Genomic DNA, 53,650 nt, shown 5'->3' with positions numbered 1-53,650 from the left:
CGCCGCCCCGCCGCGCGCTCCGCCCCGCGCGCCCCCCCCACCCCCCCGGGGCCCGCCCCCCCGACGAGGTCGGTTCACTGAGATCAGCCGGTGAGGTCAGTTCGGCGAGTTTCAGTCGGCGAGTTCAGTCGGCGAGCGGCAGGTACACCCTGTTGCCGCTCGCGGCGAACTCCTTCGACTTCTCCGCCATCCCCGCCTCGATCTCCTGCCGGCTTCCGCCGTGTTCGCGGCGGATGTCCTGGGAGATCTTCATCGAGCAGAACTTCGGCCCGCACATGGAACAGAAGTGCGCGGTCTTAGCCGGCTCGGCCGGCAGCGTCTCATCGTGGAACTCCCTTGCCGTATCGGGGTCGAGAGCCAGATTGAACTGGTCCTCCCAGCGGAACTCGAAGCGTGCGTCCGAGAGCGCGTCGTCCCACTTCTGCGCATCCGGATGCCCCTTCGCGAGATCCGCCGCATGGGCCGCGATCTTGTAGGTGATCACGCCGGTCTTCACGTCGTCCCGGTTGGGCAGTCCCAGGTGCTCCTTGGGCGTGACATAGCAGAGCATGGCCGTGCCCCACCAGGCGATCATCGCCGCACCGATACCGGAGGTGATGTGGTCGTACGCCGGGGCCACGTCCGTGGTGAGCGGGCCGAGCGTGTAGAAGGGAGCCTCCTCGCAGATCTCCTGCTGGAGGTCGACGTTCTCCTTGATCTTGTGCATCGGGACGTGCCCGGGGCCCTCGATCATCGTCTGTACACCATGACGTTTGGCGATCGTGTTGAGTTCCCCGAGGGTGCGCAACTCCGCGAACTGCGCCTCGTCGTTGGCGTCCGCGATCGACCCGGGCCGCAGCCCGTCGCCCAGCGAATAGGTGACGTCGTAGGAGGCCAGAATGGCGGAGAGCTCCTCGAAGTGCTCGTACAGGAAGGACTCCTTGTGGTGCGCCAGGCACCACGCGGCCATGATCGAGCCGCCGCGCGAGACGATGCCGGTCTTGCGGCGCGCGGTGAGCGGCACATACCGCAGCAGCACGCCGGCGTGCACCGTCATGTAGTCGACGCCCTGTTCGGCCTGTTCGATGACGGTGTCCTTGTAGATCTCCCAGGTCAGCTCCTCGGCCTGGCCGTCGACCTTCTCCAGGGCCTGGTAGAGCGGCACCGTGCCGATCGGGACGGGCGAGTTGCGCAGCACCCACTCGCGGGTGGTGTGGATATTGCGCCCGGTGGACAGGTCCATGACCGTGTCGGCGCCCCACTTGGTGGCCCAGGTCATCTTGTCCACCTCCTCCTCGATGGAGGAAGTGACCGCGGAGTTCCCGATGTTGGCGTTGACCTTCACCAGGAACCGTTTCCCGATGATCATCGGCTCGATCTCCGGGTGGTTGACGTTGGCCGGCAGAACAGCCCGACCCGCGGCGATCTCCTCCCGTACGACCTCGGGGGAGACGTTCTCCCGGATCGCGACGTACTCCATCTCCGGAGTGATCTCCCCGCGCACGGCGTACGCGAGCTGGCTCACCGCACGCCCCTCGCGCCCCCTCCTGGGCTGGCGGGGACGGCCGGGGAAGACCGCGTCGAGGTTACGGAGTCCGCCGCGCGGCGATGTGTGCTTGATCCCGTCGTCCTCGGGACGGGCCGGTCGGCCCGTGTACTCCTCGGTGTCGCCGCGGCCGATGATCCAGTTCTCCCGGAGCGGGGCGAGCCCGCGCCGTACATCGGTCTCGACGGTGGGGTCGGTGTACGGGCCCGACGTGTCGTACAGCGCCACGTCCTGCCCGTTGGTGAGGTGCACCTGCCTGACCGGCACCCTGAGGTCCGCGCGTGAGCCCTCGGGGCCCGCGACATATCCCTTGTGCCAGCCCGGCTTGCGCTCGTTCTGGTCGGTGGCAGGCGTGTGTGCGTCCACTGTGGTCATGAGACCTACTCCCTACGCCGGCATTACCCGGTAACAGGTTCGGCGGTCGGCGCAGCTCCCCAGCAGACTGCTGGTCAGCGCCCTCTCAGCCCGGTGCTCCGAGCTCCCGCGTGTGCAAAGGTGCCTCCACGCTAACGCCCTGGGCCGCACGCTGAACAGAGGGCCTCCCCGTTCTTGCGATGATCGGGCGGTGACAGCACTGACCGAACCGCCCCCCGGCGAGCACGTCCATACGCACAGCCACGGCCCCGCGGCGCCCGTCTCCCGGCATCTGCGCAAGGTCATCGCGGCGGTGCTGATTCCTTTCGCCACGGCGGTGGTTGTCGGTCTCGTGGCCCTCTGGCCGGGCGGGGCGCCGCACCATGCCCGCAGCGGAGTCGGGTTCGACCGGCAGACACAGCAGGGCTCAGTGGTGGAGATCACTGCGGTCAACTGTGCGGATCTGCACGCCAGTCAGTCGTCGACGGGCGGCGGGGGCACGGCCGGGGGCGGCGGTGCGGCCGGGGGCGTCGCGTCGCCGGGCTCCGGCGGCGGTGCGGCATCGCCGGGCGCCCGGTGCAAGAAGGCGAAGATCGAGGTGTCGAGCGGCAAGGACAAGGGCCGCACCTTCACCGAGGTCGTCCAGCCGGACTCCCCGCGCCAGTTGCGCCGGGGGCAGGGCGTGATCGTGGCATACGCCCCCGACGCACCGCGCGACCTGCAGTACTCGGTCTCCGATGTGGACCGGAAGTTCCCGATGGTGCTGCTCGCCGGAGTCTTCGCGCTGGTGGTGGTCGCGGTGGGCCGGCTGCGGGGGCTGATGGCGCTGGTGGCACTGGCCGTCAGCTTCGCCGTGCTGACGCTGTTCATCCTGCCCGCGATTCTGCACGGGTCGAATCCGCTGGTCGTGGCGGTGATCGGGGCGAGCGCCATCATGCTGATCGCGCTCTACACCTGCCACGGCCTGACAGCGCGGACCTCGGTCGCCGTCATCGGCACGCTGATCTCGCTGATACTGATCGGGCTGCTCGGTTCGCTCTTCATCGGCTGGGCGAGCCTGACCGGCAACACCGACGACAGCACCGGACTGATCCATGGCCTCTACCCGCACATCGACATGAGCGGGCTGCTGCTGGCGAGCGTCATCATCGGATCGCTGGGGGTGCTGGACGACGTGACGGTCACCCAGACCTCGGCCGTCTGGGAACTCCACCAGGCCGACCCCACGATGGGGGCCCGTGGGCTCTACCGCGCGGGTATCCGGATCGGCCGCGACCACATCGCGTCCGTGGTCAACACGCTGGTGCTCGCCTACGCGGGCGCGGCGCTGCCCCTGCTGCTGCTCTTCTCGATCGCGCAGAGCGGCGTGGGGACGGTGGCCAACTCGGAGCTGGTCGCGGAGGAGATCGTACGGACCCTGGTGGGGTCGATCGGCCTGGTCGCCTCGGTGCCGGTGACCACGGCGCTCGCCGCGCTCGTGGTCTCGGCCGACCGTACGGGCGTGGCGTCCGGGGGCGCGGCGGGCGGTGGGACGGCGCTGACGCTCACCGGAGCGGGCCGCGCCCGGGGCGGCCGGGGCCGCCGTCGCAGGCGCTGATCAGCCGGTGCGCCGGTCTCAACCCGCGTTCTCCTCCGCGAGGATCCGCCCGAGCGCCGCCTCCAGATGCCCGTCGAAGTCGCCCAGGCTGCGCTCCTCACCGAGCGGGACGATCTTGTCGGTACGGTCCAGGAAGGCGATCAGCGGGGCGCTGCCCGCCCGGAACAGCGCGCGGTCCGCGCCGACCTGGAGGCGCAGATGGACGTCGGCCAGCCCTGACGGGTCGCTCGGCGCGATGTGCACATCGCCGTCCCCCGTCGGGGCGTTGATCCCGTCGAGAAGCAGCTCGCGGCCGAACGTCCAGGTCACCGGCGCGTCCCCGGGAAGGTGGAAGGTCATCCGGACCGCGTACGGATCACTCACCTCGTAGCACAGCTCCACCGGGATACGGAAGGAGAGCTCCTCGGAGACGAGGAAGCTCATCATGACCTCTGCCTGGACCGATTCGCGCATGTCCCTACCCCGCAGTAGACGCCGTGTTGGTTCACAAGTTGGCCGGGAATGTGCGTCCAGGCCCTCTTGACGTAATCGTGCTGTAAGCGCAAACAGATCACAAGGAGTGATATTTCAGATACTGATAGAGAACGCAAGTGAATCGAGCAGAGGCATCAGTTCGGAGCGTAACGTTTTGACTGCGGAGAGCAACTTGACTTGCTGGTGTACGGGGCCGGAAACAGCCATTGCCGCAGCCACTGGACCGACCGTGACCGGGACGGCCGCGCAGACGGTTCCGATGGCGTACTCCTGCCGCTCGACCACCGGTTGTATCCGCTCGGCCGCAGCCAGTCTCCGCAGGAAGACGCACCGGTCCCGCACGGAATAGCGGGTCAGCGAACGTACCGGATGGCGGTCCAGGTGATCTTCGCGGGAGGCTTCATCGAGCTGGCTCAGGAGGCACTGGCCGAGGGCGTGTGCATGACCGGTTTGACGGAAATCCGCCCACTCATCGACGGCCGGCGCAGCGGGAGTGTCGGCGACCGCGAGCAGGTCGATCTCACCCTCGCGGTACGCCGCAAAATAGACCGGAACCCCGAGCGCGTCCCGCCAGGAATTCAGTGATTCGATCAGCGTGGCGCGCCGGTTCCGTGCGGCGCAGCGGCCGGCCAGCCGCTCTGCGGCGGCCCCGGGCACGAACACACCGTTCTCCCGGCGCACATAGCCCTCATGGGCCAGGGTGCGCAACAGGTGGTAGGCGGTCGGAAGGGGAAGACCCGCCTCCCTGGCCAGCTGTTTCGCGGGGGCCCCACCGCTGTGGGAGCTGACCTCCTCCAGCAGTCTGAGCGCGCGCTGCACCGAGCCGATCAAAGTCGGCGCAGCGGTGTGAGGTGCTGTGGCCAAAGAGTCACCCCCAGCATGCCGACGGTGGGTCCCGTACCCGTGAGGGCTCACCCCTCATGGGTCCCGCCGCGCACAATCTGCTGGTCAGCGCCCTTTCAGGCCGGATTCCCGAGGAGGCGGCAAGGATTTCTCACTGTAGCCACAGCCTCCGTCCGGGCGTGGGGATTTGCCGCCCCGTCCCTCCGCAGGGTTAACGGCCGCACGAGTACACCAGTCCGGGCCGGCCGTTCCGCGAGCGGTGCTCGTGCGGTGCGGCCCGGTGCTTGTGCAGCGCGGTGTTACCAGTCGTTCCGCGAGGATGACGACGAGGTGAACTTGCGTACGACGTAGATCAGTCCGGCGACGAGCGCCACCAGGAGCAGGGCCTTGAAGAGCAGCCCGATCACGAAGCCGATGACGGTCGCGATGAGGCCGCCGAACACGATCAGCACGAGGACGGGCACCGCGACCCACTTCACCCACCACGGCATTCCCGCGAAAATCTCTCGGACCGCCATCGTCCTTACCTCTTCCTGGATCTTCCTGGACCACGCCGGCCACTCCGGGTGCTCTGCTGTCGATGCTAAAGGCGCCGGGGTGGCCGGTGGCGGCCGTGGAGCCCTTGGAATCCCCTGATCCGCCCCCTACGGGACACCAGGGGCCCAGGAGTCCGGGGCTCGGGGGCCGAGTCCCGGAATCCGGGCCCGGAGCCCCGCGCGTCAGCTCTCGGGCGGTGAGAAGACCACCAGGACCCGCAGGTCCTCGGAGATGTGGTGGAACTTGTGCGCCACCCCCGCCGGGACGTACACCACCCCGCCGCGGGCGACCTCGGTCGTCTCGGTACCGACGGTGATCGAGGCCCGTCCGCTCACCACGAAGTACACCTCGTCCTGGCCGTGCGGCTGCTGGCGGTCGGTGGCTCCCGCGTCCAGCGCGTAGAGCCCCACCGACATGTTCCGTTCGCGAAGAAACTGCAGGTAGGCGCCGTCGTTGGCAGCGCGCTCCGCCTCCAGTTCATCCAGCCGGAATGCTTTCATCGCTCGTCAGCCCCTGCACTCGTACCGATCGTGTCTGCCACGATCAGACACATGAAGAATTTTGTAGTCAAGACGGTTGCCAACGCGGCAGCACTCTTCGTAGCCATCTGGCTCCTCCAGGACATCACGCTCAGCGGTGACTCGACCGGCCGCAAGGCGCTCACCCTGATCCTCGTCGCGCTGGTCTTCGGCCTGGTGAACTTTGTCGTCAAGCCCGTCGTGAAGCTGATCGCCTTCCCGTTGTTCATTCTCACGCTGGGGCTGATCACCCTGGTGATCAACGCCCTGATGCTGCTGCTGACTTCCTGGCTGTCCGGAAAGCTCGACCTCTCCTTCCACGTGCACGGCTTCTGGACCGCCGTGATCGGCGGACTGATCATCTCGGTCGTCTCCTGGGCCCTGAACATCGTCATGCCCGACGAGGACTGAGCCCCTTATGAGTACCCCTGCCATGAACACACCCAGCGCAGCCACCGGAGACGGAACCCGGGCGGTGCGGGCCGGTCTGCCCGTACCGGTGAAGTACGAACCGACCCTGCCGGGGCCGGTCTTCGCCGCCCACTACCACCTGCCGGGCGAGCCCACCGGGCCCTATACGTACGGCCGCGACACCAATCCGACCTGGACCCGTCTCGAAGCAGCCATCAGCGAGCTGGAGTCACCTGACGAGCCGGCCGAGACGGTCACCTTCGCCTCCGGCATGGCGGCCGTATCGGCGGTCCTGCTCTCCCAGGCCCGCGCGGGCGACACGGTGGTGCTGCCCGACGACGGATACCAGGCGCTGCCGCTGGTCAGGGAGCAGTTGGAGGCGTACGGCGTCGAAGTCCGGACCGCGCCGACCGGGGGCGACGCACAGCTGACCGCCCTGGCCGGCGCCCGGCTGCTGTGGATCGAGACCCCGTCCAACCCCGGCCTGGACGTGTGCGACGTACGGCGCCTCGCGGCTGCCGCGCATGCCGGCGGGACGCTGGTGGCGGTCGACAACACCCTCGCGACCCCGCTCGGGCAGCGGCCCCTCGACCTCGGCGCGGACTTCTCCGTGGCCAGCGGCACCAAGGGACTCACCGGGCACGGCGACATCCTGCTCGGCTATGTCACCTGCCGGGACACCGAACTCGCGGGGCGGGTACGGAAGTGGCGCAAGGTGGCCGGAGCGATCCCGGGGCCGATGGAGGCCTGGCTCGCACACCGCTCGCTCGCCACGATCCAGTTGCGCGCCGACCGACAGTCGGCGAACGCCCTCGCGCTCGCCGAGGCACTGGCGGGGCGGCCGGAGATCGAGGGGCTGCGCCACCCCGGGCTGCCGTCGGACCCCTCGTACGTCACGGCTGCGGCCCAGATGCGCCGTTTCGGCTGCGTGGTCTCGTTCGTACTGCCCGGCCGCGACCATGCGGAACGCTTCCTCGACGCACTGGAGCTGGCCGACGACGCGACCAGTTTCGGCAGTGTCCGCTCCACCGCCGAGCGCCGTGGGCGCTGGGGCGGAGACGCCGTACCGGAAGGATTCATCCGCTTCTCCGCGGGCGTCGAGGACACCGCTGATCTGGTGGCGGACGTCTTGAGGGCCCTGGACGAGGCGGCGCGGGAGCGGTAGCCGCAGAAGCAGCGGCGCCGACAGCGGATGGCGGGGCGCCACCGCGGGTGGCGCCGCATCCGTGCTGCGGACGGTCCGAGCCTCCCCCCTCATGGCTCGGACCGTCCCGGTTCCCCGTTCAACGCGCGAAGAACCGCTTCCACAAGGCTAGTTGACTCTGCGTCAGTGTCCAATCACAGTAGCGGCAGAGACCTATCGACTTATTTATAGTTCTGCCCGGGGACGGGACGCCTTCGCCACGGTCGGAACGGGACGGTACGGACATGGATCTGGCCCTGCTCCGCACCTTCGTCACCGTGCACCGGGCCGGATCCTTCACCCGCGCCGCTGCACTGCTGGGGCTCTCACAGCCCGCGGTGACCAGCCAGATACGCACCCTGGAGCGCCAGCTGGGACGCCCGCTCTTCCTGCGCCGGGCCCGCGGCGTCACCCCGACCACCATCGGGGACGAGCTCGCTCACCGCGCGGCGCCGCATCTGGACGCGCTTGTCGAGATCGCCGAGGCGGGCATCGACGAGGAGACCGGCATCCGCACCCTGCATCTGGCGGGGCCGCCGGAGTTCACCGCGGCGCGCGCCCTGCCCGCGCTCACCTCGCTGATACCGCAGGGCATCGCACTGCGCGTCTCGTTCGGCAACACCGAGGAGACCCTGGACGGGCTCGGCGCCGGGCACCACGATCTCGCCATCACCACGGCGCGGCCCCGCGGTGAACTCCTGACCGCGACCGCGCTCTGCGACGAGGAACACGTCCTGGTCGCCTCCCCCCGCTGGGCCGCCCGGATCGGACCGGGCACCCTGCGGCGCCAGGGGCCCTCCGTGCTGAAGGACCTGCCCGTGGTGGAGGTCCATGAGTCACTGCCGTTCGTCTCCCGCTACTGGAGCGCCGTCTTCGACACCCACCCCGCCGAGACCGCCGCGGTCGTCGCACCGGACCTGTGGGCCGTCCAGCAGGCCGTGGTCGCAGGCGCCGGGCTCGCCGTACTGCCGCGCTATCTGTGCGAGGACACCCTGGAGCGGGGAGAGGTGGTGGCGCTGCTGGATCCGCCGGTGCCACCGCTGCGTACCTACTTCCTGGCCGTACGCAGCGGAACGCTCGCGCTTCCGCACATCGCCCGGGCCCAGGAGTGGCTGCTGCGGGCAGCCTCCGACTGGTCCTGAGGAAAGGTCCCGGGGCCGGTGATGCGTTTCGGAACCGGTTTCACGGGCCACTCTCCTTCCATGACCGAACGTCCAGTGGTCAAGCGCACCGCCCGCGCCGTGCTCCTCGACGGCGACCATCTGATCCTCATCAAGCGGACCAAGCCCGGCGTGGAACCGTACTGGGTCACGCCCGGCGGCGGAGTGGAGGCAGAGGACTCCACCGTGGTCGAAGCCCTGCACCGCGAGGTCGACGAAGAGCTCGGCGCCAAGATCACCGATGTGGTGCCCTGCTTCGTCGACACCATCGAGCACATCCCGGACGACGGCGGGGTGGCCGGGGTGAAGGTGCAGCACTTCTTCGTCTGCCGACTGGCCTCCATGGATACCGCCCTGCGGCACGGACCCGAGATCGAGGAGCCCTGCGGCGAGTACGAAATCGTCCGGGTGCCCTTCAGCCGGGTCGGGATCGCGGCCGTGCACCTGGTTCCGCTCTCCCTGCGGCACTATCTCGACGGGAACATCGAAGGGGTCCTGGCGCTCCAGGCCGCAGACCTGGGGTGAGGGGCGGAAGGATCGCTCAGCCTGCGCCGGTCGCGGCTACGAGCGCATAGGCCTCGCGCAGATCGCCGCCCTCATAGCGGTGCGTGGCCAGCCCCGCCAGATGACCGTCCGCGTTGACCGCGACAGACCGCGACACCGCTCCGAAGAGATCCACGTCCGACATCGAGTCCCCGTAGGCCACACAGTCGGCCCGCCCCACGGCGAACTCCGTACAGAGCTGGTCCGCGATCCGGACCTTGGCGGCTGCGCTGAGAATCCCCGAGGGGTCCACCGGCCGGCTGAACGGAACCTCCGGGAAGCGCGAGCCGTAGGCCGCGTGGGCACCCCAGCCGAGCAGCCGCTCCACGAAGAACGACGGCGAGAGCGAAATGACCGCGCAGTAGTCGCCGCGCTCCCGGATGTCCCGCCAGACCTCCTGGATCCCGGCGAGCCATGGTGCGGCGTCGAAAGCGGCCGTCACATGGTCGGTGGTGAGCCCTGACCAGAGAGCGTGCACTCCCACCGCGTACTCCGGTGAGCCGATCCGCCCCGAGACCAGGTCCCGCTCCAGCACACCGATCTCTTCCAGCAGCCCCAATTGCCGGGATATCTCCACCGGCGCGGCCGAACCGCGGATGAGGGTGCCGTCCAGGTCGAAGAGATGCAGCCGCGTCATGTACGCCGAGGCTAGTACAGCCACTTGCTCCCCCCGCCGGACGCCAGAGACCCGGATGCACCGTGTTTCACGTGAAACCGCTGACCCGCTCCTTGCGCCGGGGCTCGCTGGTGGTCCATGTCGCCGTCTCGGTACTGAAACCGTGGGGCCTGACCGCACGCGGCCGGGCGTATCAGAAGGAGCATCGGAACCAACGGAGAACATCCCGGAGAGCGGTGGACGCCGTACGCGCTCATGAACATCACGGAAAGCGGTGGACGCCGTACACGCCCATCAGCGAGCCTGATCACCATGCCCTCACCCCTCGACCCCCTGCCGATCCGCCGCCTGACCATCGGTGACCTCCCCGCCTGCACCGGCCTCTCCGAGAGCCGGGGCTGGCCGCGCGACGATCACAAGTGGGGGCTCCTGCTCACAGCCGGGACGGGTTACGGAATCGACGACCCCGGCGGCAGCGGGCTGGCAACGGCCTGTGTGGTCACCGCGTACGGTTCGGGCCTGGCCGCGATCGGCATGCTCCTGGTCGCCGACGCCTACGAGCGGCAAGGGGCAGGGAAGCGGATGATGCGCCATGTGATCGACGAGTTCGACGGCATCCCGCTCACTCTGCACGCCACCACGCTCGGCCGCCCGCTCTACGAGAAGCTCGGCTTCCAGGCGGTGGGCGAGGCCGAGATGGTCCGTGGCCCCTTCCAGCCGCCGACCACGGCACCGGCCGTGGCCACCCGCCGGGCAACAGCCAGTGATCTGCCCGGGATCCTGCGCCTGGACAACGAGGTCTTCGGCGAGGACCGCACCCACATGATCACGCGGCTGCCTGCCTTCGCCGATCAGCTGCGCGTCGCGGAGGACGCCGATGGCATCACCGGCTACACGGCGGCCTGGCCCAGCACGGACAGCCAGGTGGTCGGCCCGCTGATCGCCCGCGACACGGCGACCGCGCAGGCTCTGATCGCCTCACTCGCGGCGGGCACGGACCAGCCGCTGCGGGCCGATATCGACGTACGCCATGCGGAGCTGCTCGACTGGGTCAAGGCCGGCGGAATGGCGTCGGCGAGCTTCAACACCGTGATGACGCTGGGCATCCCGGACCTGCCGGGCGACTGGACCCGCCGCTTCACGCCGCTGACGGTCGCGGCAGGCTGAGCGCGATGCGCTGACGTCCGCGGGCAGGCTGACGTCCGGCCGGTGGGCTGAAGGACGGGCGGTGGGCTGAAGGACGGGCGGAAGTCACCGACGCGCGGGGCGTTCCGGTGCCCGCCCGGCCTGGGCCGTCGGTTCGCGCTGGGCTGTCGATCCGGCCTGGGCTGTCGGTGCATCCTCGGCTGCCGGTTCGGCCGATGCCCCAACGGCAGCGAGCCGGTGAGCGGTTCCGGCCGGCTCCGTGGAGCGGTTCCGCCGCTCCAGCGCGCTGGAGACAAGAGCGAGCACCAGCGCGGATGTGGCGAGGACAGCACCCACCCAGTTGGGCGCGGTATAGCCGAGACCGGCGGCGATGACGATCCCACCGAGCCAGGCGGACAGCGCGTTGCCGAGGTTGAAGGCTCCGATGTTGACGGCGGAAGCCAGCGTGGGCGCCCCCGACGCGTGGTCGAGCACCCGCTTCTGCAGCGGCGGAACGGTCGCGAACCCGAGCCCGCCGATCAGGAAGACCGTGGCAGCCGAAGCGATCCGGTCGTGCGCGGTGAAGGTGAACAGCGCCAGGACCAGGGCCAGTCCGCCCAGCGACACGTACAGCATCGGCATCAGCGCGCGGTCGGCGAAGCGGCCGCCGATGAGATTGCCGCTGACCATTCCGAGGCCGAAGAGCACCAGCAGCCAGGTGACACCGGCCTCGGAGAATCCGGCGACGGCGGTCATCATCGGTGAGATGTAGGTGATGGCGGCGAAGACTCCCCCGAAGCCGAGAACGGTCATCGCCATCGCGAGCAGCACCTGCACATTACGGAAGGCGGCGAGCTCGTGCCGCAGCCGGACCCCTTCCGGCCTGGGCTGCTCCGGTACGAGCCTGGTGACTCCCAGCAGCCCGACGACACCGAGCCCGGCGACGAGCAGGAACGTCAGCCGCCAGCCGATGTTCTGGCCGATGAGGGTGCCCAACGGCACACCGACGACATTGGCGAGGGTCAGCCCGGTGAACATCATGGCGATGGCGCCCGCCTTCTTCCGCGGTGCCACCAGCCCGGCGGCCACGACCGATCCGATGCCGAAGAACGCGCCGTGGGCGAACGAGGCGACGATCCGTCCGACGAGCATCACGCCGAACACCGGAGCGGTCGCGGAGACCACGTTGCCGATGACGAACAGCCCCATCAGCAGCATCAGCATCTTCTTGCGGGGGATCCGGGTGCCCAGGGCGGTCATCAGCGGGGCTCCGGCGACCACCCCCAGCGCATAACCGGTGACCAAGAACCCGGCCGTGGGGATCGAGACCTGGAAGGACTCCGCGACCTGCGGCAGCAGCCCCATGATCACGAACTCGGTGGTTCCGATACCGAACGCCCCCATGGCCAGGGCGAGCAGCGCGAGCGGCATGAGGTTTCACCTTCCGGGAACGAGGCACGGTCCGCCGGCGCGGGCATTTAATTGCGCGAGCGCCTTACATGCAGAAACAATACTTGCATACGCGTTTTAATTGCAAGCGCTGGGTATGTCGGTCCGTGTCTTATCCTGCCGAGCCTCGACCGGGCCGCAGCCGACCCCCGGCCGGCCCCGCTGGTACGCGCGGTCGAAGAACTCCAGCAGCCGGCCTGACCGACCCGGAGGGACCGGGCTGACCCACCCGGAGCGGTCTGGACACACTCCACCAGCCGGTCTGACCCACCGGACCGGCCCGACCCGCCCGGCCGCTCTGCCCCGCCCGGCCCCGCGTACTCTGCGCACCATGAGCGACCTGGAGATCCGCCCCGCGCAAGAGAACGACATCCCCGCGATCGTGGCGATGCTGGCCGACGACCCGCTCGGCGCCCAGCGCGAGTCCCCGGACGACCTCGGCCCGTACATCACCGCGCACCGGCGGATCGCCGCCGACCCGCAACAGCACCTGGTCGTCGCGGTGCGCGAGGGCCGGGTCGTCGGCACCCTCCAGCTCACCGTGATCCCCGGGCTCTCCCGGCGGGGCGCCACACGCTCCATCATCGAAGGTGTACGCATCCACGGCGACGAGCGCGGCAGTGGCCTCGGTACCCAGCTCATCGAGTGGGCCGTCGGCACATCCCGCAGCCAGGGCTGCCAGTTGGTCCAGCTGACCTCGGACGCCACCCGGACCGACGCCCACCGCTTCTACGAGAGGCTCGGCTTCACCGCGAGCCACCTCGGCTTCAAGCTCCAGCTCTGACCCGGGGCGCGGACCACGTTCCCGCTCACCGACCGCAGAACCGCGCCCCCGGAACCACACCCTGCAGACCCGGACTCCGCAGACCCAGGCTCCGCAGCCCCCGCCCGGCCCCGCCCCGCCCCACCGACCCCGCCGAGCGGGAGGCCCCGTCATGCACCGGATCAGCAATGAGGAGCGCCGTGTCCGCCTGGGCAGGCGCCACCGGCTCGCGCCCTCCGTGCGGGCCGCCACGCCTGTCGAGGCGTCCGACGCGGTCGTCGCCCTGCATGCCACCGACGCGGCGACCGTCTATCTCTCCGTCGGCGCACGAGTGGCCGACGCCGGTCCTGCGGCCGTCGAACACGCCCTGTACGACGAGGTCTCCCTGGTCCGGCTGCTCTCGCTGCGCAACACCCTCTTCGCGATGTCACGGGATGTGGCACCGTACGTCGACGCCTCCACGGCCCGTGCCATCGCGGCCAAGGAGCGCAGAACGTTCATCAAGCAACTCGCGGAGGACGGCGGCGGTCTGGACGAGCGCTGGCTGGCCGGTGCCGAGGCAGCGACACTGGCCGCGCTCGCCGATCGCGGCCCCTCCACGGGCAGCGAGCTCTCCGCGGCGGTCCCGGCACTCCGTACGAAGATCACTGTCTCCCCGGGCCGGAAGTGGGAGGCCGTGCAGGGCGTCACCACCCGGGTCATCCGGCTGCTGGCCGCCGACGGCCATATCCGCCGCGACCGGCCGCGCGGCTCCTGGACGTCGAGCCAGTTCCGCTGGACGACCGGAACCTCCTGGCCGCCGCTCCCGGTCCCCGAGGCCAGAGCCGCGCTGGCCCGCCGCTGGCTGCTGTCGTACGGACCGGCCACCGATGCGGACCTCAAGTGGTGGACGGGGTGGACCCTGACGGACACCCGCAGGGCGCTCGCGGCGATCGGCGCGGAGGAGGTCGGCCTGGACGACGGGGCACGGGGCTTCGTCGCGCCGGGCGACACCGCCGCCGAGCCGCCCACCGAACCGTGGGCGGCCCTGCTGCCCGGTCTCGACCCCAGCGCCATGGGCTGGGCCGACCGCACCTTCCATCTCGACCCCGAACACCGCCCGGCGCTCTTCGACTACGCGGGCAACATCGGCCCGACCGTGTGGTGGAACGGAAGGATCATCGGTGGCTGGGCGCAGCGCCCGGACGGCGAAGTGGTGTGGCGCCTCCTGACGGATCCGGGACAGGAGGCCACCGGGGCGGTCGAGGCGGAGGCGGCGCGGCTCGCGAACTGGGTGGGAAACGCACGGATCACCCCGCGTATCCGGACACCGCTGGAACGGGAACTCTCGGGCTGAGCCGGCGAGGGCTCCACGCGGCGACCCTTCCGGCGGCCCCAGCGGCCCCGGGCGGCGGTCCTCCGGCGGACCGCCCGGCGCGAACCGCCCCGTGGGCCCCGGCTGCCTGGACGGAGGCCGGCCCGGTGGATCCCGGCGGCCCCTCCTGCGGTCCCAGGCGGTGGCCCCTCCGGCGGACCGCCCGGCCCGGACCGCCCGGCAGACCGCCCCGTGGCCCCCGACAACTTCGCGCGGCGCCCCACCCGGTGGCCCCCCCGGCTGCTAGGACATACCCCGCCAGCCGTCCTCGTCCACGCCACCCGGAACCGGCCCCTCCGGGTCGTACGGCTGCCGGGTGAAGACGAACGACCCCAGGTCCAGATGGCTCACCCGGCCCTCTCGCCGTACGACCCGCAGTGTCTCCCCCGCGAAGTAGCCGTCGAGCCCGGTCCAGCTGCCGTCCCGCTCCGCGCGGAACCGGGAACTCCGGCCGCCGCCGGCCAGCGGGCCGAACTCCATCCCGCCGTCCGCCGTCAGCCGCAGGCCGCTCACGGATGTCCCCCAGTACCAGGGCCCCGCCAGTTCGAGCAGCCCCGGATCGACCTCTGGCAGCGGACGCCACGGCTTCGGAATGGCCGGTTCCGCGTCTGCCACGATCCCGATCAGATCCGCAGCGACCTTTGGCCCGACCCCCGACGTACTGTTCGACAGGGCCACCGCCGCCACTCCGTCCGCCACGCTCACCCACAGTCCGGCCACGAATCCCGGCAGCGAGCCGGTGTGCCCGGCCAGCGTCCGGCCGTCGCGCCGGGCGAGCTGGATACCGAGCCCGTATCCGCCGTCCCAGTCACCCGGTTCCGGCGCGACCGCGGGCGCGCGCATCTCCCGTACCGTCTCCGCACCGAGCACCCGGTCGTCACCCTCCGCCAGAAAAGCGGCGAAGCGGCACAGATCAGCGGCCGTCGACCACAGCTGCCCCGCGGGCGCCATCAGCCCCAGGTCCTCGGCCGGTTCCGGAAGCATGGCGTCCGCCCAGGGGTGCACCGCCCATCCGCCGGCCCGGGGCGCCTGGGGCTGGGCGCTCGTACGGTCCATTCCCAACGGTACGCAGATCTCACGCCGCACCACATCCGCCCACGGCGCACCGCGCAACGTCTCCACCACGGCCCCGAGCAGGGCGTACCCCGGGTTCGAGTAGTGGTGGCGCCGCCCCGCCGGATGCAGGCGCGGCTGCTCACCGAGCAGATCCGGAATCCCGGGGCGCAGCGCGGCCGAGGACCGCTCCCACCACTCACCGGGCGTCTCCGCGGCCAGACCCGCGGTATGGCTGAGGAGTTGAGCGATCGTCACCTCACCGACTCCGGTGTCCGGGACGTACTTCTCCAGGGGATCCGCCAGATCGAGCAGCCCCTCGTCCCGCAGGCGCATCACCGCGACCGCCGTGAAGGGCTTGGTGATCGAACCGATCCGGTACTGCGTGTCCGCGTCCGGCTCATGACCGTCCACGCAGCTGCGGGCCCCGGACCACACCATCCGCCCGTCCCGCATCACCGCCGCCACCAGCGACGGCACGCGTCCCTCGGACTGTGCGAGGGCGACGCGGTGCAGCAGCGCCCGCCGGGTGGTGGGAAGGAGTTCCGCGGAGGAATCCGGCGAGGAATCCGGCAGGGAGTCCTCTGATCGCGTCATGGCAGTGGTGGCAGTGGTGGCAGTCATGGCCCGAGACCTACCAGACGAGCCACCTGCCGTCGATGGCGCCGGAGGGCGGCCGGCCGGATTCGCGGGAGGACCCGTCTGTTACAGGACGGTGACACATCGCCAACAACGCATGCGGGCCACACATCGTCTTTTCATGTGAGACCCACACCTACGGTATTTGTCTCATCTTTGCGTGAAATCAGAGCTCCTCACCCGAAAGGAACACTCATGATCGTCACCAAGCGGCGCTCCCTGCGCATCGCTGCCGTCAGCACGCTCGCCGCCACCACCCTCGCCCTGGCAGGCACCGCCGCGATGGCCGACAGCCCGTCCGCGCCCAGCGCACCTGTCGCGCAGAAGGCCGTCGCCGCCAAGGCCTCCATCACCGCGAAGCCCTCGGTGACCTCGGTGAAGGCCTGGCAGCTCTTCCGGGTCACCGGCACCACGACCGGCCTCAAGGCGGGCGCCAAGGTGACCCTGCAGCAGAAGCAGGGCAGCAAGTGGGTCACGCTGCCCGCCTCCGCGCCCATCAACCGCACCGGCAGCTACTCGCTGGGCGTCAAGCTCGGCATCAAGGGCAAGAACCAGCTGCGCATCGTCAGTGGGAGCACCGCCTCCCCGGTCTTCAACGTGACCGTGCGCTGACCGCGGGCCTCCTGGCCGTGCCCCGGTGTCCGTCCCCACGGGCTCCGGGGCACCGCCACGCGCACCGGCTGTCATTCCTGGTCCGTGTCGCCCGCCGGGTGGGGGAGCAGGGGGAACAGCCGGGTGATGAGGGCAACCGGCAGAGCACCGTCGGGCCGGGCCAGGGGGCGCTGCTCGCGGTCCCGGTAGGGCAGGAGCGCCTGCCGGATCACGTCGGCGACCCGGCTCATCTCCTCGGGAGTCAGATAGGCGACGGCGCTGAAGGCATCGCCGTCGCGCCAGGCCGCAGGCGCCTCGTCCCGCTGGGTGAGCCAGCGCTGCCAGCTCTCGTCCTCAAGCCCGCGGGCCAGATCGGCGAACTCCTCATCGGCGGAGCCGTCCGCCCCGGAGGGCTGCCGGCTCAGGCGCCAGGGACGCACCCGGCCCCCACTGTGCGGGGCCTCCTCGATGTGTCCATGGCGTGCGAGTTGCCGCAGATGGAATGAGCAGAGACCAGAGCTGTACCCGAGCCGGGCAGCCGCTTCGGTGGCCGTGACGGCTCCGACATCGGCGAGCAGGGCCATCAGCGCCGTACGGACTTCGTGCGGGCGCAGTTCGCCACCGGCACCACGCGCCCGGCCGGGCAGGGAACCGGGGACACCCTGAGGCCGGGCCCCCTGAGGCAGCCGGTCGTCTTCGGCCCGGTCATCGTCGGTCCGGACATGCTCAGCCTGGTCGTCTCGGTCTTCAGTCACTTTGCAAACTCTGCTATTTTGCAAAGCACTTGGCAAGTGGTCCGCGCCACGGACGCAGCAGAGGGAGACAGCGATGCCTGTTCGTCACGACCGCTCCCGCCCGGCCGACCGGCGGGTCAGAGTGCAGGGCCACCCGGTCGACTCGTACCCGGCCCTGCCCGCGGAGGCGGAACGAGGCTCGGTCCGCCGGATCACAGCGGTGGGCGAGGAGATCCTGCGGCGCCCGTGCCGCGAGGTCACCGAATTCGGCTCCCCCGGGCTGTCGAGCCTGATCGACGACATGTTCCTGACGATGTACGTGGCGGACGGCGCCGGCCTCGCCGCCAACCAAGTGGACCTCGATCTGCGACTGTTCGTGTACGACTGCCCGGACGACCACGGGGTCCGCCATGTCGGCCACATCGTCAACCCGGTTCTGGAACTTCCCGGCCCGGAAGACCGCCGGCTCGTCGACGACTTCGAGGGCTGCCTGTCCGTGCCCGGCGCCGCCATGGCCGTTCCCCGGACCGATCAGGCTGTCGTCCGGGGACGCGACAAGGACGGCAACCCCCTGGCCATCGAGGGCACGGGATACTTCGCACGGTGTCTGCAGCACGAGACCGACCACCTCTCCGGCCACACCTATCTCGACCGGCTCTCCCACCGGGACCGCAAGGACGCCCTACGGCAGATGACGGACAGCTGCGCGGACGTCCTCGCCCGACGCGCACGCAAGGCGGCCGAACTCGGCCGGTGAGCCGGGGGCCGATCGTTCTCTGTACGGGGATCAGGTCTGCGCCATGTCGACGAACCGGGAGTAGTGGCCCTGGAAAGCCACGGTGATCGTCGCCGTCGGACCGTTACGGTGCTTCGCGACGATCAGATCCGCCTCCCCCGCGCGCGGGGACTCCTTCTCGTACGCGTCCTCCCGGTGGAGCAGGATGACCATGTCGGCGTCCTGCTCGATCGAGCCCGATTCACGCAGGTCGGACACCATGGGCTTCTTGTCCGTACGCTGCTCGGGGCCACGGTTCAGCTGGGAGAGCGCGATGACCGGGACTTCGAGCTCCTTCGCCAGCAGCTTCAGGTTTCGCGACATGTCGGAGACCTCCTGCTGGCGGCTCTCGGGGCGCCGTGAACCGCCGGACTGCATCAGCTGCAGATAGTCGATCACGACCAGCTTCAGGTCCTGACGCTGCTTGAGCCGCCGGCACTTCGCCCGGATCTCCATCATCGACAGGTTCGGCGAGTCGTCGATGAAGAGCGGCGCCGCGGTGACATCCGGCATCCGCCGCGCCAGTCGCGTCCAGTCCTCGTCCGTCATGGAACCCGACCGCATGTGGTGCAGGGCCACCCGCGCCTCCGCCGAGAGCAGACGCATCGCGATCTCGTTGCGGCCCATTTCGAGCGAGAAGATCACGCTCGGCAGTGCGGACTTGATGGAACAGGCCCGTGCGAAGTCCAGCGCCAGCGTGGACTTACCCATGGCGGGGCGGGCCGCGATGACGATCATCTGGCCCGGGTGCAGCCCGTTCGTCAATGCGTCCAGGTCCGTGAAGCCGGTCGGCACCCCGGACATCTGGCCGCTGCGCGAGCCGATCGCCTCGATCTCGTCGAGCGCGCCCTCCATGATGTCGCCGAGCGGCAGATAGTCCTCGGATGTGCGCTGCTCGGTGACGGCGTAGATCTCGGCCTGGGCCGAGTTGACGATCTCGTCGACGTCCCCGTCCGCCGCGTATCCCATCTGCGTGATCTTCGTTCCGGCCTCGACGAGCCGGCGCAGCACCGCGCGCTCATGGACGATCTCGGCGTAGTACTCGGCGTTGGCGGCTGTCGGAACCGACTGGACGAGCGTGTGCAGATAGGGCGCCCCGCCCACCTTCTTGATCTCGCCGCGCTTGACCAGTTCGGCCGCGACCGTGATCGGGTCGGCCGGCTCGCCCTTCGCGTAGAGATCGAGAATGGCCTGGTAGACGGTCTCGTGTGCGGGGCGGTAGAAGTCGTGGCCCTTGATGACCTCGACGACGTCGGCGATGGCGTCCTTGGAGAGCAGCATGCCGCCCAGGACGGACTGTTCGGCATCGATGTCCTGCGGGGGTACGCGTTCGAAGGCGGGGGATCCGCCGTCCCAGGAGCCGTTTTCCCGGCCCCGGTCGTGCTGCTCCCGGCCCCCGGAGCCCTCACCGCGGCGCTGGCGGGAAACGGGCAGACGGTCGCCCGGACTGCTCTCGGCCCAGGGGTCGTCCAAGGGCTCGGGAATGCTCACCGGGCCGCCTCCTCCCGTCCGCTCCGCGGACCTAACCGTGCGACTCTTTCTTACGGCACGGCACCGACAAACAAGGGGCCCGACTCCGCAAACGGCGCGTCGGGCGCCGGTCCACGGTAGGCCCGCAGACACCGTCAGCCAATCTTGTTATCCACAGGCCCTGTGGGTGACGGACCCCAGCCTGTGGGTAACTCGCCAAAACCTGTGCACGGGTCGGGGGACAGCGCTGTGGACAAACTCATAGCGCGCTCGCAAAAACCCATCTGACCTGCACATTCGCCATCCACTGGCTGTGGGGGAGAAAAACTTTTCCGGCTGGACCAAGATCACGACAAACGGCGCACAGCCCGAGCTGGAACGATGAGACCCGTAAGGGTCTTAAGCCTATTGCATCTCTTACCTGTGGAAGACTAGATTGTCCCGCATGACCCAGGCCCCCGCGGCACCACACCCCAGCAGCCGACGGCACGACCGGGAGATCATCTCGCTCGCCGTGCCCGCCTTCGGCGCGCTGGTCGCCGAGCCGCTCTTCGTCATGGCCGACAGCGCGATCGTCGGCCACCTCGGAACCCGTCAGCTGGCAGGGCTCGGGGTAGCGGCCGCTCTGCTGAGTACAGCCGTGAGCATCTTCGTCTTCCTCGCCTACGCCACCACGGCCGCCGTCGCACGGCGGGTGGGCGCGGGGGATCTGCAGGCCGCCATCCGACAGGGCATGGACGGCATCTGGCTCGCTCTGCTGCTCGGCGCTCTCGTCATCGCCGCCGTCCTGCCCACCGCCCCATGGCTGGTGGGCCTCTTCGGAGCCTCAGCCGACGCCTCCCCGTACGCGGTCACCTATCTGCGGATTTCCAGCATCGGCATCCCGGCCATGCTGGTCGTCCTGGCGGCCACCGGGGTGCTCCGCGGTCTCCAGGACACCAGGACCCCCCTGTACGTCGCGATCGGGGGCTTCGCAGCCAACGCCGCGCTCAATGCCGCGCTCGTCTACGGAGCCGGACTGGGCATCGCCGGATCCGCCTGGGGAACGGTGATCGCCCAGTACGCCATGGTCGCCGTCTACCTGGTGGTCGTTGTCCGGGGAGCCAGAAAGCACGGCGCTTCGCTCCTCCCCGACACGGCCGGGATCCGGGCCTGCGCACAGGCCGGGGTCCCCCTGCTGGTCCGTACGCTCTCACTGCGGGCGGTCCTGATGACCGCGACCGCTGTGGCGGCCCGCCTGGGGGACACCGACGTGGCCGCCCATCAGATCGTGCTCTCCCTCTGGAGCCTGCTGGCCTTCGCGCTGGATGCCATCGCCATCGCCGGACAGGCGATCATCGGTCGCTATCTGGGCGCGGCCGACACCGAAGGGGCAAAGGAGGCGTGCCGCCGCATGGTGCAGTGGGGCATTGCTTCAGGGGTGGTGCTGGGCGCGCTGGTCGTGGCATCCCGGCCCCTGTTCGTCCCGTTGTTCACGAGCGACCAGGCGGTACGGGACGTACTGCTGCCGGCCCTGCTGGTCGTCGCGCTCGCCCAGCCGATCTCCGGCGTCGTCTACGTCCTGGACGGCGTACTGATGGGCGCGGGCGACGGCCGCTATCTTGCCTGGGCCATGGTCGTCACACTTGCGGTCTTCACACCGGTCGCCCTCCTGGTACCGACGCTGGGCGGCGGGCTGACGGCGCTGTGGTGGGCGATGGTACTGATGATGGCGGTCCGGATGGTGACGCTCTGGCTCCGGGCCCGCTCGGGCCGCTGGATCGTCACGGGCGCCACCCGCTGAAACCGCGGGACAAATCCAGCCGCCCCGCCCTACGTCCCACTGCCTGTGCGTCTGCCCGCCTATCCAGCCAGGGCCCGGTCGGCAAACCTCACGGGCCGGACTGCATGGTGGGGTAGCTGCACGGCCGGGGAGCTGGGCGGCCGGGGAGCTGGGCGGCTGGGGAGCTGGGCGGCTGGGTGTTTCACGTGAAACGGCGGAAGGGCCGCCTCCCGAAGAAGACGGCCCTTCCCATGCTCTGCCGAGCGCAGCAGTTACGCGGCGACGACCTCGATGCCGACATGCGCGGCAACTTCGGCGTGCAGACGCACGGACACCTGGTGGGCACCCAGGGTCTTGATCGGCGAACCGAGCTCGACGCGACGCTTGTCGACCACGGGGCCACCGGCGTCCTTGATCGCCGAGGCGATGTCGGCCGGGGTGACGGAACCGAAGAGACGGCCGGCGTCGCCGGAGCGAACGGCCAGACGGACCTTCACGCCCTCAAGCTTGGCCTTGACCTCATTGGCCTGCTCGATGGTCGCGATCTCGTGGATCTTGCGGGCGCGGCGAATCTGCGCCACGTCCTGCTCGCCACCCTTGGTCCAGCGGATCGCGAAACCACGCGGGACCAGGTAGTTGCGGGCGTAACCGTCCTTGACGTCAACGACGTCGCCGGCGGAACCGAGGCCAGCGACCTCGTGGGTGAGGATGATCTTCATTTTTCGGTCACCCTTCCCTTATCGCGCGGTGGACGTGTAGGGCAGCAGCGCCATCTCACGGCTGTTCTTGACAGCCGTGGCGACGTCACGCTGATGCTGCGTGCAGTTGCCGGTGACGCGGCGGGCACGGATCTTGCCACGGTCGGAAATGAACTTCCGCAGCATGTTCGTGTCCTTGTAGTCCACGTACTGGGTCTTGTCCTTGCAGAAAGCGCAGACCTTCTTCTTAGGCTTGCGCACAGGCGGCTTCGCCATGGTGTTTCTCCTGTGTGATCAAGAAGTGGGGTACGGGCTGCCCTAGAAGGGCGGCTCGTCCGAGTAGCCACCGCCGGAGCCGGAACCGCCGGAGCTTCCGCCCCAGCTGCCCCCGCCCTGCTGGCCACCGCCGGCCGGCGCGTTGGAGGCCCACGGGTCGTCGGCGGGTGCACCGCCACCGCCCTGCTGGCCTCCGCTGGGGGCTCCGCCCCAGTTGCCGCCACCCTGCTGCTGGCCACCGCCGCCGCCGTAACCACCCTGGCCGCCCTGACCACCGCGACCGGTGGTCTTGGTGACCTTGGCCGTGGCCGTCTTGAGGCTGGGGCCGACTTCCTCGACGTCCAGCTCGTAGACCGTGCGCTTAACGCCCTCACGGTCCTCGTAGGACCGCTGCTTCAGCCGGCCCTGCACGACGACGCGCATGCCTCGCTGAAGCGACTCCGCGACGTTCTCCGCCGCCTGACGCCAGACCGAGCAGGTGAGGAACAGGCCTTCGCCGTCCTTCCACTCATTGGTCTGCCTGTCGAAGATGCGGGGAGTGGACGCGACACGGAACTTCGCGACCGCCGCACCGGAGGGGGTGAAGCGCAGCTCGGGGTCGTCGACGAGATTGCCGACGACCGTGATGACGGTCTCGCCTGCCATGGGTGAACCTCTCGGCGGGGATTGCTTGGCTGCTTGGTGCTACTCGGACCCGATGACTGCTGAGCTGGAAGCTCAGTGGGTCTCGGGGCGGAGGACCTTGGTCCGGAGGACCGACTCGTTCAGGTTCATCTGGCGGTCGAGCTCCTTGACGACCGCAGGCTCGGCCTGCAGGTCGATGACCGAGTAGATGCCCTCGGGCTTCTTCTTGATCTCGTAAGCGAGACGACGACGGCCCCAGGTGTCGACCTTCTCAACCTTTCCTTCGCCCTCACGGACGACGGAGAGGAAAGTCTCGATCAGCGGGGAGACAGCGCGCTCCTCGAGTTCGGGGTCGAGGATGACCATCACTTCGTAGTGACGCATGTGGAACCCACCTCCTTTGGACTCAGCGGCCACGGTCGTTCCGTGGCAGGAGGGTCGTGATGCGTACGCAACGGTATCCGCCGCCACTGACAATCCGGATTCGCGGAGAAAGGGACTGTTCACTGGAGTGGGCAGACACCGGTGCAGACCGTACAGACTACCTGCACCCGTGCTTCCGGTTGAAATCCGGCGGTCACCGGGCAGACTCTCTAGGTGTGGGATGTGAGCGGCGTTACAGTGCGCCGCCTTATGCCAGGAGGTGCCTGATGTCTCAGGCAGCGCGACACAACCCTGCGACGCGGCACAAGGCCGTCGCCTCTCTCCTCGCCTCGGACGGCAAGCCCCACCCGCTGGAGGACGGCCTCGGCGTGGTGGCGCTCGTACTCGGTGTGGTGGCCCTCGTCGCGGCCGGGTTCAACAATCTGCATCTGCTGAGCTCGTGGGCAGGGCTGGTGGGGATCCTGATCGGCGCCTACGGGATGTTCATCTCGATCACGACACGTGAGAGGTTCATCGTGATCCTCGGGATCGGAGCCTCTGCGGTGGGCTTCTACCTCGGCATGGCGCACGGTGGTCTCTTCGGCGGAGTGGTCGGCGGCTGAGGGCCGCTGTGCCCCTTGTCCGATACGGCCAGTCGGGGCGCTCCACGGCAGCAGTAGGCTTCGGCGGGAGAGCCGACGCCCCTGTAACCATGGGGACACGCCTGCCGAGGAGCGCCCCGCATGAGCCTGACCCTGAGGACCATCAGCCGCGAGCAGCATCTGGCGTACATCCAGAGCCTGCCGTCGGCCAGTCACTGCCAGGTTCCCGCATGGGCGGAAGTGAAGACGGAGTGGCGCTCGGAGAGCCTCGGCTGGTTCGACAAGGACGGCCTGATGGTCGGGGCGGGCCTGGTGCTCTACCGGCAGCTCCCCAAGATCAAGCGCTATCTCGCCTATCTCCCCGAGGGCCCGGTCCTCAACTGGTATGCCCCGAATCTCAACGAGTGGCTCCAGCCGATGCTGGCCCACCTCAAGGAGCAGGGCGCGTTCTCGGTGAAGATGGGCCCGCCTGTGGTCATCCGTCGGTGGAACGCGGCGGCGATCAAGTCGGGTATCCAGGACCCGGACGTGAAGCGTCTGCGCGACGTCGAGGCCACCCATATCGAACCGCGCGCGTTCGAGGTGTCCGACCGGCTGCGGAAGATGGGATGGCAGCAGGGCGAGGACGGCGGCGCCGGCTTCGGTGACGTGCAGCCCCGCTACGTCTTCCAGGTCCCGCTGGCCAACCGTTCGCTCGACGACGTCCTCAAGGGCTTCAACCAGCTGTGGCGGCGCAACATCAAGAAGGCCGAGAAGGCCGGCGTCGAGGTCGTCCAGGGCAGCTACGAGGACCTGGCCGAGTGGCAGCGGCTGTACGAGATCACCGCTGAGCGCGATCACTTCAGGCCGCGCCCGCTCTCGTACTTCCAGCGCATGTGGTCGGTCCTCAACACCGAGGATCCGAACCGGATGCGGCTGTACTTCGCCCGTCACGACGGGGAGAACGTCGCCGCAGCCACGATGCTGATCGTCGGCGGGCATGTCTGGTATTCCTACGGGGCGTCCGCCAACCACAAGCGCGAAGTGCGGCCGTCGAACGCCATGCAGTGGCGGATGCTGCGGGATGCCTACGCCATGGGCGCCACCGTCTACGACCTGCGGGGCATCTCCGACTCGCTGGACGAGACAGACCACCTCTTCGGCCTGATCCAGTTCAAGGTGGGCACCGGCGGCGAGGCCGTGGAGTACATCGGTGAGTGGGACTTCCCGCTCAACAAGCTGCTGCACAAGGCGCTCGACATCTATATGTCGCGCCGTTAAGGGTGATGATGGTTCCGTCGTCCCAGATTCGTACCCAGGTCCGTACTCCCTGATCGTCGTTCCTGTCGTTCCCATCGATCCGCTCGTTCCGTCCATACCTCTGATACACCGCAGCTCCGAGAAAGGTTCCGGTCCGGCCATGGCGCTGACCCTCTATGTCGACACCGCGCGCTGGCGGGCGCACCAGAAGTCCGTGCTCGACCAGTTCCCGGGGATCGTTCCGGTCTGCAAGGGCAACGGCTACGGCTTCGGCCACGGCCGGCTCGCGGACGAGGTGACGCGCTTCGGTTCCGAGATCATCGCGGTCGGCACCACCTATGAAGCAGCCCGTATGAAGGACTCATTCGGCGGTGATCTGCTGGTCCTCACGCCGTTCCGCCGCGGCGAGGAGCCGGTGCCGCTGCCTGACCGGGTGATCCGCTCCGTCTCGTCGGTCGACGGGGTCCACGCCCTGGTGGGCGCGCGCGTCGTCATCGAGTGCATGAGCTCGATGAAGCGCCACGGCGTCTCCGAGGCCGACCTCGGCCGGCTGCACGCCGCCATAGACGACGTACGTCTGGAAGGGTTCGCGCTGCACCTTCCGCTGGACCGCATGGACGGCTCCGACGCGGTCGAGGAGGTCATTGCCTGGATGGACAGGCTGCGCAACGCACGGCTGCCTCTCCACACCATGTTCGTGAGCCATCTGAAGGCCGAGGAACTGGCGCGGCTGCAGCAGCAGTTCCCGCAGACGCGCTTCCGCGCCAGGATCGGTACGCGGCTGTGGCTGGGAGACCACGAGGCGACGCAGTACCGCGGCTCCGTCCTGGATGTGACCCAGGTCGTGAAGGGTGACCGTTTCGGCTACCGGCAGCAGAAGACCGCTTCGGACGGCTGGCTGGTGGTCGTCGCCGGCGGGACCTCCCACGGGGTGGGCCTGGAGGCACCGAAGGCGCTGCACGGGATGATGCCGCGTGCCAAGGGCGTGGCGCGTGCGGGCCTGGCCACGGTGAACCGGAACCTGTCGCCGTTCGTCTGGTCGGGCAAGCAGCGCTGGTTCGCGGAGCCGCCGCACATGCAGGTGTCCATCCTCTTCGTCCCGTCGGACGCCCAGGAGCCGAGGGTGGGAGACGAATTGGTGGCTCACCTCCGGCACACGACGACCCAGTTCGACCGTCTCGTCGATCACTGAGCCGCCCGCACGGACCAGTAACGGCACAGAGCACGGCAGAACGGCGGGGGGGGGGGGGGCGGGGGCCCCCCCCCCCCGCCCGTGCCGGCGGCCGCGGCCGGCCGGCGGATCGCCCACCGCGCCGCCACCCCACTCGACCTGCGGGCCTTCGTACTGATGGGCGGCGTGCCTGGCAGGACGGGCCGCCGCGCCGAGCACGAAGACATCCTCCGCGCCGTCCAGCACACCCCCTGAAGGATCGTCGGAGCCGTCCGCGCGTACGCCGTCGCGCTCCGGCATCAGGATGTCCCGCACGATCACCGCGCAGATGTAGAGCGTTCCGGCCAGGTGCAGGGCGATGGCGAACTGGTAGCCCTCGGGCGGCAGTCCCTTGGGCTTGTCGCCGCTCATCGTGTACGCGAGGTAGAGCCAGATTCCCAGGAAGTACATGACTTCGCAGCCCTGCCAGATCAGGAAGTCGCGCCAGCGGGGCCGGGCCAGGGCCGCGAGCGGGATCAGCCACAGGACGTACTGCGGCGAGTAGACCTTGTTGGTGAGGATGAACGCGGCGACCACCAGGAAGGCGAGCTGTGCGAACCGCGGCCGGCGCGGAGCGGTCAGCGCGAGGGCCGTGATCCCGCCGCACGCCACGATCATCAGGAGCGTCGCCCAGGTGTTGACGTTCCCCACGTCGAGAGGCTTGCCGGTGCGCTGGGTGATGATCAGCCAGAACGAACCGAAATCCACGTTCCGTTCCTGGCTGAACGTGTAGAACTTCTTCCACCCCTCGGGCGCGAGCAGCATGACCGGCAGGTTCACGACGAGCCAGGACGCCGCCGCGCCGAACGCGGCCCACCCGTACTCCCGCCATTTCCCGGCGCGCCAGCACAGGACCAGCAGCGGGCCCAGGATCAGCACCGGATAAAGCTTGGCGGCGGTGGCGAGGCCGATCAGCACACCGAAGGCGAGCGCGCGTCCCCGCGACCACATCAGCATCGCGGCAGCGGTGAGAGCGACCGCGAACAGGTCCCAGTTGATGGTGGCGGTGAGCGCGAAGGCAGGTGCGAGGGCGACCAGCAAGCCGTCCCAGGGGCGGCGCCGATGAGTGCGGGTGACACAGACCGCGATGACGGCCGTGCAGATCATCAGCATGCCCGCGTTGACCATCCAGTAGATCTGTTCGCGGTGCTGCATGGCGCCCCCGTGCGGGGTGAGCCAGGAGGCGACCTCCATGAACAGGCCGGTGAGCACCGGGTATTCGAGGTACGACATGTCGCCGTTGATGCGGTCGAAGTACGGGACGAGGTCGTCGGCGAAGCCCCGTCCGACATAGAGGTGGGGGATGTCCGAGTAGCAGGCGTGGTTGTACTGGGATGTTGCCCCCTGGAACCACGCCCAGTCGTAGCAGGGCATCTTCTGCACCATGCCGAGAGCGAACATGCCGATCGCGACCAGGGCGATGACCCGGACGGGGGTGAGCCCGCCGGCACCGCGGCCGGCCCAGCGCCCGGCCGGCCCCCCGATCAGTTCACTGCCCGCCGCGGCGGTCTCGTCCTGCTGAGTGGGCCGCACCTCGGGCTCTGCGGTCTTCAGTGCGGGCCGGTCCTCGTGCGCACTCGTCATGGCGCACATCCTGCCGTACGCGTCTGTGCTCGCGGGGAGGGCTGCCCCCAGCCAGGGTGGAGGCAGCACACCGCGGAGCCGGCACAGCAGCGGCGGATACGCGGCGGGCGCACAGCACGAGGGCCTCTCCACAGCAGGTGAGCTGTGGAGAGGCCCTCGTGGTGCCGTCGGAACCCGGATCAGGTGACGGGGCTCACAGGGCGGTCATCAGCCGGGCCAGCCGATGACCCCACCACGGTCGTCGCCACCCGTCCCGCCGGTGTCGGAGCTCTCGCTGGGAGTGGGGCTGCCGCCGCCCGGTCCGCCGTCCGACGTTCCCTCGTCGGTCCCGCCGTCGTTCCCGCAGCTCCAGTCCGTCCACTTGTTGCAGGACTTGGTCGGGGACGGCGTCGGGGAGGAGGGGGTGTCGGACGGGGACGGGGGCGGAGTGGACGGCGTGGGGGTCGGCGTGGGGGTCGGCGTCGGCGTCGGCTTCGGGCTCGATACGCCACTGCCGTAGACGACCTTGCCGATCGGCTCGGGCGCCGGGAAGTCCTTGGCCGGTGTATTGCTGAGCGCCTGCGACATGTAGCTGTGCCAGATCTGCGCCGGGAACGACGCACCGTGGATCTGCTTCTCGTTGCCGGTGCCGTACATCTCCTCGAACTGGCGGTTCTTGCCCTTCGCGTTGTCGTCGAAGCGGTACATGTCGATGGCGGTGGAGAGCTGCGGGGTGTACCCGATGAACCAGGCGGACTTGTTGCCGTCGGTGGTTCCGGTCTTGCCCGCGATCTGCCGGCCGGGAATCCGGGCGGCGGTTCCGGTTCCCTTGTCGACCACGGTCTTCAGCACATCGGTGACATTGCTGGCGATGGCCGTCGAGAACGCCGACTTCTCCACCTGCTGGTGCTGGTAGACCGTCCTGCCCTCGCGGGTGACCTTGGTGACCGAGAACGGCTCGTTCTGCCGGCCGTTGTTGGCGAAGGTGGCGTACGCGCCGGCCATCCGGATCGCGCTGGGGCTGGAGGTACCGATGGAGAAGGAGGGGTAGTCGGAGCTGGCCATGGACTGCTTGTCGTCGCGCAGCCCGGCGGCGATGGCCGCCTCACGTACCTTGTCGGTGCCGACGTCCATGCCGAGCTGGACGTATGCGGAGTTCACGGACTCCCGCATGGCCTCGCGCAGATCGATGCGGTAGTCAGGAGCCACGCCGAGGGAGTCATGGCCGTCGTTCTCCTGGAGCCACTCCTTGCCCTCCTTGTTCGTCCACACGCTGCCGTCGTAGTTCCTGATCTTCAGGTCGTTCTGGCCGCTGTAGAGGCTCTTCGTCGAGACGGGCGTGCGGTCCGAGTCGGGCTGGTCCTTGCCGAGGGCGGGGTTGCGCTTCCCGTGCTCCATGGCGGCTGCCAGCACGAAGGGCTTGAAGGTCGATCCGACCTGGGCACCGGTGTAGTCAGCGTTGTTCGTGTAGTGCTTGGTCGCGTCCTCGCCGCCGTAGATGGCGGCGATGGCGCCGCTCTGCGCGTCCACCGAAGCCCCGCCGAACTGGACGTGGGTGTCCGTCTTCGGCCGCAGGCCGGGCTTGATCTTCGCCTTGCGGACCTTCTCGACGGATGTCTCCAGCTGCTTGACCTTCTTCTTGTCGAAGGTCGTATGGATCTGGTAGCCGCCCTTGGCGAGGTCCTCGGAGGTGATGCCCTGCTTGTTGTTGTTGACGAAATACGACTTCGCGAGGTCGACGAGGTAACCGGTCTGGCCACCCAGCTGGGCGTCCTTCTTCGGCGGGTCCACCTTCGGGAACGTCTTGTACTTCGCCCGCTCGGCGGCGGGGAGCCGGCCGTCCTTGACCATCTGGTCGAGGATCCACCTCCAGCGGCCGGTGGCCCGCTGGAGATTGGCCTTCGGCGTCGCCGCGGGGTCGATCTCGACGGCACCCGCCGGGTCGAAGTAGCTGGCCCCCTTGAGCAACGTGGCGAGGAACGCGCACTGGCTCGGGTTGAGCTTCTCGGCGTCCACCCCGAAGTACGTACGGGCCGCGGCCTGGATCCCGTAGGCACCCCGCCCGTAGTACGACGTATTGAGGTAGTCCTTCATGATGTCGTTCTTGTCCATCTTGGCGCCGACCTTGATGGAGATGAACAGTTCCTTGAACTTACGGCTGAACGTCTGCTCCTGTCCGAGCCGCGAGTTCTTCACGTACTGCTGGGTGATCGTCGACCCGCCCTGGGTCTCACCGCCCTTTGCCATGTTGAACACCGCGCGCCCGATGCCCATGGGGTCGATGCCCTTGTCCTTGTAGAAGGACTTGTTCTCGGCCGAGACCACCGCGTTCTGCATCGCGCTGGGGATCTGCGAGAGCGGCACGATCTGCCGGTTGATCTCACCGCCCGTCGCGACCATCTGACTGCCGTCGGACCAGTAATAGACGTTGTTCTGCGCCTGCGAGGTCTTGTTGGCGTCCGGAATGCCGACCATGGCGTACGCGATGGTGCCGGCGGCCAGGATGCTGCCGGCGAAGCCCACGAAGAGACCGGTCACGAGCCGCCAGGACGGCACCCAGTGACGCCAGCCGTACAGATTCGCCCGGGGATAGTCGATGAACCTCTTCTTCCCCGGGCCCCGGCCACCGCCACCCTCCGGGCCGCCGCCACCGCGCCCGCCACGGCCACCGCCACCGCGCCGGCCACCACCGTGACCTCCGCCGGGCTCGGCGGCGCGGCGGCGTCGGCCTCCGCCGCGCTGGGCTGCCCTTCTGGCTTCGGCTCGACCGCCGTAGGGGCGCTCCTCCCCGTCCTGGGAACCGGAAGGCGACCCGGTGGCGGTTGGCGGGGGAGCTGCACGGCGGCCCGAAGGCTGCTGGGCTTCTCGCCTGGCCGCGGCACGTCCACCACTCTGGGATTGTGGTGGTTTGCGACGGTGCTCGCTCATCGAACGACTACTCCTCGGGCAGGCACTAACGCCTGGAAACGGCAGTTGAGTTCCGGTCCCCCCGATGCGCGGACCGCCCCTCGGAAGGGCGCATCCGCAGTACGCACAGACTCCCGGCGGGGCCCGTACGCGCTGCACCCCGTGGACCGAGACGGCTGACGTCCCCTGGTGTCACTCGGTCCCCGGCGGTCTGCATGCCGCACAGACTACGCACGCGCAAACCCTTCCCAGAGCCGAGGTTCGCCTCAAATCAGGCAAGTTGCTGCCTGTGAATCGTTGATGTGACACCGGTCACGATGGCTCCCCTTGTCGCAAACGCAAGGTCGTTCTATCGTGCTGATGTATCGAGTCGATACATCAGCACGGCATAAGTGACCTGGACGACAGAGGAGGCGAAGGTTGAGCAGGCGCTCCGGCATCCTCGAATTCGCCGTACTCGGTCTGCTCCGAGAGTCCCCCATGCACGGCTATGAGCTGCGCAAACGTCTGAACACCTCACTGGGGATCTTCAGGGCCTTCAGCTACGGGACCCTTTACCCCTGCCTCAAGACGCTGGTTGCCAGCGGCTGGTTGATCGAGGAGCCGGGCAGCGCCCCGGAGGACGCAGTGGCGGCTTCACTCGCCGGACGCCGCGCCAAGATCGTCTACAGGTTGACTGCGGACGGTAAGGAGCACTTCGAAGAGCTCCTGTCGCACACCGGCCCGGACACCTGGGAGGACGAGCACTTCGCTGCACGTTTTGCCTTCTTCGGGCAGACGGAGCGCGAGGTGCGGATGCGGGTGCTGGAAGGCCGCCGCAGCCGGCTGGAGGAGCGTCTGGAGAAGATGCGCGCCTCTCTGGTCCGGACGCGCGAGCGGCTGGACGATTACACGCTTGAGCTGCAGCGGCACGGCATGGAGTCCGTGGAGCGCGAAGTGCGCTGGCTGAACGAGCTCATCGAGAGCGAGCGTGCGGGCCGGGATCAGCGACGATCCCCCGACGCCGCTCAGCAGGACATATCAGGAGACACGGGCGGCCTGCCCCGGCATCGGGGTACCGCCCCGCCGGATCCGTCCGAGGACATCGCCAAGTGAGGCTCTGCGTCCGCAGGGCTTCGTCGAGAACACACAGGGAGCAACCGGAATGGGTTCGGTTCGCGTAGCCATCGTCGGCGTGGGTAACTGCGCCGCCTCGCTGGTGCAGGGCGTCGAGTACTACAAGGACGCAGATCCGGCCGGCAAGGTGCCCGGTCTGATGCACGTCCAGTTCGGCGACTACCACGTAGGTGACGTCGAGTTCGTCGCCGCCTTCGATGTCGACGCGAAGAAGGTCGGCCTCGACCTCGCGGACGCCATCGGCGCCAGTGAGAACAACACCATCAAGATCACCGACGTCCCGAACAAGGGCGTCACGGTCCAGCGCGGCCACACCCACGACGGCCTCGGCAAGTACTACCGCGAGACCATCGAGGAGTCCGACGAGGCTCCGGTCGACATCGTCCAGGTCCTCAAGGACAAGCAGGTGGACGTCCTCGTCTGCTACCTGCCCGTCGGCTCCGAAGTCGCCGCGAAGTTCTACGCGCAGTGCGCCATCGACGCCAAGGTCGCGTTCGTCAACGCTCTCCCGGTCTTCATCGCCGGCACCAAGGAGTGGGCGGACAAGTTCACCGAGGCCGGCGTGCCGATCGTCGGTGACGACATCAAGTCGCAGGTCGGCGCCACCATCACGCACCGCGTTATGGCCAAGCTCTTCGAAGACCGCGGTGTGCGCCTGGAGCGCACCATGCAGCTGAACGTCGGCGGCAACATGGACTTCAAGAACATGCTGGAGCGCGACCGCCTGGAGTCCAAGAAGATCTCCAAGACGCAGTCGGTCACCTCGCAGATCCGCGACCGCGACCTGGGCGCCGACAACGTCCACATCGGCCCCTCGGACTACGTGGCCTGGCTGGACGACCGCAAGTGGGCGTACGTGCGCCTTGAGGGCCGCGCCTTCGGTGACGTTCCGCTGAACCTTGAGTACAAGCTCGAGGTGTGGGACTCCCCGAACTCCGCCGGTGTCATCATCGACGCCGTCCGCGCCGCGAAGATCGCCAAGGACCGCGGCATCGGTGGCCCGATCCTCTCCGCCTCCTCGTACTTCATGAAGTCGCCGCCGGTGCAGTACTTCGACGACGAGGCCTACGAGAACGTCGAGAAGTTCATCAAGGGCGAGGTCGAGCGCTGAAGCTCGGCCTGAGAAGCCTGAGGGCGGTCGACCACTGACCGTCGAGAGCCCCGGACAAGTTGTCCGGGGCTCTTTCCATGCCCAGGCGGGTCCGGGATCTACTGGGCAAGGCCGTGAGCCACGAAGGGGCGGTGTTTCACGTGAAACACCGCCCCTTGGCCATGCAGTCCCTCATGTTTCACGTGAAACATGACCTCAGTCCTGCGCGGCCCACCACTCCTTGAGCGCTGTCACCGCTACGTCGTGCTCCATCGGCCCGTTCTCCAGCCGGAGCTCAAGGAGGAACTTGTAGGCGGTGCCGATCGCAGGACCCGGGCCAACACCCAGGATCTCCATGATCTGGTTACCGTCCAGGTCAGGACGGATCGAGTCCAGCTCCTCCTGCTCCTGCAGATGCGCGATGCGCTCCTCCAAGCCGTCGTACGCGCGCGAGAGAGCACTGGCCTTGCGCTTATTGCGTGTGGTGCAGTCCGACCTCGTGAGTTTGTGCAGCCGCTCCAGCAGCGGTCCGGCGTCACGTACATAGCGCCGTACAGCCGAGTCGGTCCACTCACCGGTCCCATAGCCGTGGAAGCGCAAATGGAGCTCCACCAGCTTCGTGACGTCCTTCACGATGTCATTGGAGTACTTGAGTGCGGTCAGGCGCTTCTTGGTCAGCTTCGCGCCCACCACCTCGTGGTGATGGAAGGAGACGCCCCCGTCCTTCTCGAAGCGCCGCGTCCTGGGCTTACCGATGTCATGGAGCAGGGCCGCCAGCCGGAGCACCAGATCAGGGCCGTCCTGCTCCAGATCGATGGCCTGCTCCAGCACGGTCAGCGAGTGCTCATAGACATCCTTGTGCCGGTGGTGCTCGTCACTCTCCAGACGCAGCGCGGGAAGTTCAGGAAGCACTCGCTCAGCGAGCCCGGTATCGACGAGCAGCGTGAGGCCCTTGCGCGGGTTCGCGGACAGCAGCAGTTTGTTGAGCTCGTCACGTACACGCTCGGCCGAGACAATCCCGATACGCTCGGACATCGCCGTCATCGCGGCGACCACCTCGGGCGCGACCTCGAAGTCCAGCTGCGCCGCGAAGCGGGCAGCCCGCATCATGCGGAGCGGATCGTCCGAGAACGAATCCTCCGGTGTGCCGGGCGTACGCAGTATCCGGCCCGCGAGATCCTCCAGGCCGCCATGCGGGTCGACGAAGGCCTTCTCGGGAAGAGCGACAGCCATCGCGTTGACCGTGAAATCACGGCGCAGGAGGTCTTCCTCGATCGAGTCGCCGTAGGCCACCTCGGGCTTGCGGGAGGTCCTGTCGTAGGCCTCGGAGCGGTACGTCGTGACCTCGATCAGATAGCCGTCCTTCTGACAGCCGACGGTCCCGAAGGCGATTCCGACCTCCCACACCGCATCGGCCCAGGGCCGGACAATCTTCAGTACGTCGTCGGGGCGGGCATCGGTGGTGAAGTCCAGATCATTGCCGAGCCGGCCGAGCAGCGCGTCCCTGACCGATCCTCCGACCAGCGCGAGGCTGTGCTGGGCATCCTGGAAGCGGCGGGCAAGGTCATCTGCGACCGGGGACACCCGCAGCAGTTCGGCGACCGCGCGGTGCTGCACCTGACTCAGTGCACTGGGATTGTCATCATTGGCGTTCGGCACAACAGAAAAGGGTACGTGCCCGTGCCGACCGGAGCGTCCGGATTTCCCGGCAGCCGCGATCGCCCTTCCGATCATGTGGAGCAGTCCGTGGCACTCAGGCCCAGGGCGCATCGTTACCATGCGTGGACGCAGCAACCGAGAACCACCGAATCAGCCGACGAAGACGAGGGACGGGCAAGCGCGTGGCCGAGGCGGCACACTTCCAGGAGATGACTCCTTCTCCTGCCCGCCGGTGGCTGCGGCGCACAGCGTCGCTGCTCGCCGGTGGAACGCTCATGGCGGGCCTTTTCTACGGTCCGGCAGCGGCCCCTGCGCAAGCTGCCGTCACTGCACAGAGCACTGGCGCAGTAGCCGTCAGTCTTGATGCGCTGTCTCCCAGTGCACCGGTGAAGGGCGACACCGTCACCATCACGGGCACAGTGACGAACAAGCGCAAGGAAGCCATCACCGACGCCCACGTCGGTGTCCGTGTGGGCCCGCGCCTTGCCGGCCGATCGGCCATCGATGACGCGGCGAAGCACGCCTCGGACCTGACGGGCACCGACCCGCAGGAGGTCGGCGGCAAGTACACACAGAAATTCGCGAAACTGCCCGCGGGGATCAGCGAGGACTTCTCGATCTCCGTCCCCGTGAGCAAGCTGAGTCTCGACGCGGACGGCGTGTACCAGCTCGGCGTCTCCCTCTCCGGCCAGACACCCAGCGCCCCGTACGAGCAGGAGCTCGGCATCCAGCGGACCTTCCTGCCGTGGCAGCCCACGCCACAGAGCAAGAAGACACAGATCACTTCGGTGTGGCCGCTCATCTCGAAGGTCCATCTGCGAGCCGAGACCAGCGCAGACGCGCAGCAGACCCCGGTCTTCGAGAACGACGATCTGGCGGAGGAGCTAGCCCCCGGCGGCCGGCTGGAGCAGATGGTGTCGCTGGGCCGTTCCCTGCCGGTCACCTGGGTCATCGACCCGGATCTGCTGGCGAGTGTCGACGCGATGACCCGGAACTATCAGATCCAGGTCGGAGACACCCAGGTCGCGGGCAAGAACCAGGCCGTCGCCAAGAAATGGCTGAGTGATCTGGAGGACGCGGTAAAGGGCCAGCAGGTCGTCGCGCTGCCGTTCGCCGATCCCGACCTCGCCTCACTGGCACACCACGGCAAGAACGTCCCCGGTGCTCTGAGCCATCTGCAGTCGGCCACCGAGATCGCCGGCAAGACCGTGCAGACGATCCTTCATGTGAAGGCGTCCACCGATTTCGCCTGGCCCGCCAGTGGGGCGATCGACCCTTCGATCGTCGACGTGGCCACTTCTGCCGGGGCCCACAATGTGATCGCCAGCAGCGACAGCCTGGACGAGACGGCCGGACTGCCGTACACCCCCACAGCGGCCCGGCCCATCGGCGGTGGCACCACCGCGGTGGTCTCCGACTCCAGGCTCTCCCATGCCTTCCAGGGAGACATGGCCGAGGCGGGAGCCTCCACTCTCGCCGTGCAGAACTACCTCGCCCAGTCACTCGCCCTGACCCTGCAGGAGCCGTCGAAGCAGCGCAGCATTGTCGTCGCCCCCCAGCGGATGCCGTCCGTCAGTCAGGCCCAGTCGATGGCGAGCGCACTGCGCACACTCGACGAGAAGCGCTGGACCCAGCCTCTCAGCCTCACCGATGCGGCCAAGGCCAAGGCGGACCCCGACGCGACGACGAGGGTGCCGAGCTCATCGGCGTACCCATCGTCCCTGCGCCGCCAGGAACTACCGGTCAAGGCGTTCCAGGACGTCAGGACCACACAGTCCACGCTCGACAACTTCAAGATCATCCTTAGCCAGCCGGACCGGGTGGTGACGCCCTTCAGCAACGCCATGGACCGGTCCTTGGCGACCTCATGGCGCGGTGACGCCAAGGGAGCGAGCTCCTACCGCGCCGGGGTCCAGTCCTATCTGCTGAGCCTCACCGGAGAAGTGCAGATCGTCCAGAAGTCCGACATGACGCTGTCCGGACGCAGTGCGACGATCCCGGTGACCGTGCAGAACAAGCTGCTCCAGCCCGTCAAGCACCTGGTGCTGAAGCTGCGCTCGACCAGCCCCAACCGTCTTCAGCTGGGAGACGACAAGGCGGCCGTCGCCGAGCAGCCTCTGGAGATCGCGGGCGGCCACAGCCAGACGGTGAAGTTCACCACATCGATCAACGCCAACGGGCCCGTCAGGGTGTACGCCCAGCTCTTCACGGAGGACGGCACACCGTACGGCAGTGCCAAGGCGATGCCTTTCACCGTGACGGTCTCGGAGATGACACTGACGGTCATGCTGGTGATCGCCGGAGGTCTGCTGCTTCTGGTACTCGCCGGAATCAGGATGTACACGCATCGCAAGCCTGCCGCTCGGGCGGCCGCTGCTGGCGGCGACGACCCGCAGCAGCCGAGTGACCCGGAGGCGGACACCGGAGCGGAAAACGGCAACCCGTCGGGCACGGGTGAGAAAGTGGACCGTTGAGCGATGTCGTGGCCGGCCGGCCGGGGACGATGAGGTGGGGTAACCAATGAACGCGCCGTACGACGGTGACCGTGACCAGGGTGCTGGGGGCGGGGCTGCGTATTCCGGTGGGACACCCCCCGAGCCGCCCGCGGGCCAGGATCAGCCTGCCCCGGATCCATATGTCCAGGACGCCTACGGCTACGACCCGTACGGGGCATACGGCCTCGGCGCCCAGGACCCGGTGGCGGATGCGCTCTACGACCGTGCGTCCCACCCCCCGCCTCCCCCTGGCACATACGCCGAAACGCAGCCGATGTACCAGCAGCCGCCCGCCGCGCAGTACCCACCGGACCCCCGGGTGTGGGCCCAGACGCCGCCACCCGAGCCGGACGGCCCGTCCCGCTACCTTCCGTACGGGGATGACGCGACGACTCAGTTCGTCGGCGTCGACGATCTGGTGACCCAGGCCGGGAACGAACCGGAGCAGCAGGACGCGTTCGCCCATCTCTTCCGGGACCAGCAGGGAGCCGCCCCCGTCCCGCCCCCCGGTGGCCCGCAGGAGCCCGCCCCGATCGATCCTCCCCCCGAGAAATCGGGCGGCGCATCCGGCCTTCTGAAGTCCAGCGCGGTGATGGCCGCAGGGACCCTGGTCTCACGTCTCACCGGCTTTGTGCGCACCATGGTGATCACTGCCGCGCTGGGTGCGGCGCTCCTCGGCGACTCCTTCACCGTGGCCTACACACTGCCCACGATGATCTACATCCTGACCGTGGGCGGCGGCCTTAACTCCGTCTTCGTGCCACAACTGGTGCGCTCGATGAAGGAGGACGGCGACGGCGGCGAGGCCTACGCCAACCGTCTGCTCACCGTCGTCATGGTGGCCCTCGGAGTCATCGTCGGAATCGCGGTCTTCGCCGCACCACTGCTGATCCGGCTGATGTCCCTGCCCATCGCCGACGATCCGGCTGCCAACCACGTCGCTGTCACCTTCGCGCGCTACTGCCTGCCCACCATCTTCTTCATGGGTGTGCACGTCGTGATGGGGCAGATCCTGAACGCCCGCGGAAAGTTCGGCGCGATGATGTGGACCCCGGTCCTCAACAACATCGTCATGATCTTCACCTTCGGGCTGTTCATCTGGGTCTACGGCACAGCCGCCGACTCCCACATGAAGGTGACGACCATCCCCCCGGACGGGGTGCGGCTGCTCGGCATCGGCACCCTGCTCGGTCTGACGGTCCAGGCCCTCTCAATGATCCCCTACCTGCGGGAGGCCGGTTTCCGCTTCCGCCCGCGCTTCGACTGGCGCGGACACGGTCTCGGCAAGGCCGTGAAGCTCGCCAAGTGGACAGTCCTGTTCGTCCTCGCCAACCAGGCGGGCGTCCTGGTGGTCACCCAGCTCGCCACCGCCGCGGGCAAGGACTCCGGGCGGTCCGGCGCAGGCATCATGGCCTACTCGAACGCACAGCTGATCTGGGGAATGCCCCAGGCGATCATCACCGTCTCGGTCATGGCCGCCCTGCTGCCGCGGATCTCCCGTGCGGCCAATGACGGAGATGTCGGCGCGGTCCGCGACGACATCTCGCAGGGGCTGCGGAACTCCGCCGTCGCGATCGTTCCGGTCTCCTTCGTCTTCCTGGCCCTGGGCGTACCGGTCTGCACCCTCCTGTTCGCCTCCAGCGGTGTCCAGGCCTCCCAGTCCATGGGCTACGTCCTGATGGCCTTCGCGCTCGGCCTGATCCCGTACTCGGTGCAGTACGTCGTCCTCCGCGGCTTCTACGCGTACGAGGACACCCGCACCCCCTTCTACAACACGGTCATCGTCGCCGCGGTCAACGCCGCGGCCTCCGCGCTCTGCTACGTCGCCCTCCCGTCCCAGTGGGCGGTGGTCGGCATGGCCGCCTCTTACGGGCTGGCCTACGCGGTCGGTGTCGGGGTCGCCTGGCGCCGGCTGCGCAACCGTCTTGGCGGGGACCTGGACGGCGCCCACATCCTCCGTACGTACGCCCGTCTGGCCCTGGCCTCCCTCCCGGGAGCCATCGTCGGCGGCGCCGTCGGATTCGGCATCATCCGGGAACTCGGGGAGGGTGTGCTGGGATCGGTGGCTGCGCTGGTCGTCGGGGGCGCCGTACTTTTCGGTGTGTTCTTCGTCGCCGCGAAGCGCATGCGGATCGCCGAGCTCAACTCGATGGTGGCCATGGTGCGCGGTCGCCTGGGCCGCTAGGCGCCGAGCGCATCGCACAACCATCGTCCGACGCTGCGTGTCGTGCATAGCGGCGGACTGTGGGCACAATTGGCATGGCTTTGCAGACTGGTCGACAGCGCGCAACGGATGGGGAGGCAGGAACGACGGTGGCGGAACGTAGCACGGCTGCCGTCGACGTGGCCGACAACAGTGGCGACAAGCCGCTGGCCGCCAAGGCGGACAAGGCCACGGCCGACGGCACGGCGGAACCTCAGGAATCGGCTGATACCACGGCCGGTGAAGGCACCCAGGACGGGGAGAGCGAGAAGAAGCCGACAGAGTCCGCGGGAGCGCCCGAGCTCCACAGTGGACACAAGCTCGCCAGACGCTACCGCCTTGAGGAGTGCGTCACCCGTCTGGACGGTTTCAGCAGCTGGCGTGCGGTCGACGAGAAACTCCGGCGCGCTGTCGGTGTGCATCTGCTCCCCGCTGATCACGCCCGGGCACGCGCCGTACTCGCGGCCGCCCGGTCCTCGGCTCTCCTCGGCGACCCGCGCTTCGTGCAGGTCCTGGATGCCGTCGAGGAGAACGATCTCGTCTATGTCGTGCACGAATGGCTGCCCGACGCGACAGAAATCACCGCGCTGCTCGCTTCTGGCCCCCTGGAGGCCCACGACGCCTACCAGCTCGTCAGCCAGGTCTCGCAGGCCATGGCCGCCGCTCACCGTGAGGGCCTGTCCCATCTGAGGCTCACACCGAGCGCTGTTCTGCGCACCTCTTCCGGGCAGTACCGCATCCGCGGTCTCGCCGTGAACGCGGCACTCCGCGGCATCACATCGGACACTCCCCAGCGCACGGACACAGAGGCCATCGGCGCCCTGCTGTACGCCTCACTGACGCAGCGCTGGCCCTACGAAACCGATGCCTATGGTCTCTCGGGCCTGCCCAAGGGCGTCGGCCTGCTCCCCCCGGATCAGGTACGGGCCGGCGTGAACCGGGATCTCGCGGAGATCGCGATGCGTGCCCTGGCCAACGACGGCGCCACCGCGTCCCGCCAGGAACCGCCCTGCACCACCCCCGACGAGCTCGCCAAGGCCGTCGCCGCCATGCCTCGGATCCGGCCGCCCGAGCCCGCCTACACGCCTCCGCCCGAGTACCAGCGCACGAACTACCAGCAGGGCACCTACGGCCGCCCGGCGACCGGTGCAAGGGTGGCGCCGGCTCAGCCGGTGGCCGCTCCTCCGCCGCCGCTCCAGGGCCGCACCGGCAAGGTGCTCAAGTGGTCCGTCTCTGCGCTGCTGATCGCCGCGCTGGGTCTGGGCAGCTGGCAGCTGGCCGACACACTTCTGGACCGGGGCAAGCACCCCGGTGACACGGACACCAGCCAGACCAGCAACGGCAACAACAACGGCACCGGCAAGCAGAAGGCTCTTCAGCCGCTTCCGGTCAAGGACGCAGCCGAGTACTACCCGGACGGGAAGCCCCAGCACCCCTCCGACGTCGCAAAGACCTACGACGGTGACAGCTCAACCTACTGGCGCACCTACTCGTTCAAGGACGGCCCTCAGCTGGCCCCCTTCAAGCAAGGGGTGGGGATCGTCTACGACCTGGGATCGGCCAAGGACGTGTCGGCTGCTTCCATAGGGCTGCACTACTCGGGCAACGAGACAGCAATCTCCCTGTACGCGGCCGATTCACTGTCCCCCTCTGCGCCGCTGGACTCGATGAAGAAGATCACTTCGACGACCACCTCCGGCACGACAGCGCGTTTCAAGGCAGACAAACCGGTGAACACGCGCTATGTACTGGTCTGGATCACGGCCATGCCGGATTCGCCCGGGGACCAGTACAGCGGCGCGGGGTACAAGCAGGCAATAACGGATGTGAAGTTCTCCGGCTGACCAGGGACAGGGGAGGGGGCTCACCGTTGGACGACACCGCACTCGGTACCGCCGACGACCAGGAGTTGCTGGCTGCCCACGTCGCTGGCGACGCCGATGCCTTCGGTGAGCTGGTACGCCGCCACCGAGACCGGCTCTGGGCCGTTGCCCTGCGCACGCTCGACGACCGTGAGGAGGCCGCCGACGCCGTTCAGGATGCTCTGGTCTCCGCCTACCGCGCCGCCCACACCTTCCGGGCCCAGTCGGCCGTCACCACATGGCTGCACCGCATCACGGTCAACGCCTGCCTCGACCGAGCCCGCAAAGCCGCGACGCGGAAGACCTCACCCGTCGATGACACGGAGCGCCTCGATCAGCTCCTCGAGCCTCATGAATCCGCCGAGGCACCAGCGGAACGGCAGGATCTGCACCGCGAACTCATCAAGGCCATGACCACCCTGCCAGCAGACCAACGCGCTGCCCTCGTACTCGTCGATATGCAGGGCTATCCGGTGGCGGAGGCTGCCCAGATTCTCGACGTGCCTACGGGCACCGTGAAGAGCCGCTGTGCGCGCGGCCGCGCAAGGCTCCTCCCTCTCCTCTCCCATCTGCGTCCGAAGCGGGCGGAGACAGGAAGCGACAGCCCGGCCGACACGGTAAGGAACCGGATGCCGGGGGCATCCGTCCCACCTGCGTCGAGGCCGAAAGACGTGGGACCGCAGGATCCTGCTGCAGTGAAGGGCGGAGGTGGACGCGCATGACATCGACGGCCGACACGTCTCAGCACCCCGATGTTTCAGAGATCGCTGACCTCTCCGAAGGTCTCCTTACGCCATCCCGTGCAGGGGAGATAGAACAGCACATCGAGTCCTGCTCACTCTGTTCCGATGTCAGGAGTTCGCTCCGCGAGATTCAGGAGCTGCTCACCGTTGAGCCCGCGCCCGGGCTTATGCCCCCCGATATCGCTGAGCGCATCGACGCCGCTCTGGCTGCGGAGCCCCTGCCCGAACCCCGGCCGGACGAAGGCACGAGGCGTGTTTCACGTGAAACATCGCTCCCCTCACACAGTACGGAGCCCACTCACCGCAACCGCCCGTCAGGCCGTCCTCGTGCCACCACGGGCCCAGGACGAACCCGTGCGGCACGGCGACGTCACGTCGCCGCTCTCAGCGCGGCTTTCGGGGCAGCCGTCATCGGCATCGGCGCGTTCTTCCTGCAGTCGTCGTCCACTCCATCGAGCAGTGACACCAGGGCCGCGGAGAAGGCGTCGAAGCGCGGCGGGACACCCGTATTCGCCGATGCCGCCCTGCAGGGCCAGGTGCACTCCCTGCTGGCCTCGGACACCTCAGCGACCACGGCCTCCCCGCAGGAGAAGAGAGCCCCATCGGTCCATATGGACTCCGGCCCGACAACACTCAAGAACGGGACCTCCGTGTCCGTGCCCTCCTGTATCGAGAAGGGCATAGGACGCGCAGACGGCCCGATCGCTGCCCAGAAGGGAACCTACAAAGGCTCCGATGCCTTCCTGGTCGTACTGCCGCACCCCACCGACACCAGCCGGGTCCAGGCGTATGTCGTGGACGCAGCATGCGTACACGCCGCCCCGTCCTCGCGCGGCAAGGTGCTCCTGACCCACGTCTATCCCCGCGGCTGACCCTTACGGGAATGCATGCCCCGTAGGATCCGTTGGGTGGGGTGAGAGTCCGCTGGACTTGGCCCCAGTAGGCAGCAAGCAGTCCGCAGAGACGAGGAAGAAACCCGTGAGCGACGTCCGTAACGTGATCATTATCGGCTCCGGGCCCGCCGGTTACACCGCCGCGCTCTATACCGCGCGCGCGTCACTGAAGCCGCTGGTCTTCGAAGGTGCAGTCACCGCCGGTGGTGCGCTCATGAACACCACCGAGGTGGAGAACTTCCCCGGATTCCAGGACGGCATCATGGGACCCGACCTGATGGACGGCATGCGCGCTCAGGCAGAGCGCTTCGGTGCCGAGCTGGTTCCTGACGACGTCGTCGCCGTCGATCTGACCGGTGAGATCAAAACCGTCACCGACACCGCCGGCACCGTGCACCAGGCCAAGGCGGTCATCGTCACAACCGGCTCGCAACACCGGAAGCTGGGTCTGCCGAACGAGGACGCCCTCTCCGGACGCGGTGTCTCCTGGTGTGCCACGTGCGACGGCTTCTTCTTCAAGGACCAGGACATCGCCGTCGTAGGCGGCGGCGACACCGCGATGGAGGAGGCCACCTTCCTCTCCCGGTTCGCCAAGTCCGTCACCATCGTCCACCGCCGGGACACTCTGCGTGCCTCCAAGGCCATGCAGGAGCGCGCCATTGCCGACCCGAAGATCAAGTTCGCCTGGGACAGCGAGGTCGCGGTGATCCACGGCGAGCAGAAGCTCTCCAGCCTGACGCTGCGCGACACCAAGACCGGAAAGACCTCTGAGCTTGCCGTGACGGGCCTGTTCATCGCCGTCGGCCATGACCCGCGTACTGAGCTGTTCAAGGGCCAGCTGAACCTGGACGACGAGGGTTACCTGAAGGTCGACGCGCCTTCGACGCGGACCAACCTCACCGGTGTCTTTGGCGCTGGTGACGTTGTCGACCACACCTACCGTCAGGCCATCACCGCTGCCGGGACGGGCTGCTCCGCCGCCCTCGACGCCGAGCGCTTCCTCTCGGCCCTCGCCGACAGCGAGAAGGCCGCTGAGCCCGAGAAGATCGCCAGCACCTGATCGTTGCTTTCCCCATCCCGAACAACCCGTTAAGAAAGAGGAGCCCGCCGTGGCCGGCACCCTGAAGAACGTGACTGACGCCTCCTTCGAAGAGGACGTCCTCAAGAACAACAAGCCCGTTCTGGTCGACTTCTGGGCCGCTTGGTGCGGTCCGTGCCGCCAGATCGCCCCGTCTCTCGAGGCCATCGCCGCGGAGTACGGTGACCAGATCGAGGTCGTCAAGCTCAACATCGACGAGAACCCGAGCACTGCCGCGAAGTACGGCGTGATGTCCATTCCGACGCTCAATGTCTACCAGGGCGGCGAGGTGGCCAAGACCATCGTCGGTGCCAAGCCGAAGGCCGCGATCGTTCGCGACCTTGAGAGCTTTATCGGCGACGAGGCCAAGGCCTGACGCCACCAACGTTTCACGTGAAACAGGGGCCGCCCTTCGGGGCGGTCCCTGTTGTCATAGTGCGGTCACTTCTGTGAGAGCCATCCTCACAGCGGACGCAGCACAGGATCCTTCTTCACTGCACCCAGGAGACGGTCCAGGGCAAGCTCCACGTCCTCTTTCCAGGACAGAGTCGTACGCAACTCAAGCCGCAATCTCGGGTAGTTCGGGTGTGGCCTCACCGTCTTGAAACCGACCGCAAGCAGATGATCCGCGGGGAGCAGGCACGCGGGCTCCTTCCACCGAGCATCGGCGAACACCTCGATCGCCTTGAAGTTCCTCCGCAGCAGATCCTTCGCCACCGTCTGCACCAGCACCCGCCCCAGCCCCTGCCCCTGATATCCGGGTGCGATCCAGGCAGTTATCAGCTGCACGGCATCGGGAGACACCGGGCTCGTCGGAAAGGCCAACGAGCGTGGCACATAGGCAGGTGGCGCATAGAGAACGAAGCCCACCGGCACATCATCGACGTAGACAACCCGACCACAGGAACCCCACTCCAGCAGTACGGCCGAGATCCAGGCTTCCTTCTCCAGCTCTGGCGTACCAGCCTTTATCGCGGCTTCCCCACTGACGGGATCGAGCTCCCAGAAGACACATGAACGGCAACGCTGGGGAAGGTCCGGAAGGTTGTCCAGCGTGAGCGGTACAAGCCGACGCCCCATGAACGGTGTTCCTCACTTCTCTCACCGGCCGCTTCGCAAGCGGCACTCAGGACGCTCCACTCCCTGAGCAGACTGCCGACGAATCCGCCGACGACACCCAGTCCCAGTCCAGCAGTCACCAGCCGGCTGCGGTGCACCGTTCGCATGGGCCCCTGCCCTCCCTCCGCAATGGATCAAGGTGGATGCGCCATACCAGAACGCATCGTATCCATCCCGGCGTTCAGACGGATACCGTGAGAAAGCAAAGGGTGGGACGTGCTCCGCGCTACCGGATACGCCCCACCCTGTGTTCAGCTCCCCGCCGCAGATTCAGCTCTCGTCCTCTTCGACGGCTTCCTCCGCGCTCTGCTTCTCCAGGACGCGTCCTTCACCGGGGGCGAGCGAGCCGAGGATCCGGTCCAGATCATCCATTGAAGCGAACTCGACGACGATCTTTCCCTTCTTCTGCCCCAGATCGACCTTCACCCGCGTCTCGAAGCGGTCCGAGAGCCGTGAGGCGAGATCCGAGAGCGCCGGCGACACTCGCGCACCGGCCCTGGGGCCCTTGGCCTTCGGGGTGCTCTGCGGACGCGACTGCATCAGCGTGACGATCTCCTCGACCGCACGGACCGAGAGACCCTCCGCCACGATGCGGTGCGCCAGCCGGTCCTGCTCTTCGCAGTCGTCCACGGACAGCAGCGCACGGGCATGTCCGGCAGAGAGGACACCGGCCGCGACCCTGCGCTGCACCGGGGGCGAAAGCCTCAACAGCCTTAGTGTGTTGGACACCTGAGGCCGCGAGCGACCGATCCGGTCAGCGAGCTGATCGTGTGTGCAGTTGAAATCCTTGAGCAGCTGATCGTAAGCCGCAGCCTCTTCCAGCGGGTTCAGCTGGGAACGGTGAAGGTTCTCCAGCAGCGCATCCAGAAGAAGCTTTTCGTCGTCGGTGGCTCGGACGATCGCCGGAATGCGCTCCAGACCCGCCTCGCGACAAGCCCGCCAGCGTCGCTCACCCATGATGAGCTCGAAGCGTTCGGCCCCGGCCTGACGTACGACGACGGGCTGCAGCAGGCCCACCTCCTTGATGGAGGAGACAAGCTCAGCAAGGGCGTCATCGTCGAAGACCTCACGCGGCTGACGCGGGTTGGGCGTGATCGCGTCCAACGGCAGTTCAGCGAAGTAGGCACTCGTGGGCTCCGTGCGCTCTGACGCAGCTGAGGGTGCCGACTCTTGCGCGGGGACCATCGATTCCGGTGAAACAGGTGCGGTCGGCAAGGCCGCCAGCTTCGCAGCTGCCACACCTCGCTCCGCTGTCATCACTGGTGCAGTGCCCGTGGAGGACGCCGCCTCAGCACCGGCGAGTCCCACCTTCTCCTGGGGTGCGGCGGGGATCAGCGCACCGAGTCCACGTCCCAACCCCCTGCGTCGCTCACTCACTGGATCCCCTCCGACATGCTCCGCTGACTGTTCTGACTGCCCGTATGCGCGTGCCGGCCGTCGTAGTGCACATCGACACCCCGCAATGCGATCTCACGAGCCGCTTCAAGGTACGACAGCGAACCGCTGGACCCTGGGTCATAGGTGAGGACCGTCTGCCCATAGCTCGGGGCCTCAGAGATACGGACCGACCGTGGAATGCTGGTCTTGAGGACCTCGCGAACGAAGTGGCTGCGCACCTCATCCGCCACCTGCGAGGCAAGACGAGTTCTGCCGTCGTACATGGTGAGCAGAATCGTCGACACATGCAGCTCCGGATTGAGATGCCCACGGACCAGGTCGACGTTCCGCAGCAGCTGTCCCAGCCCCTCAAGTGCGTAGTACTCGCACTGAATCGGGATCAGCACCTCGGCACCGGCCACCATCGCGTTGACGGTCAGCAGGCCCAGGGACGGCGGGCAGTCGATCAGGATGTAGTCCAGGGGCTGTTCATACGCCTGGAGCGCTCGCTGAAGGCGACTCTCCCGGGCCACGAGGGAGACCAACTCGATCTCGGCGCCCGCGAGATCAATAGTGGCCGGGGCACAGAAGAGGCCCTCGACATCGGGCACGGGCTGGACCACTTCGGAGAGCGGTCGACTATCCACCAGAACGTCATAGATCGACGGGACTTCGGAGTGATGGTCGATCCCCAGTGCCGTAGAGGCGTTCCCCTGAGGATCCAGGTCAATCACCAGTACACGCGCGCCATGCAGCGCGAGTGAGGCGGCGAGGTTGACCGTTGTTGTGGTCTTACCGACGCCGCCCTTCTGGTTCGCGACCACCATGACGCGTGTCTGCTCCGGCCGCGGCAGGCCTTCTCCGGCACGACCGAGAGCTTCTACAGCCAGTTGGGCAGCGCGACCAATAGGGGTGTCGTCCATCGGCGGCGGTGTTTCACGTGAAACATCATCTGCCGCCGACTCGGTACGGGGACCGGGGACCGGATCGGTCATCGGTCCCGCGATGTTGGCGTCGGACCGCAAGGATTCACTCTCCTCGACTTCAGGCTCGCAATGCACAGAGCCTGCCATGCTTTCGGGGTTGTGAACCAGCGAGGCATGTTCTTCTGTGGATGAATCCACCTTTGGGGACAACTCTGTGGCCCCAAAGGGCCTACGATCACGCGGCGTGGAGGCAGCGCGACTGCGACTGATGATCCCATGCAGCAGAGAGCGACGTTTCACGTGAAACAAGATGCCTCTGCTGCCGCTTCACAACGTCACGACACTCCGAATTGCCCCCATTTACCAGCTTTAGCGGCGTTCCGGCCGCGTGATCACCTATCGACGCCGCCGGCTACGGCTCACCCGAGCCGCCTTGGCCCGCTTCGCTGCGAAGCGAACACCCCCTGGGCTCTCCCCCACCTCGACCCGCACCACCGTGGACAGCGGATCGACGATCCCTTCTCCAACCTGAAGCACTGAAGTCTCAACGACACCAAGCTTGCTGAGAGCGGCCCGTGCGCCCTGAATTTCCTCTTCAGCGGTATCGCCCTTGAGGGCCAGCATCTCCCCGTACGGACGCAGCAGCGGCACACCCCACCCAGCGAGCCGGTCCAGTGGAGCCACTGCCCTGGCCGTCACCACATGGACCGGGGGGAGCTTGCCCAGGACCTCTTCCGCCCGGCCACGGACAACCGTCACATGGTCGAGCCCCAGCAGTTCCACCACTTCCTGCAGGAAGTTGGTCCGCCGTAGCAGGGGCTCCAGCAAGGTGATCTTCAGATCCCTGCGTACCAGAGCCAGCGGGATGCCCGGCAGTCCTGCACCGGAACCCACATCGCAGACCGTCACACCCTGGGGAACCACCTCGGACAGCACCGCGCAGTTCAGCAGGTGCCGCTCCCAGAGCCTGGGCACCTCACGCGGGCCGATCAGCCCACGCTTGACCCCCGCGTCCGCCAGCAGCTCCGCGTAGCGAACGACTTCCGGGAAGAAGTCGCCGAAAACCTCATGCGCTACTTCCGGTGCCTGGGGGAGCTCCGCTGACTCCGTCACGGGGACCGTCCTTCCTTACCGCGATACCGCATGGATGGCTGACAACAGCTGACAAAGATCGGCCCCGCCTGCGAACAGACGGGGCCGACAGAACAATGCACCGGTCAGGCCGGAAGCACAACGACGAAGCGCTGCGGCTCCTCGCCCTCGGACTCACTGCGCAGCCCAGCGGCGGCAATCGCGTCATGCACGACCTTGCGCTCGAACGGCGTCATCGGGTCCAGCTTGACGGGCTCACCGGAGCTCTTCACCTCATCGGCCGCCTTGGCGCCGAGTGCGGCGAGTTCCTCACGCTTCTTGGCCCGGAAGCCCGCGATGTCCAGCATCAGGCGGCTACGGTCCCCGGTCTCCCGGTGCACCGCGAGCCTGGTGAGTTCCTGGAGAGCCTCCAGCACCTCACCGTCGCGTCCCACAAGCTTCTGAAGGTCGCGGCTGCTCGCATCACTGATGATCGAGACCGCAGCACGGTCGGCCTCGACATCCATATCGATGTCACCGTCGAGGTCCGCGATGTCGAGCAGCCCCTCGAGGTAGTCAGCCGCGATCTCGCCTTCCTGCTCCAGCCGGCTCAGGGTGTCGCCCTCAGCGGCGGCGGGGGTGATGGTGCCTTCCGTCACGGGATGGACTCCTTCTTACTTCTTGGACGGGTGCTTGGGCCGCTGCTGGCCCTTGCGCTGCCCGGGCTTGGCTTGGCGTGCATTACGGGAAGCAGGCTTGGAGTCCGGCTCGGAACCGGACTCCGCCGCGCTCTTGTCCAGCGAGGTCTTCTCGGAGGAAGCATCAGCCCCCTTGGGGGCGGACTTCTCCGAGGCCTTCGTCCCACCGGTCTGCGCCTGGCCTGCCTGAGCAGCACCCGTCTGGCGCTGCGCCTTGGTCTGGCGCTTGGGCTGCTGACGCTTGGGCGCTGCCTCAGCCAGGCTGACGCCTTCAGCCTCGGCGGCCACAGCCGCGTCGCTCTTCTCCACGGTGCCGTCGGCCTGGGCCACGAGGCCGGCCTTGCTCAGCGTGGTGATGAACTTACGCTCGGCGTCGTTGCGGTCCTTCGTCTCCTTGGAGGCGATGCCCTTGATGATGTTGCGCTGGTGGCGGGTCCGCGTCGAACCATGTGCGATGAGGTGCTTCTGCATCCGCTCCAGCAGACCGGACTGTGCCTGGCTGCCCGGCGTCGGATTCCGGTGGATCACGAACATCTGCTGTCCCATGGTCCACACGTTGGTGGTGAGCCAGTACACGAGAACACCGACGGGGAAGTTGACACCCATCACTGCGAACATCACCGGGAAGACGTACATCAGCATCTTCTGCTGCTGCATGAACGGCGTCTTGACGGACATGTCGACGTTCTTCGTCATCAGCTGACGCTGCGTGTAGAACTGCGACGCGGACATCATGATGATCATGACCGCGGTGACGATACGGACGTCGGTCAGTGAGGCGCCCAGCGCCGCGACCTTGTCCGAGCTGTCCATGAACTTCGCCGCCAGCGGGGCGCCGAAGATGTGCGCCTTCTGTGCGCTCTCCAGCAGCGGCTTGTCGATGTACCCCTTCGTCTGCCCGTTGGCGATGGCAGAGAGTACGTGGTAGAGCGCGAAGAAGAACGGCGACTGAGCGATGATCGGCAGGCACGAGGAGAGCGGATTGGTACCCGTCTCCTTGTACAGCTTCATCATCTCTTCGGACTGACGCTGCTTGTCGCTCTTGTAGCGCTCCTGGATCGCCTTCATCTTCGGCTGGAGCGCCTGCATGCCACGGGTCGACTTGATCTGCTTCACGAAGAGCGGGATCAGGCAGATCCGGATCAGGACCACCAGGGACACGATGGACAGCCCCCAGGCCCAGCCCGTGTCGGGGCCGAAGATGGCTCCGTACAGCGAGTGGAACTGGACGATGACCCAGGAAACTGGGGTAGTGATAAAGCTGAACAGACTGGCAATCGTGTCCACTAATCAGGCTCCTTGAGCATTGGGCGAGGTCTCTGCGGCCGGGCCGGTCTCCTGACCGGAGTGCCCGCCCTTGCTTTTCCGCCACGCATTGCGCAGCAGTTCGTGCCAACGCGGACGTTTGCGCGGCGGAACGTGGTCCACGCCACCCGGCGACCAGGGGTTGCATCGGAGGATGCGCCAGGCCGTCAGTGCCGTTCCCTTCACCGCACCGTGCCGGTCGATAGCCGTATATCCGTAGTGGGAACACGACGGGTAGTACCTGCAGACAGGCCCCAGAAGCGGGCTGATCGTCCACTGGTACAACTTGATGAGAGCCAGCAGCGGGTACTTCATCGCGCGCCCCCTCCCAGCAGCCGCGCCAGGGCGGCGTCCAGGTCTCGGGCCAGCTGTGCATGGTCGGCGGTGCCCGCGCCGGGCAGCGCCCGTACGACAACCAGGCTACCGGGGGGCAGCTGAGGGAGCCGATCGCGCACCAGATGGCGAAGCTTCCGCTTCACTGCGGTGCGGACGACCGCTCCGCCCACTGCTTTGCTTACGACGAAACCCGCACGTGTCGGGGGAGTGCTCTCCCCAGGCACATGCGGGTCCGTTGTACCGCTGCGCAGATGGACGACGAGCAACGGGCGACCAGCCCGGCGCCCTCGTCGTACTGCGGCTGCGAAGTCCTCGCGCCGCCTCAGCCGATTCTCGGTAGGCAGCACGTCATGACCTGTACGAGATCAGGCGGACAGGCGGGAGCGACCCTTGCCACGGCGGGTCGCCAGGATGGCGCGACCGGCGCGCGTGCGCATACGGAGACGGAAACCGTGGGTCTTCGCGCGACGACGGTTGTTCGGCTGGAAGGTGCGCTTGCTCACTCGGGGGCTCCAGAAATGAATCGGGTGATGGCGGGACATCGCCTGGCTGTCACCGTGCGCCCACGAGTAGCTCGCGAATACGCCCGTGTGCACCGCTCACGACCACAGATCGTGATCATTGCCCATCGGAGGCAGGCGGCAGCAGCCATCGACAACTCGACCTGGTCACGGTACGCGCGACTACGCCATCCGGTCAAACCGGCCCTTACGTCGGCCCCCACTGTGCACAGGCTGTGGACAACAACTTGAACCGTGCGGGTCGCCCTGACTACCTTGGCGGAACTCCCAAGTCTTTTTCCTGCCTGTCTTCACCCCCCGTCCCGAGAACCACACATTCGTGGGACCTGCGAGAGAGCGTGCCCTGTGGCTGACGTACCTGCCGATCTTGCCGCAGTGTGGCCACGAGTACTCGAACGTCTCCTCGGCGAGGGCCAGCAAAATATCGAGCCGAAGGACAAGCAGTGGGTCGAGCGCTGCCAGCCGCTGGCGCTGGTGGCGGACACCGCGCTTCTCGCCGTCCCCAATGAATGGGGCAAGCGGGTCCTCGAAGGCCGGCTCGCACCTCTCATCAGCGAGACGCTGAGCCACGAATGCGGCCGCCCGATCCGGATCGCCATCACGGTCGACGACACCATCGGTGACCCCTCGCCGCCGCCCCCGCCGATGCAGCAGCCCCCGCAGCAGCAGCGCTATCAGCACCCGCAGCACGACGAGCCGCGGCACGGCGACACGTACGAGCGGCACGGCGACACCTACGACGGGTACGGCCAGGGCTCGTCGGACGACGGACTGCCGACCGCCCGGCCCGCCTACCCGGACTACCAGCAGCAGCGTCCGGATCCCGGCGCCTGGCCGCGCACTCAGGAGGACCTCTCCTGGCAGCAGCCCAGGCTCGGCGGCTTCCAGGAGCGTGACCCCTATACAGGCCCGCGCTCCCCGTCGCAGCACGACTACCGACAGCAGCCGGAGCGCCAGCAGTACGAGCAGCCGCGGCCCGAGCGCCACGACCTGCGCGACCACCAGTCCTCGCAGCGCCAGCTGCCGGCTCCGAGCGGAGCACCGGGGCCGCTGGCCGCACAGCCAGGCCCCGCTCCCGGCCCGGGTGAGCCGCAGGCCCGGCTGAATCCCAAGTACCTCTTCGACACCTTCGTCATCGGTGCGTCGAACCGCTTCGCGCACGCGGCCGCCGTCGCTGTCGCCGAAGCGCCGGCCAAGGCCTACAACCCGCTGTTCATCTACGGGGAGTCCGGGCTCGGCAAGACTCACCTGCTGCACGCCATCGGTCACTACGCCCGGAGCCTCTACCCGGGAACCCGGGTGCGCTACGTGAGCTCCGAGGAGTTCACCAACGAGTTCATCAACTCGATCCGCGACGGCAAGGGCGACACCTTCCGCAAGCGCTACCGCGATGTCGACATCCTCCTCGTCGACGACATCCAGTTCCTGGCGAGCAAGGAGTCGACGCAGGAGGAGTTCTTCCACACCTTCAACACCCTGCACAACGCCAACAAGCAGATCGTGCTCTCGTCCGACCGGCCGCCGAAGCAGCTGGTGACCCTGGAGGACCGGTTGCGCAACCGGTTCGAGTGGGGTCTCACCACCGATGTACAGCCGCCTGAGCTAGAGACACGGATCGCGATCCTCCGCAAGAAGGCGGTCCAGGAGCAGCTCAACGCCCCTCCGGAAGTCCTTGAGTTCATCGCCTCCCGCATCTCGCGCAACATCCGCGAGCTGGAGGGGGCTCTGATCCGGGTGACGGCGTTCGCGTCGCTCAACCGCCAGCCGGTCGATCTCGGGCTCACCGAGATCGTTCTGAAGGATCTGATTCCCGGCGGTGAGGACGCGGCCCCGGAGATCACCGCGAGCGCCATCATGGCGGCGACGGCCGACTACTTCGGGCTGACCATCGAGGATCTCTGCGGATCCTCGCGCAGCCGTGTACTGGTGACGGCCCGGCAGATCGCGATGTACCTCTGCCGTGAGCTCACTGACCTCTCACTGCCCAAGATCGGGGCGCAGTTCGGCGGCCGGGACCATACGACCGTGATGCATGCGGACCGGAAGATCCGGGCCCTGATGGCCGAGCGGCGGTCCATCTACAACCAGGTCACAGAGCTCACCAACCGCATCAAGAACGGCTGACCGAAGGGCTTTCAGAGCCTGCGCAGGGGGGGCCGGGGGGGGGCCGCGCGCCGCCGCCGCGGCCGGGGGCCCCCGC

50 protein-coding genes, 1 pseudogene and 1 riboswitch are annotated in these 53,650 nt (G+C 67.8%); of the genes and pseudogenes, 24 read left to right on the top strand and 27 right to left on the bottom strand.

Going from position 1 to position 53,650, the window contains the following annotated elements; genetic code table 11:
- Nucleotides 1-124: 124 nt before the first annotated feature.
- The gene (gene thiC, locus ACFXBC_RS01735; RefSeq protein ID WP_385017326.1) at nt 125-1,900 is read right to left on the bottom strand and encodes a phosphomethylpyrimidine synthase ThiC; all 1,776 of its coding nucleotides are present in this window, start codon (nt 1,898-1,900) and stop codon (nt 125-127) included.
- Nucleotides 1,893-2,020: riboswitch (TPP riboswitch) on the bottom strand. Its footprint overlaps the gene before it by 8 nt.
- 70 nt (nt 2,021-2,090) lie before the next feature.
- Here thiC and ACFXBC_RS01730 point away from each other — a divergent pair.
- A complete protein-coding gene (locus ACFXBC_RS01730) occupies nt 2,091-3,476 on the top strand; it encodes a YibE/F family protein (RefSeq protein WP_385017323.1) in 1,386 nt (461 codons plus the stop codon).
- Nucleotides 3,477-3,494: 18 nt separating this feature from the next.
- On the opposite strand, the gene ACFXBC_RS01725 is transcribed toward ACFXBC_RS01730, so the two are convergent.
- The 4 genes from ACFXBC_RS01725 to ACFXBC_RS01710 all read right to left on the bottom strand — a co-directional run bounded on the left by ACFXBC_RS01725 (nt 3,495) and on the right by ACFXBC_RS01710 (nt 5,830).
- Nucleotides 3,495-3,929, bottom strand: coding sequence for an SsgA family sporulation/cell division regulator (locus ACFXBC_RS01725; protein WP_385017320.1), 435 nt, complete (start codon nt 3,927-3,929; stop codon nt 3,495-3,497).
- 114 nt (nt 3,930-4,043) lie between these two features.
- Nucleotides 4,044-4,814, bottom strand: a complete 771-nt coding sequence (locus ACFXBC_RS01720; protein WP_385017317.1) for an IclR family transcriptional regulator — start codon at nt 4,812-4,814, stop codon at nt 4,044-4,046.
- Between the two features lie 278 nt (nt 4,815-5,092).
- Nucleotides 5,093-5,311: a DUF5326 family protein gene (locus ACFXBC_RS01715; protein ID WP_266855269.1), complete on the bottom strand. Its 219-nt coding sequence runs from the start codon at nt 5,309-5,311 to the stop codon at nt 5,093-5,095.
- A 201-nt stretch (nt 5,312-5,512) separates the two neighbouring features.
- The gene (locus ACFXBC_RS01710) at nt 5,513-5,830 is read right to left on the bottom strand and encodes a cupin domain-containing protein (RefSeq protein ID WP_164258035.1); all 318 of its coding nucleotides are present in this window, start codon (nt 5,828-5,830) and stop codon (nt 5,513-5,515) included.
- A gap of 51 nt (nt 5,831-5,881) precedes the next feature.
- On the opposite strand from ACFXBC_RS01710, the gene ACFXBC_RS01705 reads away from it, so the two are divergent.
- The 4 genes from ACFXBC_RS01705 (at nt 5,882) to ACFXBC_RS01690 (ending at nt 9,127) form a co-directional block, all read left to right on the top strand.
- On the top strand, nt 5,882-6,259 hold the full coding sequence (locus tag ACFXBC_RS01705) for a phage holin family protein (RefSeq protein ID WP_385017313.1): 378 nt from the start codon (nt 5,882-5,884) through the stop codon (nt 6,257-6,259).
- A 22-nt stretch (nt 6,260-6,281) separates the two neighbouring features.
- Entirely contained in the window at nt 6,282-7,424 is a 1,143-nt protein-coding gene (locus ACFXBC_RS01700) for a cystathionine gamma-lyase (RefSeq protein ID WP_385017310.1), read from the top strand.
- 263 nt (nt 7,425-7,687) lie between these two features.
- Entirely contained in the window at nt 7,688-8,584 is an 897-nt protein-coding gene (locus tag ACFXBC_RS01695) for a LysR family transcriptional regulator (RefSeq protein WP_385017307.1), read from the top strand.
- A 60-nt stretch (nt 8,585-8,644) separates the two neighbouring features.
- The gene (locus ACFXBC_RS01690; protein WP_385017304.1) at nt 8,645-9,127 is read left to right on the top strand and encodes an NUDIX domain-containing protein; all 483 of its coding nucleotides are present in this window, start codon (nt 8,645-8,647) and stop codon (nt 9,125-9,127) included.
- Between the two features lie 16 nt (nt 9,128-9,143).
- On the opposite strand, the gene ACFXBC_RS01685 is transcribed toward ACFXBC_RS01690, so the two are convergent.
- On the bottom strand, nt 9,144-9,782 hold the full coding sequence (locus ACFXBC_RS01685; protein WP_385017301.1) for an HAD family hydrolase: 639 nt from the start codon (nt 9,780-9,782) through the stop codon (nt 9,144-9,146).
- Nucleotides 9,783-10,073: 291 nt separating this feature from the next.
- Here ACFXBC_RS01685 and ACFXBC_RS01680 point away from each other — a divergent pair, with 291 nt between their 5' ends.
- The gene (locus ACFXBC_RS01680) at nt 10,074-10,928 is read left to right on the top strand and encodes a GNAT family N-acetyltransferase (RefSeq protein ID WP_385017299.1); all 855 of its coding nucleotides are present in this window, start codon (nt 10,074-10,076) and stop codon (nt 10,926-10,928) included.
- Between the two features lie 84 nt (nt 10,929-11,012).
- On the opposite strand, the gene ACFXBC_RS01675 is transcribed toward ACFXBC_RS01680, so the two are convergent.
- Nucleotides 11,013-12,317 (bottom strand): MFS transporter, encoded by a 1,305-nt coding sequence (locus ACFXBC_RS01675; RefSeq protein ID WP_385017296.1) that lies wholly within the window; start codon nt 12,315-12,317, stop codon nt 11,013-11,015.
- A 349-nt stretch (nt 12,318-12,666) separates the two neighbouring features.
- On the opposite strand from ACFXBC_RS01675, the gene ACFXBC_RS01670 reads away from it, so the two are divergent.
- Nucleotides 12,667-13,119, top strand: a complete 453-nt coding sequence (locus tag ACFXBC_RS01670) for a GNAT family N-acetyltransferase (protein WP_385017293.1) — start codon at nt 12,667-12,669, stop codon at nt 13,117-13,119.
- A gap of 151 nt (nt 13,120-13,270) precedes the next feature.
- The gene (locus ACFXBC_RS01665) at nt 13,271-14,434 is read left to right on the top strand and encodes a winged helix DNA-binding domain-containing protein (protein WP_385017290.1); all 1,164 of its coding nucleotides are present in this window, start codon (nt 13,271-13,273) and stop codon (nt 14,432-14,434) included.
- A 261-nt stretch (nt 14,435-14,695) separates the two neighbouring features.
- Here the strand turns inward: ACFXBC_RS01665 and ACFXBC_RS01660 are convergent, their stop codons facing one another.
- Nucleotides 14,696-16,102, bottom strand: coding sequence for a serine hydrolase domain-containing protein (locus ACFXBC_RS01660; RefSeq protein WP_385017454.1), 1,407 nt, complete (start codon nt 16,100-16,102; stop codon nt 14,696-14,698).
- 237 nt (nt 16,103-16,339) lie between these two features.
- Between ACFXBC_RS01660 and ACFXBC_RS01655 the strand changes: the two genes are divergently transcribed.
- Nucleotides 16,340-16,756 (top strand): hypothetical protein, encoded by a 417-nt coding sequence (locus tag ACFXBC_RS01655; RefSeq protein ID WP_385017286.1) that lies wholly within the window; start codon nt 16,340-16,342, stop codon nt 16,754-16,756.
- Between the two features lie 71 nt (nt 16,757-16,827).
- Here the strand turns inward: ACFXBC_RS01655 and ACFXBC_RS01650 are convergent, their stop codons facing one another.
- On the bottom strand, nt 16,828-17,382 hold the full coding sequence (locus tag ACFXBC_RS01650) for an ArsR family transcriptional regulator (protein ID WP_385017451.1): 555 nt from the start codon (nt 17,380-17,382) through the stop codon (nt 16,828-16,830).
- A 181-nt stretch (nt 17,383-17,563) separates the two neighbouring features.
- On the opposite strand from ACFXBC_RS01650, the gene def reads away from it, so the two are divergent.
- Nucleotides 17,564-18,226, top strand: a complete 663-nt coding sequence (gene def, locus ACFXBC_RS01645; RefSeq protein ID WP_385017284.1) for a peptide deformylase — start codon at nt 17,564-17,566, stop codon at nt 18,224-18,226.
- 30 nt (nt 18,227-18,256) lie between these two features.
- Here the strand turns inward: def and dnaB are convergent, their stop codons facing one another.
- Nucleotides 18,257-19,717: a replicative DNA helicase gene (gene dnaB, locus ACFXBC_RS01640; RefSeq protein WP_385017448.1), complete on the bottom strand. Its 1,461-nt coding sequence runs from the start codon at nt 19,715-19,717 to the stop codon at nt 18,257-18,259.
- A gap of 442 nt (nt 19,718-20,159) precedes the next feature.
- On the opposite strand from dnaB, the gene ACFXBC_RS01635 reads away from it, so the two are divergent.
- Nucleotides 20,160-21,497 carry an MATE family efflux transporter gene (locus ACFXBC_RS01635; RefSeq protein ID WP_385017281.1) on the top strand — a complete coding sequence of 446 codons (1,338 nt, stop codon included), beginning with the start codon at nt 20,160-20,162 and terminating at the stop codon, nt 21,495-21,497.
- A gap of 251 nt (nt 21,498-21,748) precedes the next feature.
- Here the strand turns inward: ACFXBC_RS01635 and rplI are convergent, their stop codons facing one another.
- The 4 genes from rplI to rpsF all read right to left on the bottom strand — a co-directional run bounded on the left by rplI (nt 21,749) and on the right by rpsF (nt 23,458).
- Complete coding sequence (gene rplI, locus ACFXBC_RS01630; protein ID WP_385017278.1) at nt 21,749-22,195, bottom strand: 50S ribosomal protein L9; 447 nt, start codon at nt 22,193-22,195, stop codon at nt 21,749-21,751.
- Between the two features lie 18 nt (nt 22,196-22,213).
- The gene (rpsR, locus tag ACFXBC_RS01625) at nt 22,214-22,450 is read right to left on the bottom strand and encodes a 30S ribosomal protein S18 (protein ID WP_003967857.1); all 237 of its coding nucleotides are present in this window, start codon (nt 22,448-22,450) and stop codon (nt 22,214-22,216) included.
- Nucleotides 22,451-22,492: 42 nt separating this feature from the next.
- Nucleotides 22,493-23,095, bottom strand: a complete 603-nt coding sequence (locus ACFXBC_RS01620; protein WP_385017275.1) for a single-stranded DNA-binding protein — start codon at nt 23,093-23,095, stop codon at nt 22,493-22,495.
- Nucleotides 23,096-23,167: 72 nt separating this feature from the next.
- The gene (gene rpsF, locus ACFXBC_RS01615; RefSeq protein WP_164258274.1) at nt 23,168-23,458 is read right to left on the bottom strand and encodes a 30S ribosomal protein S6; all 291 of its coding nucleotides are present in this window, start codon (nt 23,456-23,458) and stop codon (nt 23,168-23,170) included.
- Nucleotides 23,459-23,724: 266 nt separating this feature from the next.
- On the opposite strand from rpsF, the gene ACFXBC_RS01610 reads away from it, so the two are divergent.
- From ACFXBC_RS01610 to ACFXBC_RS01600, 3 genes are all read left to right on the top strand, one after another.
- The gene (locus ACFXBC_RS01610; protein ID WP_385017272.1) at nt 23,725-24,060 is read left to right on the top strand and encodes a hypothetical protein; all 336 of its coding nucleotides are present in this window, start codon (nt 23,725-23,727) and stop codon (nt 24,058-24,060) included.
- 120 nt (nt 24,061-24,180) lie between these two features.
- Nucleotides 24,181-25,299, top strand: a complete 1,119-nt coding sequence (locus ACFXBC_RS01605; RefSeq protein ID WP_164258270.1) for a peptidoglycan bridge formation glycyltransferase FemA/FemB family protein — start codon at nt 24,181-24,183, stop codon at nt 25,297-25,299.
- A gap of 139 nt (nt 25,300-25,438) precedes the next feature.
- A complete protein-coding gene (locus ACFXBC_RS01600; protein WP_385017445.1) occupies nt 25,439-26,470 on the top strand; it encodes an alanine racemase in 1,032 nt (343 codons plus the stop codon).
- A 126-nt stretch (nt 26,471-26,596) separates the two neighbouring features.
- On the opposite strand, the pseudogene ACFXBC_RS01595 reads toward ACFXBC_RS01600, so the two are convergent.
- Nucleotides 26,597-28,081 (bottom strand): annotated as a pseudogene (locus ACFXBC_RS01595) (glycosyltransferase family 87 protein); the annotation flags it as partial.
- A gap of 198 nt (nt 28,082-28,279) precedes the next feature.
- Complete coding sequence (locus ACFXBC_RS01590) at nt 28,280-30,979, bottom strand: transglycosylase domain-containing protein (RefSeq protein ID WP_385017269.1); 2,700 nt, start codon at nt 30,977-30,979, stop codon at nt 28,280-28,282.
- Nucleotides 30,980-31,378: 399 nt separating this feature from the next.
- Here ACFXBC_RS01590 and ACFXBC_RS01585 point away from each other — a divergent pair, with 399 nt between their 5' ends.
- Both ACFXBC_RS01585 and ACFXBC_RS01580 read left to right on the top strand, forming a co-directional pair.
- Nucleotides 31,379-32,053, top strand: coding sequence for a helix-turn-helix transcriptional regulator (locus tag ACFXBC_RS01585; protein WP_385017266.1), 675 nt, complete (start codon nt 31,379-31,381; stop codon nt 32,051-32,053).
- A 49-nt stretch (nt 32,054-32,102) separates the two neighbouring features.
- On the top strand, nt 32,103-33,185 hold the full coding sequence (locus ACFXBC_RS01580) for an inositol-3-phosphate synthase (RefSeq protein WP_385017264.1): 1,083 nt from the start codon (nt 32,103-32,105) through the stop codon (nt 33,183-33,185).
- Between the two features lie 195 nt (nt 33,186-33,380).
- On the opposite strand, the gene ACFXBC_RS01575 is transcribed toward ACFXBC_RS01580, so the two are convergent.
- Nucleotides 33,381-34,823, bottom strand: coding sequence for a CCA tRNA nucleotidyltransferase (locus tag ACFXBC_RS01575; protein WP_385017261.1), 1,443 nt, complete (start codon nt 34,821-34,823; stop codon nt 33,381-33,383).
- 182 nt (nt 34,824-35,005) lie between these two features.
- On the opposite strand from ACFXBC_RS01575, the gene ACFXBC_RS01570 reads away from it, so the two are divergent.
- From ACFXBC_RS01570 to sigM, 4 genes are all read left to right on the top strand, one after another.
- A complete protein-coding gene (locus tag ACFXBC_RS01570; protein ID WP_385017257.1) occupies nt 35,006-37,297 on the top strand; it encodes a DUF6049 family protein in 2,292 nt (763 codons plus the stop codon).
- Nucleotides 37,298-37,343: 46 nt separating this feature from the next.
- Complete coding sequence (gene murJ, locus ACFXBC_RS01565) at nt 37,344-39,503, top strand: murein biosynthesis integral membrane protein MurJ (protein WP_385017254.1); 2,160 nt, start codon at nt 37,344-37,346, stop codon at nt 39,501-39,503.
- Between the two features lie 128 nt (nt 39,504-39,631).
- Complete coding sequence (locus ACFXBC_RS01560; RefSeq protein WP_385017251.1) at nt 39,632-41,365, top strand: protein kinase family protein; 1,734 nt, start codon at nt 39,632-39,634, stop codon at nt 41,363-41,365.
- 26 nt (nt 41,366-41,391) lie between these two features.
- On the top strand, nt 41,392-42,105 hold the full coding sequence (gene sigM, locus ACFXBC_RS01555) for an RNA polymerase sigma factor SigM (RefSeq protein ID WP_385017248.1): 714 nt from the start codon (nt 41,392-41,394) through the stop codon (nt 42,103-42,105).
- Between the two features lie 391 nt (nt 42,106-42,496).
- Here the strand turns inward: sigM and ACFXBC_RS01550 are convergent, their stop codons facing one another.
- Entirely contained in the window at nt 42,497-42,763 is a 267-nt protein-coding gene (locus ACFXBC_RS01550) for a hypothetical protein (RefSeq protein ID WP_385017245.1), read from the bottom strand.
- A 13-nt stretch (nt 42,764-42,776) separates the two neighbouring features.
- On the opposite strand from ACFXBC_RS01550, the gene ACFXBC_RS01545 reads away from it, so the two are divergent.
- From ACFXBC_RS01545 to trxA, 3 genes are all read left to right on the top strand, one after another.
- Nucleotides 42,777-42,998 (top strand): hypothetical protein, encoded by a 222-nt coding sequence (locus ACFXBC_RS01545; RefSeq protein ID WP_385017242.1) that lies wholly within the window; start codon nt 42,777-42,779, stop codon nt 42,996-42,998.
- A gap of 106 nt (nt 42,999-43,104) precedes the next feature.
- On the top strand, nt 43,105-44,079 hold the full coding sequence (trxB, locus tag ACFXBC_RS01540; protein ID WP_385017239.1) for a thioredoxin-disulfide reductase: 975 nt from the start codon (nt 43,105-43,107) through the stop codon (nt 44,077-44,079).
- Nucleotides 44,080-44,128: 49 nt separating this feature from the next.
- Nucleotides 44,129-44,473 carry a thioredoxin gene (gene trxA / locus ACFXBC_RS01535; RefSeq protein WP_385017236.1) on the top strand — a complete coding sequence of 115 codons (345 nt, stop codon included), beginning with the start codon at nt 44,129-44,131 and terminating at the stop codon, nt 44,471-44,473.
- An 86-nt stretch (nt 44,474-44,559) separates the two neighbouring features.
- On the opposite strand, the gene ACFXBC_RS01530 is transcribed toward trxA, so the two are convergent.
- From ACFXBC_RS01530 to rpmH, 9 genes are all read right to left on the bottom strand, one after another.
- The gene (locus ACFXBC_RS01530; RefSeq protein ID WP_385017234.1) at nt 44,560-45,177 is read right to left on the bottom strand and encodes a GNAT family N-acetyltransferase; all 618 of its coding nucleotides are present in this window, start codon (nt 45,175-45,177) and stop codon (nt 44,560-44,562) included.
- Nucleotides 45,178-45,486: 309 nt separating this feature from the next.
- Complete coding sequence (locus ACFXBC_RS01525; protein ID WP_385017232.1) at nt 45,487-46,593, bottom strand: ParB/RepB/Spo0J family partition protein; 1,107 nt, start codon at nt 46,591-46,593, stop codon at nt 45,487-45,489.
- Nucleotides 46,590-47,666 carry an AAA family ATPase gene (locus tag ACFXBC_RS01520; RefSeq protein ID WP_385017442.1) on the bottom strand — a complete coding sequence of 359 codons (1,077 nt, stop codon included), beginning with the start codon at nt 47,664-47,666 and terminating at the stop codon, nt 46,590-46,592. The genes ACFXBC_RS01525 and ACFXBC_RS01520 overlap by 4 nt, the downstream gene beginning before the upstream one ends.
- A 249-nt stretch (nt 47,667-47,915) precedes the next feature.
- A complete protein-coding gene (gene rsmG / locus ACFXBC_RS01515; RefSeq protein WP_385017229.1) occupies nt 47,916-48,632 on the bottom strand; it encodes a 16S rRNA (guanine(527)-N(7))-methyltransferase RsmG in 717 nt (238 codons plus the stop codon).
- 104 nt (nt 48,633-48,736) lie between these two features.
- Complete coding sequence (locus ACFXBC_RS01510; protein WP_385017226.1) at nt 48,737-49,249, bottom strand: protein jag; 513 nt, start codon at nt 49,247-49,249, stop codon at nt 48,737-48,739.
- Nucleotides 49,250-49,264: 15 nt separating this feature from the next.
- Nucleotides 49,265-50,575: a membrane protein insertase YidC gene (gene yidC / locus ACFXBC_RS01505; RefSeq protein WP_385017223.1), complete on the bottom strand. Its 1,311-nt coding sequence runs from the start codon at nt 50,573-50,575 to the stop codon at nt 49,265-49,267.
- 3 nt (nt 50,576-50,578) lie between these two features.
- Nucleotides 50,579-50,908: a membrane protein insertion efficiency factor YidD gene (gene yidD, locus ACFXBC_RS01500; protein ID WP_164258231.1), complete on the bottom strand. Its 330-nt coding sequence runs from the start codon at nt 50,906-50,908 to the stop codon at nt 50,579-50,581.
- The gene (gene rnpA / locus ACFXBC_RS01495) at nt 50,905-51,276 is read right to left on the bottom strand and encodes a ribonuclease P protein component (RefSeq protein WP_164258230.1); all 372 of its coding nucleotides are present in this window, start codon (nt 51,274-51,276) and stop codon (nt 50,905-50,907) included. The genes yidD and rnpA overlap by 4 nt, the downstream gene beginning before the upstream one ends.
- An 18-nt stretch (nt 51,277-51,294) precedes the next feature.
- On the bottom strand, nt 51,295-51,432 hold the full coding sequence (gene rpmH / locus ACFXBC_RS01490; RefSeq protein ID WP_030990579.1) for a 50S ribosomal protein L34: 138 nt from the start codon (nt 51,430-51,432) through the stop codon (nt 51,295-51,297).
- 363 nt (nt 51,433-51,795) lie between these two features.
- On the opposite strand from rpmH, the gene dnaA reads away from it, so the two are divergent.
- Nucleotides 51,796-53,574, top strand: coding sequence for a chromosomal replication initiator protein DnaA (dnaA, locus tag ACFXBC_RS01485; RefSeq protein ID WP_385017217.1), 1,779 nt, complete (start codon nt 51,796-51,798; stop codon nt 53,572-53,574).
- The last annotated feature ends 76 nt before the right edge of the window (nt 53,575-53,650 follow it).

The organism is Streptomyces sp. NPDC059398 (assembly GCF_042751845.1).
Lineage (GTDB): Bacteria > Actinomycetota > Actinomycetes > Streptomycetales > Streptomycetaceae > Streptomyces.
The sequence above is the reverse complement of the archived record's forward strand: the minus strand, read 5'-3'. Positions and strand labels throughout refer to the sequence as shown.

Excerpts from the sequence above, each read along its gene's own strand:
- thiC (WP_385017326.1), bottom strand. The coding sequence starts at position 1,900 with ATGACCACAGTGGACGCACACACGCCTGCCACCGACCAGAACGAGCGC.
- ACFXBC_RS01725 (WP_385017320.1), bottom strand. The coding sequence starts at position 3,929 with ATGCGCGAATCGGTCCAGGCAGAGGTCATGATGAGCTTCCTCGTCTCC.
- ACFXBC_RS01715 (WP_266855269.1), bottom strand. The coding sequence starts at position 5,311 with ATGGCGGTCCGAGAGATTTTCGCGGGAATGCCGTGGTGGGTGAAGTGG.
- ACFXBC_RS01710 (WP_164258035.1), bottom strand. The coding sequence starts at position 5,830 with ATGAAAGCATTCCGGCTGGATGAACTGGAGGCGGAGCGCGCTGCCAAC.
- ACFXBC_RS01705 (WP_385017313.1), top strand. The coding sequence starts at position 5,882 with ATGAAGAATTTTGTAGTCAAGACGGTTGCCAACGCGGCAGCACTCTTC.
- ACFXBC_RS01700 (WP_385017310.1), top strand. The coding sequence starts at position 6,282 with ATGAACACACCCAGCGCAGCCACCGGAGACGGAACCCGGGCGGTGCGG.
- ACFXBC_RS01695 (WP_385017307.1), top strand. The coding sequence starts at position 7,688 with ATGGATCTGGCCCTGCTCCGCACCTTCGTCACCGTGCACCGGGCCGGA.
- ACFXBC_RS01690 (WP_385017304.1), top strand. The coding sequence starts at position 8,645 with ATGACCGAACGTCCAGTGGTCAAGCGCACCGCCCGCGCCGTGCTCCTC.
- ACFXBC_RS01685 (WP_385017301.1), bottom strand. The coding sequence starts at position 9,782 with ATGACGCGGCTGCATCTCTTCGACCTGGACGGCACCCTCATCCGCGGT.
- ACFXBC_RS01680 (WP_385017299.1), top strand. The coding sequence starts at position 10,074 with ATGCCCTCACCCCTCGACCCCCTGCCGATCCGCCGCCTGACCATCGGT.
- ACFXBC_RS01675 (WP_385017296.1), bottom strand. The coding sequence starts at position 12,317 with ATGCCGCTCGCGCTGCTCGCCCTGGCCATGGGGGCGTTCGGTATCGGA.
- ACFXBC_RS01670 (WP_385017293.1), top strand. The coding sequence starts at position 12,667 with ATGAGCGACCTGGAGATCCGCCCCGCGCAAGAGAACGACATCCCCGCG.
- ACFXBC_RS01665 (WP_385017290.1), top strand. The coding sequence starts at position 13,271 with ATGCACCGGATCAGCAATGAGGAGCGCCGTGTCCGCCTGGGCAGGCGC.
- ACFXBC_RS01660 (WP_385017454.1), bottom strand. The coding sequence starts at position 16,102 with ATGACGCGATCAGAGGACTCCCTGCCGGATTCCTCGCCGGATTCCTCC.
- ACFXBC_RS01655 (WP_385017286.1), top strand. The coding sequence starts at position 16,340 with ATGATCGTCACCAAGCGGCGCTCCCTGCGCATCGCTGCCGTCAGCACG.
- def (WP_385017284.1), top strand. The coding sequence starts at position 17,564 with ATGCCTGTTCGTCACGACCGCTCCCGCCCGGCCGACCGGCGGGTCAGA.
- ACFXBC_RS01635 (WP_385017281.1), top strand. The coding sequence starts at position 20,160 with ATGACCCAGGCCCCCGCGGCACCACACCCCAGCAGCCGACGGCACGAC.
- rplI (WP_385017278.1), bottom strand. The coding sequence starts at position 22,195 with ATGAAGATCATCCTCACCCACGAGGTCGCTGGCCTCGGTTCCGCCGGC.
- rpsR (WP_003967857.1), bottom strand. The coding sequence starts at position 22,450 with ATGGCGAAGCCGCCTGTGCGCAAGCCTAAGAAGAAGGTCTGCGCTTTC.
- ACFXBC_RS01620 (WP_385017275.1), bottom strand. The coding sequence starts at position 23,095 with ATGGCAGGCGAGACCGTCATCACGGTCGTCGGCAATCTCGTCGACGAC.
- rpsF (WP_164258274.1), bottom strand. The coding sequence starts at position 23,458 with ATGCGTCACTACGAAGTGATGGTCATCCTCGACCCCGAACTCGAGGAG.
- ACFXBC_RS01610 (WP_385017272.1), top strand. The coding sequence starts at position 23,725 with ATGTCTCAGGCAGCGCGACACAACCCTGCGACGCGGCACAAGGCCGTC.
- ACFXBC_RS01605 (WP_164258270.1), top strand. The coding sequence starts at position 24,181 with ATGAGCCTGACCCTGAGGACCATCAGCCGCGAGCAGCATCTGGCGTAC.
- ACFXBC_RS01600 (WP_385017445.1), top strand. The coding sequence starts at position 25,439 with ATGGCGCTGACCCTCTATGTCGACACCGCGCGCTGGCGGGCGCACCAG.
- ACFXBC_RS01590 (WP_385017269.1), bottom strand. The coding sequence starts at position 30,979 with ATGAGCGAGCACCGTCGCAAACCACCACAATCCCAGAGTGGTGGACGT.
- ACFXBC_RS01580 (WP_385017264.1), top strand. The coding sequence starts at position 32,103 with ATGGGTTCGGTTCGCGTAGCCATCGTCGGCGTGGGTAACTGCGCCGCC.
- murJ (WP_385017254.1), top strand. The coding sequence starts at position 37,344 with ATGAACGCGCCGTACGACGGTGACCGTGACCAGGGTGCTGGGGGCGGG.
- ACFXBC_RS01530 (WP_385017234.1), bottom strand. The coding sequence starts at position 45,177 with ATGGGGCGTCGGCTTGTACCGCTCACGCTGGACAACCTTCCGGACCTT.
- ACFXBC_RS01520 (WP_385017442.1), bottom strand. The coding sequence starts at position 47,666 with ATGGCAGGCTCTGTGCATTGCGAGCCTGAAGTCGAGGAGAGTGAATCC.
- yidD (WP_164258231.1), bottom strand. The coding sequence starts at position 50,908 with ATGAAGTACCCGCTGCTGGCTCTCATCAAGTTGTACCAGTGGACGATC.